The sequence below is a fragment of the Legionella maioricensis genome (assembly GCF_023618015.1).
Lineage (GTDB): Bacteria > Pseudomonadota > Gammaproteobacteria > Legionellales > Legionellaceae > Legionella > Legionella maioricensis.
On the sequence record NZ_JAJKBJ010000018.1, the window covers coordinates 1 to 57,671 of the forward strand.

A 57,671-nucleotide genomic window follows, 5' to 3' on the forward strand; every position below is an offset into this window, starting at 1 on the left:
GTAAAGAAGCTTAAATCAATGATAGAAGAGCAAAGAAATTAGAGAATCTTGCATGCTTCGTCAAAGCTTAACCGAGGTAAACGTGGAAAAAGTGAGTTTTTATTGCCATAGCCAAGATTGCAAATGAAGTTTGACTTCCAGGTCGTTCCAGCAAAAAATTGTTCGTCGAGTTTTTTATTATCAAAGCCTGACATAGGGCCACAATCAAAACCCAAAGTACGTGCAGCCATAATAAAATAGGCGCCTTGTAAGGAACTATTGCGAAATGCTGTCGACTCGGCAAGCTCCTTATTTGAAGCAAACAAGTCCCGAAACCCCATGCCCTGAGGATAGAGTTTATCGATGCATTCATAAAACTCCAGATCTTGAGCGATAATAACGGTTACCGGGGCTGCTTTGACTTTATCAATATTGGTTGGATCAAGGCATTGAATTAGTTTTTCCTTTTCTGGTCCCTTTTTCACAAAGACAAATCGGCCCGGACAAAGGTTGGCACTGGTTGGTCCCCATTTCATGAGCTCATAAATTTCATTTAAGTGTTGATCGCTTACTTCTTTGGGTAACCAATCACGATATGTTCTTGCTTCAGAAAAAAGCTGTTTGATGCCATCATTTGAAATTGAGCTCATAGAAAATCCCTCTCATTGTTATATTGGTTATTTTTATGTACTTAAGTATAAACCTATTGGCGAACTGATTGAATGGATTCAATCAAACTGGAAGGCGATAAAGAAAACGTATGATGAATACTATCTTAAGTAAAATAATCCAAAATATTTTCAAAATATGTTCTATATTATGAATGGTATCTGATGCTCGGTGATGATATTGATAATAAGGAAAACTATATGAGTACTAACCCAAAATTAATTATTATAATTGTGCTTTTAGTTTTAGCCACACTAATCTTCTTGCTGTTACCAGAAGCTGCTGCTAATAAAGAATCTGATTCTGGAACAACCAAACCTTCTACATCAAAAACCTTGCAATCAAATTCTTGAATAGAATGATGGGAAGACTAGCATCGCATCCGATGCTAGTCAAAAAATGCGTTAGCTTTTCTTCGCAAATACAGCCTTTAAATGTTCAATAACGGTTTCTACTGCAGTACGGCATGCTGGAGTATCGGCAATATCGTTTAACATCAAAAAGTCATGGATGGTGCTATGGAACCGGACTCCAGTGACTTTCACTCCAGCTGCATTTAGATTATGAGCATAAGCTTCGCCTTCATCACGTAACACATCACATTCGCCATTAATAACAAGCGCTGGAGGCAATCCTTTAAGTTGTTCCACGCTAGCCTTCAATGGACAGGCAGTGATTTCTTTTCTTTTCTCTTTGTCAGGTAAATAATTATTCCAGAACCATTCCATAGCTTTTTTGGTTAACCAAGGACCTTCAGCAAATTCTTTATAGGAACCGTTCTCAAAATTTGCATCAGTTACGGGATAAATAAGTACTTGATAATTGATTTTAGGACCGCCACGCTCTTTTGCAAGCAACGTCATGGCAATAGTCATGTTCCCTCCTACGCTATCGCCAGCAACAGCAAAACGAGAAGTGTCCAGATTAAATTGCTTGCCATGTTCCGCAATGTATTTGGTTGCGGCATAAGCTTCTTCTAATTGGGTTGGATATTTAGCTTCCGGAGCTAAAGTAAAATTAACAAATACAACAGCAGCATGAGCCCCGACCGCAATTTCCCGAACCAGACGGCCATGTGTCTTATAATTTCCAAAAACCCAGCCAGCACCATGATAGAACATGACTACAGGTAATGTCTCTTTTGCGCCTTTAGGGCGAATAATACGAACACTCACTTGTCCTTGCGGACCAACAGGAAGCTTATGATCTTCAACATCAACAGCCGGTTGCTCAGAAGACAAGGCTTGTAAGTTATCAAAAATAGCCCGTCCTTCCTCCACAGGAAGGTCATATAATGGTTTACCGCCTGCCTTTTGTACTTTCTCTATGAAAGCCCATGTTTCTGGCTCAATTCGTTTATTTAAATCCATGTTAATATCCTTATTACTTTTAATGTTATTGATACCTCTATAGGTTTAGTCGTTCTCCAGTGAAAAAGCAAACACATCCATCACTAAAACCCGGTCAATGCTGAACTATATACTAAAATTAAAATATATAGCATGGTATCTTATTATAGAAAACGCCCCAGATATCTGCAGCAATGAGTCCGTTCGGTATTTCAAAAAACATGCTCCATCAGTAGTTGAAACAACAAACTTCTCTTAAAAAATGCAAATTTAAAATCTGCATTTTTTAAGGCTGTGTTTTTATCTCTGTTTATTAGTTGCTCAACGATTCCCATAAAGCTAAATGAGCACCAGAAGGATCAGTTATAATTGCAAAACGTCCCATGTCCCCCGCTGCAGTAACTCCTTTTATTTCCTGAGCACCATGTTGTTTGGCCTTTTCTAATGCCTTTTTAACGTCTGTAACTAAAATATAGGCCATCCAATGTGGGGGAATTTGATTTTGTTGCTCTGTTGGTATTTGCCAAATACCGCCTATGTCCTTATCATTCAATTTTATAATGGTATAGGTCATGTCATCAGAACGAATCTCTTTAAACTGCCAACCAAAAACCTTACTATAAAAATCTTTGGCTTTACCCAAGTCTGCAGTTGCTAATTCATTCCAACAAAATTGCCCTACTGTTGATTGCGTCATAATAAAGTTCCTTTTTTGTTTTAATTAACGTCATGACAGAATATCGACTCAATTATTATACAGGTACCCTTTGAACCATGTATTGAGGTACTGGCGTTTCTATGCCTGCACTATCAAATTGTTGTTTAATTGTTTCTTGTAAAATATTACGGGCAGTAGAGACCTCAGAGGTATAGACCCAAACCATGAATTTTAATTCCACAGCAGAATTGGCAAAATTGTTAATAGTCACATTAGGAACTGGATCTTTTAAAACGTACTCGCTCTGCTCAGCTATGTCCATTAACATTGATTTTACCTGGGTAATATTACAGTCGTAAGCAACCTCGACAATGATATCAAGGCGACGAGTTGAAAAATAACTTAAATTGGTAATCTCTGACTTTATCATTGCCTCATTAGGGATACGAACCAATTTATTATCAGAGGTTTTCAACTTCGTAGACAATAAGTCAATAGAATCAATGACCCCAGTAATACCTTTCACCTCAACAGTATCCCCCACTTTGAAAGGATGCTCGAATAATAAGAAAATACCACTAATTAAGTTTGAAGCGGCGGTTTGCGAGGCGAAACTGATGGCCACAGTAAAAACCCCTGCAGCACCTAATAAAACACTGAGTTGAAAACCTACATGCTGAAGGCTGGTAACCGCAAAAATAGCAAAAATAGAATAAAAAATGAAACGCCTAATCAACATGGTCTGATGACGCGTAAATCGTTTTGATAATACTCGCTCAGTGAAGATGCTCAAACGTTTAGAAATAAAGTATCCCAGAACAATCAAGCATAAAGCATAAATAGTATTGACCATTTTGTCTGGATGAAGAAAGTAGTTTAAATAATCAAAAGACTTCGTGTGCATTATATTTCCTAATAAAATCTACAGCATCAACGTCAAAAGCTTTTATTATGACATGTTTCTTCTGCAAAACCACAAAACTCACTAGCCATATCATGAGTGCTCCCTAAGATGTAGCCTCTTCTTTAGTTTTTTTAAGATGATCCTCAGCAAGCAACATATAAATGGCCGGCACAACAAATAAAGTAAATAAAGTACCAATAGAAATGCCGGTAGCGATAACAAGACCTATATTAAATCGACTCTCGGCTCCAGCCCCGGTAGCAATAATAAGAGGTACAACCCCAAGAACCATCGCAAAAGTAGTCATCAGAATGGGACGAAATCGAATGGCTGTAGCCATTTTAATCGCTTCCAATTTGTTTTTACCCGCCTGCTGCAATTCATTGGCAAACTGAACAATTAAAATACCGTGTTTACTGATCAATCCGATTAAAGTAACCAGCCCTACTTCACTATAAATGTTAAGGGTTGCGTCACCAATACCAAGACTCACAAAAATCATGGCGCCACAAATCGACATTGGCACACTGATCATCACAATTAGGGGGTCACGGAAACTTTCAAACAAAGCGGCTAATGATAAAAAGATAATAATTAATGCAAAGAAAAAGGTAACAACCAAACTCGCACCTTCTTGAATAAATTGTCTTGATTGAGATGCATAATCAATATAATACCCATCAGGAAGTACTTCCTTAGCCAGATTAGCAAACGTTGTTAAAGCTTCCTCCATTGTAACTCCCGGGAACGCAACTGCAGAGACGGTTGCAGAATTAAGTTGTTGAAAATGATTTAAAGACTCTGGAACAATTTGCCTTTCCAATGTAGCAACGGTTGAAAGCGGTACCATATTTCCTAATGAGTTTTTGATGTAATAATCTAATATTTGGTGCGTATTCAAACGATCAGCACGCTCCATTTGCGGAATAACCTGATAAGAACGACCATCATAGTTAAAATAATTAATATATCCTTCACTCAATGCAGAACCAAAGGTATTACCAATATCTTGCATGGTTAATCCAAACTGAGAAATTTTATCTCTATCGAGCATCACTTTTGTTTGCAGTTGATCAATCTTCAAATCCGGATCGATATAAGCGTAAATACCTTTCTGTCTGGCTTTATCCAGAAACGTTTGTAAAACCGTATTTAAATTCTTAAAGCTTTCAGTGGTCGTAATAACAAACTGGATGGGAAGACCACTGCCTCCCCCGGGTAAAGACGGTAACTGAAAAGCTGCGATTTTTGCACCAGCGATCTTATTGAGCTCCTTTTGTAACAAAGGTTGCAGCTCATTACTGCTTCTGCTTCGTTGCTCCCATGGCTTAAGAACCATACCGACAATAGCCTGATTAAGACTTGGGTTGCCATCGACCTGAAATGTATGGTCTATTTCAGGATATTTTTCAAAAATTTTTCTGACCTGTTCTGAATACAGATGGGTTTGTGCTAAAGATGCATTTGCCGGAGCCGTTATTTGCGCAATAATGATTCCCTGATCTTCTTGGGGAGCCAGTTCTGAACTTGAAGTAACAAATAAAAAATAATTACTGGCTAAAATAATTGCGGCAAAGACGGCAACCACGGGTAGATAATTTAAAGTACTTGCCAAGCCTTTTTTATAAAACTCTTCTAAGGCTGCAAATTTCTTATCAACATACTCCATAAACTTACTTTTCTTACTTTCAACGCCTTCTTTGAGCAATTTAGAACACATCATCGGTGAAAGGGTTAATGCAATAACTGCAGAAACGGTAACAGCTCCCGCCAGAGAAAATGCAAACTCGGTAAAAAGCGCTCCAGTTAGCCCGCCCATAAAACCGATTGGAACATAAACTGCAATGAGAACTACTGTGATTGCAATAATAGGTCCAGCTAATTCTTGTGCACCCAATAAAGCAGCCTGGAGTCGCTTCTGGCCTTCTTCGATATGTCGTTGTACGTTTTCAACGACAATAATCGCATCGTCAACTACTAGCCCTATTGCTAGTACTAATGCCAGTAAAGTTAAGAGATTGATGGAGTAGCCAAGAATTACCATCACCCAAAAAGTACCAATAATCGATAAAGGGATTGCAACAAGTGGAATAATAACGGAACGAATTGAGCCTAAGAAGATAAAAATAACCCCTGTCACAATTAAAAAAGCTTCCATCAAAGAGGTGATCACCTCCCGTATTGATGAGTCAACAAAGAGACTTGCATCATAAACTATCTTCCCTTTCAGCCCCTGAGGTAATTGTTCCTGGATGGTTGGAAATATTTTCTTGATATCATTGATTACGGTTAAAAGATTGGCAGAAGGTGCAACTATTATACCTATATAGACTGCTCGCTTTCCATCAAAGCTTACGGCTGTATTATAATTTTGTGCACCTAAATCAACCTTGGCTACATCTTCCAAACGGATGATGGCCCCATTTTTTGATTTAAGTATCATTTTTTTAAACTGATTCACATTTCTAAGATCGGTACTCGCTGTAAGATTTTGAATAAACATTTGCCCATCAGTACGCCCTACCGCGGAAATAAAATCATTACTCGCTAATGTAGCCCCCACTTCGGCCGGAGTAATACCATAACCCGCTAATTTGACAGGGTCCAACCAGGCGCGCAGTGCAAAGGTTTGATTCCCTAATATTTCCGCCTTTTGTACGCCATTTACCGCTTGCAGCTTTGGTTGAACCACTCGAATAATATAATCAGTAATCTTATTAATGGGTAATTGGTCACTATAAAAACCGATATACATTGAATCAATAGTTTGTCCCACGGATACTGTAATCACTGGTTGTTGTGAGTTTTTAGGTAACTGGTTAAGGACCGCATTAACCTTGGTAGTAATATCAGATAATGCTTTAAGCGGATCGTAATTAAGCAATAAGTTAACAATGATGGTACTGGTACTAGGGGTGCTGGATGAAGTCATGTAATCAATGCCATTTGCTTGGGCAATTGAATTTTCCAAGGGAGTGGTAATGAAACCAGCCACCACGTCAGGGTCAGCCCCCGTATAGGTTGTGGTCACTGTAACAATGGCATTTTCAGTAAACGGATATTGCATCACCGGTAATGAACCAATAGAACGTAAACCCATTGCCAACAAAAATAAACTGATTACAGTTGCCAGTACTGGTCGCTTGATAAAAAGATTCGTAAACGCCATGGGTGCAATCCTTAATTATTTTTCCAGTACTTTAGGTGTGGCCTCATTACTAGGCTGTATTTTATTATTGATGATAACGGTACTGCCATTTTTGAGTTTAAGCTGACCGCTAGTCACAATAATGTCGCCAGCTTGTAGCCCTTTTAAAATTGCAACCTGATCGCCGCGCGAATCACCTACAGTGACAAAAACCTCCTTCGCTAATAGTATTGGCTGGTTCTTGCTGTCTTTTTTACCACTGTCTTTAACAATATAAACAATATCCCCATAAGAATTAAAACTAATGGCTGATTGCGGCACGGTAAGATAATTTTGTGGCTTCTCAGCATCAACTTCAACCTGTACAAACATCCCCGGCTTAAGTTTAAATTCCGGATTAGGTAAAGTTGCTTCCACTTGCACGTTACGCGTCGCGGTATCTACTGCGGGTTGAATAGTAGTGATTTTTCCTTTAAAGATTTGTTTGGGAAAAGTATCAGTAACCACATTAACTATTTGCCCAAGTTGCAGTTTTGCCAAAGCTTGCTGAGGTAGAGAAAAATCAGCATAAATAGGATCCAGGGCTTGCAAAGTGGTGATGGTATCTCCGACATTCAAATATTGCCCCGGATTAATATTATTAATTCCCAAATGTCCTGAAAAAGGAGCACGAATGGTTTTCTTATCTACTGTTGCGGCCTGTTGTTCCACTTGAGCCGTAAGATTTTTGAGATTCCATTCATCGCTGTCAACCGTTTGCTTACTCACAGCATGAACATTAAATTGGGCTTTATCTCGCTCATAGGTAATTTTTGCAAGCTGGACTTGCGATTGTAATGCATGCAATTGCCCCAATTCTGTTCCGGCATTTAATTGCACCAGCAAATCCCCTTTTTTTACTACAGCACCCGGAGTAAAGGAAATAGTTTGCACCATTCCTGGGAGTTCGGTGGTCACATTAACACCAAGTTGGGCTCTTAAACTCCCTACTGATCTCAACTTGGGTTGCCAGCTTAATGGACTTACTTTCATTGTGGAAACAGTAACGGCCGGAGCTTGTACTGATGCCAAATACCTTTTTATCATAATCGCCTTGAATCCTTTCCAACCAAAAACAAGGGTGAACAGAATTCCTACGCCAATTAACATCTTTATCATTGGTTTTTTCAAGAAAAATCTCGCTCTTCAAAGACATAATAAATGTCAGTTATCTCAAGGTCTTAAATAAACCCCCAACGTTACCCACACTGTTCCGTACACCATGGCTTATGCCACCATCCTCCGCCTAGCGATTGAAACAAGGCTACAGTATCGCTATATCGAGCCGCTTGCGCTTGAATACGGTTGATTCGCGTTTGCTGGTACTGGTGTTGCGCGTTTAACAAATTAATATAATTAGTGGCCCCCAGCCGGTATTGGGATAAAGTTAAATTAAGGGCTTGACGCGCGGCCTTTTCCGCCAATGCTTGTGCCTGCAAAGTACGGGCATCGGTTTCTAAAGCGCGTAAGGAATCGGCCACATTCTGAAAAGCTTGCAATACTGTTTTCCGATATTCGGCGTCTGCCTGTTGATACGCTGCAATTTTCGCACGGCGAGCAGCAAATAAAGCGCCCCCCTTAAAAAGAGGCTGAGCGACCTGTCCTATGATATTCCATACCACATTTTGAGGAGTAAACAAATTCGTCAATGAGGTATTAAGCCATCCATAACTTCCAGTCAGGGTAAATTGAGGAAGTAAATTTGCCGTAGCCACTCCTATCTGAGCACAAGCAGCATGAAGCGTTGCTTCTGCAGCACGAACATCTGGCCGCTGACGCACCAAATTGGACGGTAAACTTACGGGAATATTAGAGGGTAACCTTAAACTATTAAGATCAATTTTTGGTAAAGGCCCATCGGGAAATTTACCCACCAGTGCTGACAATGAATGTTTGGCCAATGATAAATTTTTTTGTAACGGAGGTAGTGATGCTTTTGTCTGCTCAAGTGTTGTTTGTTGTGTTAACACATCAGCATTAGAAATCCCACCTAAGCGATATTGTTTATTTAAAATATCAAGTACAACCTCTTCTACTTTAATTAACTCTAAAGTCGCATCAATTTGATCTTGATAAGAGGCAACACTTATCGCGGTAGTCACAATATTTGAGGTTAAAGTGAGATAAGCTCCAATTAACAAAAATTGTTGATAGTCCGCTTGAGCTCGTAGGGATTCAATAGCGCGCCTAGAGCCGCCGAAAGCATCTAAAGTATAAGACACATTAGCCGTAACGTTATATAAGTTAAATGTAACGGCCTCATCACCACTAGCAATTGAAGTAAAAGAATATCGTTGTCTTTCGGCATAATTGGTCGTATTAAAAGCCGGCCAAAGTGTGTTACCTATCTGCACCTTTACATTTTCTTGCGCCTGGCGTAAAGCAGCTATAGCGGAAGCCAAACTTGGATTATTGGCTAATCCTGCCTGAATGAGCTGATTAATGGATTGAGAATGAAAAAGCTCCCACCAGATAATGGGAATATCTTCATTAGTTACAAAAGTCTGCTCATTACCCCCTGCGCTTTGGCTGCGTACCGTTTTTTTAGGCAGAGGCGTCTCAGTATATCTCTCAACTTGAGGGGGGGGAGGAGAACGAAAGTTAGGCCCCACCATGCAAGCGCTTGAAATAGCACACAGTCCAATAATAATAGCGGCATTTATTTTTGAGTAAAAAGCATCCATCTGCCGCAGTCCCTTATGAAACACTGTTAATTCTTACCTTTTATACAGTTGATTATATAAGATAGTATGCATTGTTAAAATTATTTAAGCTCATTTAACGATTAGTGCAAACCTTAAATCAGGAGAATACCCCCCAAAAAAATATAATACCGTAAATCAACGTGAGGTATAAGAGTTTCTTAAATTTGTTTCATCTCACGATTTATTCCAATGCCTCATGTAAATCCCCATGCCAACAATTTCTAGAATCGAGCATTCACTTGAGCTGTTGTGGTTTTTGTTGTCGTCCCCAGGAAACGAGTAGAGGCAACCGGCAATAATTGCCCACTGGCATTATCTCCCAGAGGATAAGCCTTATCATATTGATGCCCCACGGATAAGGATACATATTTCTGAACCCTAATGTTTAACGAAACGCCAATGGTGGATTTAGGCAGATTTAATGCAAGAGCTTCTGCTGATTCTCCATAACCGACAGTGATAGAGGTTTTTTTATCAAAAAGAGTAAAATTGACGCTTACTTCAGAATTCCATGCAGAGGGGCGAGCACCAAAATCATTGTACGACAGGTTTTCAAAAGCGAATGGCCGTGTAGTCTGGACAATCTCACCATAAAAGGCCAGATGAAGCGGATCGATGCGTAGTTTTGCACGGGTATCATATGCTGGTACCGTATGAACCAATAATTCTCTTGCTCCAAATCCACGGAAAGCCAAGAATCCACCTCTTCTGTTGCGGGCTCCTTCGAAATCCAAAAACTCATTATCTACATATTCTCCAGCATCGGTAACAATAGTGGATGCTCCCGTATTTTGCATCCCCCCTGAATCCGCTATATTCTGGACGTAACTAATGCCTGTACTGAATTTAAAATATGAATTTTCTAATACATAGCCCAAATTGGCGCCTGCATTATTGATAACACCATTTTTTTGACTTGTGAATGCATCCCCCTGAAATACGAAAATAGAGGCATTAAACCCATTTTTAGTTCCTGGCTGTTGAAAACCAAGCAGGATTGGACGTTCTCTAAAACGGCCTATGCGTGCTGATAAGGGGGCAAATAATAAAGAAGAACCATATTCACCAAAAGGAAGAAACATCTGTCCCCCAGAGAGATAGAGAGGAAATCGATTTAAATTCCCCCAAGTGAGGAAAGCAGTATTTAAGAAAATGGATGAATTGGCTACTCGTGTGGTAATCACTGTTTCATCAAATTTTTCAGCACTATTGGGATTATAGCTAATCCTCATAGTCCCAAATAATGAATCCATTATTTCTGCAGTAAGATTTAAATTGGCCCCTGACAAATTGAGGTCGCTTTGAGTTTTACCATTTCTTGGCGGCACCTTCGGCGGCTTACGCACCGTGCCCAAACCTATAATTGATCCTCCTAATTCAATTCGAGGATAAGGTAAAGGCTGAATATGACTTTGCTTTAATTTATTATAATATTCCTGCCGCATTTTTAATATGGCCAAGTCCTGATTGTATATTGGTGCAGTATCATATTTATCGCGCACATTAACCTGAGGAAGAGCCAAAACCGGATCGAGAGGTTTTCTTTTTTCCATTTTGCGTTCTTTTTTTTCTAATGCGGCAATACGTTTTTCTAATTTACGAATTCGGTCAGAATCTGAAGACATTGCTGTTTTAGTAAACAACAAGAGAATGAAGAGACAAATGATTTTTTTAATACAACTACTTTGCAACGCAAAATCTCCTTGTTGTAATTCAATAGTAAAGCCACTACAACAAGCAGAGCCTATTGCCTTTTGATTAATAAACCTTACTTACTTTAAAAACCAAGCTGCGCCCTTATTTATTTAATTTATAGAGCATAACTTCATGATTTTATAGGACGAGATTATTCTTTACTCAATCTATTATTGTCAATACAGTTATTCATTAATGCTTTTGATTTTTGCTATCACGGCGTGTTTATTTCACTCATTAATTGTGTGCTTGAAAAAGTGACGGACTTTATTAACCATGCGATCAATAAGCGTTGCATGTTCTTTATTCTTATTCTGAGATTTTAAAGCACTGATGTTTTTATTAAGAAGCTTCCTGGCGAGAACAATTTCACTCATTTTCTCAATTAATTCAGGTTTTTGTGAGAACAATGTTTTAATATTGCTATGAGTTATCTCTATCACGGTACTTTCTGTTTTGACAACCATTGACGCACTGCACAGATCTCCTGTTAAAAGCGACATCTCACCAAAATATTGCCCATCACTCAAAGTGGCTACAAAATTTTCTGGTTGTATTTCATTAGAAATATAAACATCAATATTGCCTCTATAAATAATAAATAAAGAAGAGTTTTTCTGCCCATGCTCCAGCACCATCTCTGGAGGACCGTAATAATGGCAGAGAGCGTTTGCGGCGAGTAGCGAGATCTCATTAGAGTTTAGTGAACTGAATAAATCAGTTTTTAGTAAAAAACCCTCCAGAACCGCTGGAGAGAGAATCTCTACAGGTTGTATTAAATCTATAGAGCTGATCCTGATCTGATTTCGGCGACATTGATACCATACAATAGATAATATCTCGTCATTAACCAAATTCTCATTCATCTCTTTAGTATAATAAACTAACTTATAGAGATACTCCTCATTCTTTATTTCAGAAAGGGTCGCCACAGGTGATGGCTCACGCATTACTTTTGAGGATTGATGAGCCGCTGAGAGAATAATTTTTTTAAATTGCTCTGGAGAAATTTGATCTTGTAATGGAATCAGAAGCAGTACCCCATGTACTGGATCAGGTTTTGAAAGATTCATTATCTGAAGTTTTGTAACCAATGAATTCGGTATGGAAAGATAATTATTATCTTGAGTCAGCAAGTTAACAAAGCGCCAATTCATATCGATGACCATACCTATAGGCCCCGAGGTAAAATTATCACTAATTTTTAGAGATGAACCAATAGTCAAAGCATTATTAATTTTTATCCAATCCCCTTCACTAAATTGTTTTAATGCATTGAGTCCAAGACCTGCAAAAACATCATTCAGCATGGCCTGCGCTGAATAACCTAAAATAATGGCCAATACACCAGAAGCCGTAAATAGTCCAAAAGCCGACTTAAAGAAAACAAAATGAATAATAGCCGCGATAATAAATAGGAACACAACACAAGAAACCAAATCTCTTAAAATCTTGCTTACCACAATGCCCTTACGGAGAAAAAAAGTATTCCATAACCAGTGCTCCAATAATTGATTAATCAATAAATAAAGGGATAACCACCAACAGCATTGAATTATAATTTTTATAGTAGCTGTGTTTAAAGTTCTTTCAGAAGCAAGAAGGGGAAAGGGGGAGTACATTAATAGCAAGCTAAAAAAAATAAAGATGCCGCCCGCAAACCACAGCTTTCGATTTGAGCTTTTAACAACCCTTTTAATCATTTGGTCATAGAGAAAAATGGGAATAAATATCGCAACGATTAAACCGATGATTTTTATTGTCTCGTTAAGCTCCATAGGAATACCTGTCATCCTTAATAAAACTAATTGAACCCTCTTTCTCCAGCATCATCTTTATGTATTTAGACAGTCGGTCAAGATCTTTTCCTGATACGCTTGATCCAATACCAAAAAGATTGCCAAAAGGCAGCAATAAACAGGACTAAGGTAATCAGTAAGATGGCTATGACCATTTGAATAATATTAAATTTAAGCGAATCATGAGCAACAAACCAGCTGGTGATCGAACCGGCTATGACCATGAATATCCTGACGAGCCATCCTATCATGGACCTTCTCCTGCACTTATATAAATGGGGTGAATCTCCTTTAACTACCAAACCATCGTTGATAAACTTTATTATAAGTTCCATCCACCTGCATTTGAGCGATGTCTCTCTTTTAAGCATATACTTAAATTTTTATTAATCCAGAAGAAAGACAAGCAAAAAATTAGTGCTGGAAAATAGGTAGCTCTCTCAATAAGTACGGGAAACATTATCTCGAACCGACGATAGTCAGTTTTTCAAAAAGCACATTTATTAATCTTATTTTACAATTTATATGAAATTGTCGTCCGCAAAGGCGGGACGACAAAAAAAGTAGTAATACCTTAAGTTATTGGTTCGGAAAACACTGCTCGTCCAAAGTACCGATTTTATTTTGGAGCAGCAAAACTGGAATATGCTGTACCGACTGCTGCTGCAAGTCCGATAGCAGAAAGAGCAAACATTGCATAGCGGCAACCGCTGTTATAATTTGAATGTTGCGAGGTTATTTTTTCTGGCAGGACACGCCCCTCTTCCATTTGGTCTAATAACTCAATATGCAGTTGAAGAAAATCCTCCACAGCATCAACAAATTGAGTTTCCTCACTTGCAGTTAATACAGACTGATTAATGAAAGTACTAAGGGGATCTGTTTGATTTAAAACGCTGTTGTAGAATTCACCTTTAAATCTATTATTAAAGATTCGCTGCATATAAGTATTGAAAGTCTGAGCATTAACGGCATCACTAAAACATCGAACTGAAAAATAAGCAAATAAGGAGACCGGATCTGCCACCGCTATTTTAGCCATCATCTGTTTTACCGCAGGACATATCATATCGTCTTTAATGACGCTTAATTTCTCGGGGTCAGACAGAGAGGTTTTCATTTCACGCAGGTCATTTTTAAGGTGTTCAGAGCGGTCAACCCAGGGCTCTTTATTAAAAAGACCAAGATAAAGAGTATCGCCATTAATTAATTGATTTAAACGAAATTCCATTGCCTGATAGAGTGCCACATATTGGATGAAAAGATGAATACAATCCATTTTAATGGGTAAATCGTCTGCCTTCTCAAAACGAAGTCGTAACATAAAATCAGTATTTTCTGCCAACCTGCGTTTTAAATTTTCCTGAATAATAAGTCGACTCATTAGAATATTCCTTTTCAATTAATGCCTATAAAAATCCAATTATTCTAGGGTCTGTTTACAATGGCTCCTTCGACATCTTGAGAACAAGTCGCCGTTGTTGCAAATTGATCTGCTTAATCCCGCGTACGAAACATGGAGGGCGGGGTAAACGGGTTTATTACCTCACTGCGCAGTTTCCCCCCCTAATAATTGATCTTCTAATTGAGTTCCTCCTTTATCTGCAGGTGAAGGCAAAGAAAGAGCTGGTGCTGGATTTTTTAACGCCTCCGTTAAACTGATAAATTTATATCCATTTTTTTGGTACATTTCTAGAACATCACCTAATAAATAGCTATTAATAAGGTTGGCATGAATTAACAAAATCTGTTTTGAGGATTGTCCTTTTGCTCTGTTTTCTGCTCTTAACGTTTGTTTCCAAATATAGTCCAAATAACGAGGCTTTAATTTTTTAAGAATATAGGCTTCTCGCACACGAAATGGCACTTTATAAGCCATTTCATTAAAATTAAAATCTTTACTGTCAATCGTTACTGGCGCAATGGTGTAATGATGTTCAGTAAGATAATCATGAACTTTCGGTTTTGAATTTTTGTTGCCCTCAGCAAGGTAGGGGTAACGAAAATATTTGGGTTCAGTCATGAGCGGAGTCAGGATTTTATCAGCCTTATCCACATCAGCAATATACTTTTCGGCACTCATTTGATTTAAGTTATAATGCGAATAAGTATGATTACCCAACATAAGACCCGCTTTACGAAACTCCTCCAGAAAGGACCACTGACCTTTTTCTATTGCTCCGGCAATCACAAACCCGGTAGCGGGAACTTTATATTTAGTAAATGCTTCTATTATCTTGTTAAAGCGATCTATGGAGCGTTTTTGATTGTTAGGCGTATTCATTTGTGACGCAACAAGAGGTAAATCATCTATAGTAATAGCAATTTCACGCTCTTGTTCAGCAAAACATACTGAAGAAAATAAAGTGGTTAGCAGAAATATTAATTTAAACCTTGATAGTCCCTTATCCAGTTTAGATTTCATTTTAAAATATGCCTTAGTTAGAAAATCCAGGTTCTATTAATCTATCATTATAATTTAGTGGAGAACAATCGGTCTGACTCATAAATATTTACTTTATCTTTAAGCACATAGCTACGAGAGAGATTTATAACATAACTTCACTACGTACCTTTTCCTAATAAACTTGCCTTCTCGTCATCCTCAGTAAACTCGGTGGCCTCTTCTTTAATTGAGAAAAGATTACTTTTTATATCCTTCATTTTCTCAATTATTGGGCTATTAGAAATAGTAAAAATTGGATCTAATTTAAAGGTAGTACAAATTTCATTAATAAACCCCTTGAATCCAAATGTAATCGCTATTTCTTCTGATTCTTCCAGACTGTGTCTTAAATGCTCTTCTACTTTATCCAGATATTTATCATCACCGGCCTCACCAGATGTAATTAGTGCATTAATGGCTCCTTGAACTTCCCTGCTTATATTATCGCAGAGTGATTGTAATATCCTTCTCTCATCGCTTGAGAGCGTGGGATCAACCATACATTCTTTTGTAATTTTTTCTAGTTTTCCTTTTTTTTGGTAATTGTCATGAATCTCTGAATTTTCCATTTGGCTTAATAATGAAGTAACATACTGTTCTTCGCTTTTTAGCAGAGGAATTGATTTTTTTTCAAAAGTTTTTTTTTCATCTAATGAATTTTTGCAGGCTGCTGCTGTTTGTAATAAAACGCTTAATAATAGTTTTTCTTCTGAAGATTCAGTTAAAGATTTTTTAGTCTCCATCAAAGCTATGAGTTTCTTGAACTCCTCTCGAGTAGTAGTCTCTGGAATAATAAAACCTTTAGGTTCATCTTGAGGTGCTTTTAGAGCTTCCATACGCTTAAGTTGCTGCTCGATATCCTTTTTTCCTTCATATCTGAACGCCAGTTCAGCTTTATTTTGCTCTAACATCTCATTATACTGTTTCCTGGTGATGCGCCCTTCTTCTAAAGTTACGTCTAATCCCTCGTCAATTTCATAGAGAGTGTTTACAATTACAACATCATTAACCTCTTTTATTTGATTAAGCCCTTTGATGGCTGCCTGAACTGCCTTACTTACCTCTTCAGCAGATAGTGTTTCTAAAGAAGACATAGTAATTACCTCAAATAAAGCCCATATTGGGTAATTATAGAGCATTACAGATAAATTTAACCACTATTTTCAGAAAAGAGATTAACTCTCTCTGAATAAGTATGATAACTATTTGAAATATAAATAATTAAATTGTTTCAGTCGGCTCACGCTTTATAATATTCTGCAATAAAAAAGGACATAGTTTAGACTTTCACTTTTTTTATATTTTTATTGAAATTAAATTTTAGAGAATATGGAGAAATATAATGCTCCCTCGCAATGTTATGATTTCTGATCTTGAAATAATCAACTCCTTAATTCGAGAATCCAAAGGATTTTGGGGATACTCAGACGCTTTTTTAGATGACTTCATGAAACAGTGGGGAGTCAAAGAAACTTATATTCATTCTAATGACCTAATCCTTTTTGGAAAAGGAGAGGGGTTAATTGGTTTGTACGCTTTTAAAATAAATGATGACGAGGCTCCTGAGCTGGATTTATTTTTTATCAATCGCAAACAAATTGGCCAAGGAATAGGAAAAATCATGTGGCAGCACGCATTAGACCATGCTCTAAAACACCATTGGACTGAATTTAAAATCATAGCCGATCCCAATGCCGAACCATTTTATAAACGTATGGGAGCAACAACCATAGGAACATTTGAATCATTTCCTGGCCGATTTGTTCCGGTAATGAAGATGAAATTGAATATAGAGGCTGAGCTTTAAGCCTGAGTGCAGGCATACCAGGGATCTGTGGCAGGGAAACCCGGGTTACGCCTGCGGCTGCACCCAGGCTACGTCTTTAATATTTTTCAGAAATTATCTTAAGTAAGCGCCATTAGCTGCAAGCAACCGGGCTACAGTTTATTTTTTCACCTTTATATATCGCTTACTCTAATCCAATAGATTTTGGATCACAGCGATATGCATTACCTAAATTGGTTACATTGGTTTGTTCCGATCCCCCACTCATGAAACCACCATGACGATCAAAGGAGCCACTCATAGAACCGGTAACTCCAGCTCGATTGGTGATTAACTGAATATAATTTGCGCCTAATCTGCTTGCTTTATTCTTAAGATCATTCATCGCACCTTCTTCTAAATTACGGTTAGAGGTATAACTTCCCGTAAAGAAATTACCTTGGTTGCCAACAACCTGACCTAAATACTTGCATCCTTTAGGAGCAGGATTTGGGGCAGCAATAATGCGAGCGGCTTGCGGGTCTATTGGAATTGATGAACAACCACCAATCATAATAGCCAAGGCTGAAATGGAAAGTAATTTTTTCATAGCGACTACCTTTATTTTAAGATAATTTATGAACCTAAATTCGACAGTTTTTTTAACTGTTGCGTTTAGATTGAATAATGCAAGAGCATATTAATTGTTCTATTTTAGGAATACAAGCCCATAAAGTGCCCAGCACTCATAAAAAATTCGACTCTTATAAGCCCCCATTTTCCTAGGAACTGTTAATAGTTGGCTTGACGTTCCTCTAAAAATAACTTGCCAACAGACCTTACAAAAAAAATATACTAGAATTAATACAGGAACATCATGACGTCTATTTCAATCATTCATAAGGGAATATGATGCAAACCTATCTCATCACTACAAAACATCTTGGTCTGCGTTTTATCAGAAAAGAAGATGCCCAACATTTAGAGCGCATAGATAAGGATCCTGAAGTAAAGGAATTTTATCCCGAGGGTACATTGACTGATCAGGAAATCAAAGACTTTATCAAGGAATCCATAGCGACTTACAAAAATAAGCACTTGCCTTGTTTCGTCATTTTTCAACTTAAAAATGATAGTTTTGTTGGAGAAGCCTATTTTAATCAAATTGAAACAGGAGAAATTAAAGTAGGCTATCTTTTTCATAAAAAATACTGGAATAAAGGGTATGCCACTGAAGTACTAAAAGCACTCCTTAACTGGGCAAAAATTTATATTGATACGGATTATATTATTGCTTTTGCAGACGTAGAAAATACTGCCTCATTTCACGTCATGAGAAAATGTGGCATGAAATATTATAAAGAAGGGACTTATCTGGGTATGAGATGTTATTTTTATCGCATAAAAAATCGCTAACTGAAGCAACTTAGCCCTTAAAAGTTATCTCTGCCCTCTTCTAAATCCATACAAAAAAAATGAATCACATTATGCAGTACTTTTTCACACAAATTGAGTTGATCAACACTTATAAATTCATTAGGTGTATGAGCTTGCTCTATATTGCCAGGACCACAAATTAAAGTGGGGATGCGCGCATTTTGAAATATTCCCGATTCTGTAGCATAAGAAACTTTGAAACGATTCTTTGTACCTGTAACAGCACGTACTATTCTTGCGATTGAGGAATCTTCTATTGCATTAAATCCAGGCGCATCTGAAATTACCTCGAAAGAAATAGCAGCATCTGAATAGGTTTTTCGCATTTCAGGTAATAGCTGGTCCTCAATATAATTTTTAATTTGGTTGTTAAAATTCTCAATAAGAAACTCACTGATATAGCGCAGTTCAAGAGTAAACTCACAACGGCCAGGAATAATATTTGCAGCCGATCCGCCTTCAATTAGATTAGTAGTTATTGTAGTGAAGGGAAGATCGAAGTCGGTATCAAAGGGACCGTTTTCTTTTACATAACGGGCCAGCTTATTAATATAGCAGATTAAACGACTTGCATACTCAATGGCATTACAGCCCTCTGATGCCAGAGAAGAATGAACCGCCTTTCCTTGGATCTGGCAATAATAAAGTCTTCTTGCTTTTTCACCTACTATCGGCCTCATACTTGATGGCTCACCGACAATGCACCCCTCTGGATGAATCCCTGCTTTTTGCAAATAATCCACTAGATAATCTACGCCCAGGCAACCTATCTCTTCATCACAAGTAAAGGAAAAATGAATGGGTTTTACCAGTTTTAATTTTTTAAATTCTGGAGCAAGAGCAAGCAGGACAGCTAAAAATCCTTTCATATCGCAAGCACCACGCCCGTAAATTTTACCCTCACGCTCTATAGCAACAAAGGGATCACTATTCCATATTTGCCCGATAACTGGCACCACATCAGTATGACCTGAGAGCAAAATCCCTCCATCAATTTGACCATTGCTTGCGGGTATTGTGGCAAATAAATTAGCTTTCTCTTCCGTGGGTCCCGGTATGATATGAGAGTCAATGTCGTGCGCTTTAAACCAGGCATCTACTGCTTCAATTAATGCTCTGTTTGAATTGCTCGAAACAGTATTAAAACCAATAAGTTGCGTAAGCCATTCAACTGTATTCATTTTATTCCTTGCTAAAAGCTAAAACAAATTACCACTAAGTATAGTTCATACGTATTGCTCTATGCCTGGTTGAGTCTGCCTGATTATTTACTCAATTTTGATCAGATTATAATAATCGGGTAAGGTCTCTGAAATTAAAGAGTCAACTTCGGCTACATAGGGAATATCATCAATAGCGGTGCGCGGATGTACTCTATCATTAACCCAATAGCCCGACCAATTACCCGTGGTTTTAATGCAATCTTTAGCAAAATCAGGCAACTTGAATTTTTTTTCCAACTCAAAACAACCAGATAAAAATAGGTCTACATACGACTGGGCAAGAGGGTATTGAGAGGATGGGATCGTTTCATCTGCAATCGTTGTATAAATCCAGTATTCGCCTTCAGGTACTGATACGCCTGCCAAAGACTGTATTTTTTCTCTAGGCACGCGAATTCGGCAATAAGTATTTTCGCGTTTATCGTAATTAAGTATCTCAGTTGGCACAGTCAACTTAAAGTAAACGGCGTTCATTTTAGCCTCAGGCTTACTCTTTGCCCCCAGATACGTAGTGCCAAAGCGCTTATCCGTACTATGTTCAATCCAGCCACGTTCAAAACCGGTTACATATATAGGGAAATTTTCACCAACATTGGCCCCATCTTCGCGCTTTGACTCCTCTTTCATCAGTGAGCCATAGCCAATAATAAATTGAGGCACATTAATATTAGGCGGAGGGCGACATCCCCGCTCCTCAAGACTTTCTTGAGCACAACTAGTAAAACTTAAAAGACTAATTAATGAGAAAATGCTCCAATTTTTTAACATCATTCCATAACTCCATATTATTAATTCAATTGATGAGTCCATCATCATTCCAGCTTATTACTTCAAGGCATCCGAAACAACTAAATTAGTCATAGCTCCAATTTATGAATTAACTTGGGCAATTGAAATATGTATTAGACTGCATACCGCTTATAAAACAAGCAGATAAATCCGTTGAAAAGAAAAAATCATTTGCTCATTGCTTAGCGGTAGTGCGATATGATCGATTTTTTATGCTCATAGGCGGTAGATCAATTTAAAAGCGCGCTGGAATGGTGGCATAGTACTCCAGGTTTGAAAGATGGTGCGGAACGATTGGCTATGTCTCCTTTTTTAGTCCAGATTTATGAGGCTTGGCTCTCCTTAAAGAGTGCCAAGCTCTGTTATTTATAATTAACAGAAAGGAACTTATCGTGCTGCTTTTTGAATTACCTGTCCTGTTTTGCTAACATCTTTACCAAAACCACGAACAGTTCCACACCCGTTCAATATAAAAAGAGTAGTTAGAAAAAAACAAACCATCGCGATTTTTTTATTATTTTTCATGATGTCTCTATCCTTAAGTTATATAATTTACTTATTATTATTTTTAAAGTCTCCCTCAAAAGTCTAGTACAAAATTGTAAAAATATGTAAAAAAATACGGCTCTTTTTAAAAGAAATACCATAGGATTCATGTAGTTGCACTTATACCTGAAATCTGGGAGATAAATACCTGAATAACGCGGGGAAAAAACGCGCCATAAAAGCCCCAAATCGCTCCTTAAAACCCGCAATAACCACGACCTCTTTTTTCTTTTTGAGGGCCTGAACAATTTTTTGTGCGCACTTTGTCGCTGATATGCCGGTTGCATGAACCTCATCAATTCGACCAAAATGAGTGCCATCAGCAACCAACGCATTGTGGGTGATATGCGTATTTATATAACCGGGATAGATCAAGGTAATCCCAATTTCTGTTTTGAATACTTCATTACGAAGGCTTTCAAAATATCCTTTAAGTGCGTGCTTACTGGCACTATAAGCCGAACGAGTCTGCATCCCATAGAGCCCTAACATGCTCGAAATCACTGCTATCTGACCGCTATTGCGGTGGAGCATTTTTTTTAAAAGAGGACGAGTTAATGCAATAGTACCCAAAAAATTGATATCCATTATTTTTTTATCCAACTCAAAGCTGGAGTCAGCAACCCGATAACGCTGAGACAAACCAGCACAATTAATAAGAAAATCAATTGGCCCGTGTTGTGACCAGACTTCATCAGCCTTGCCCTCCAACTCCTGATACAGCTCCAGATCCAGGGCAAAAACCACATGTTTTTCCGGAAACAAGCACGCCGAACGGACCCGATCCAATTCGGTTTCTCTTCTCGAAGAAAGAATAACCTTTGCCCCAGTCTTCGCCATTTCATAAGCCAATGCCTCTCCAATACCTGAGGAAGCACCCGTTATCCAAACAGTCTTGTTTTCCAGATCCATATGCTCATCCTTCATTTCCGCTTGATAATTCGATAAAAATAGAAACAAAACAAATAATGATGAGTAGTTTATACTTATAGAGAGTGAAATGAATAGTGATGCAATCAATGCACCTGGTTATCACAGATAAGCGGAGCAGTTATGCCAAAAAAAGCCCACATTCTTTTAACATGGATACCTCATTTATTCTTATTTTACAAAGAAAAAGTATTTCGTAAATTATTGCCGATTATGCTAGTTATCACTCTTTATGCTCTCCTTATTGGTCTGTCCTTTAAGGGGCGATCCGGCTATAGCCTGGGACAGTTTCATCTGATTTTTAGTTTTATTTTGACTATTATTATTAGCTTTAGAGTAAACAGCAGCTTCTCACGCTGGTGGGAAGGTCGTACTCTTTGGGGCGGAATTGTCAATAATAGTCGCAATTTAGCTTTGAAATTCGAGACTTATGTAGGACTGAACAAACACCCTGCTTTTTATCTCTTACTAAGTAAGTTACCAATCATCATCAAAGCAAATATACGTAAAGATACCAATTTATTGGAAAAAGAAATGCATTCTTTAGGCATTGATGAATACCGTTCCCAACAACCAGTACTGTTGGTAACTCAGCGGATGTACAAAATTATTAATCAATTACGCGATGACACTCGAATCCGCGTGGAACAATGTACTCATTTGGATAACCATTTAGCCAATTTGATTGATATGGCCGGAGGCTGTGAACGAATTGCTAACACCAGTGTGCCACCGGCTTTTGCCTTCTTTGTGAAGCAGGCATTGCTGTTTTATTCTTTAATGTTTCCGTTTGGATGGGTTAACACCTTTGGTATTTTAATTATTCCCATGTTGGTGATGATAGTTTATATCTTATTAGGTTTGGAAATCCTATCCGAAGAATTAGAAGACCCTTTTAAACCAGGTGATAATGGTTTAAATCTTGATGTTATTACTCGAAATATTGAACTTAATGTGGCACAAATAGCAGGAAAAGAAATCAAATAAAAATTAAATTTTATCAATGAACTACAACAACTTATTAACCCGAAAAAATAAATGGTTTCATAAAATATAACCCCAAAGCCGTTAGAAACACGATAATTGTATTGGGAGTAAAAGAAAGCTCTTTTTTCTTTAGAAAAAGACGACAGAAATACGTCATCAGTTCTGTAATGCAGAGTAAAAGAAGATAAGTAAAAAATATGATCAATGCAGCCTCATAGAGACAGGTGGAGTTAATATAAAAAGGCACAAAAATAGTATCCATGCCACTACCCTTGAGTCCCCTCGTCGCAACCTCCTCGGGATGACGGAAAGCAGATTAAGTCAATGCAATGCCCCTCATCTCAAGCCCCCTACGTCATCTCGAGCCCCTTACGTCATCTCGAGCGTAGCGAGAGATCTCCGGGATGCACACTGTGCTATATCGAGGAGATCTCTCGCTACGCTCGAGATGCCGTGATGTGTTAGAGATGACGTGATATGTTAGAGATGACATGATGTGCACCAAATGACAAATTTCAGTTAATATTGTCTTAATTTTTTTCATATACAATAGACTTTAACTTAATACGAGGCTCAGGGAGTTCAATATGGGAAAAGACCGGATTCTAGATATTGACCCTAGTGCAGCTACAATAATTACATACAAACAAAAAATTGCAGCCTTAATAGAAAAACTAAATAGCTTAAGTCCTGATGAGTATCAAATTCAGGTCAATGCAATACTGCATCAAATTAAAGAAACAGACCACCAATTTATTTTAAACTCCGGATTAAATGTTACCGGGCATGTGTTATTTAGCCGTCACGGGGAAAGTGCCACCTGGGGTCAAAAGAAACTGGGACTCAATCCGAATGCGGCTTTGTCAGAGCAGGCAATAGACAATATGTCTCATACTAATAGATCTACTGCTGGTTTATTACACTACCCGGATAATCTGACCCGAATTGCAGTGTCTCCTTTAGTACGAGCCAAGCAAACAGCCAGTCTGCTAATTCCAGCCAATCTCGCCAAAGCACAGATCAGCCTTCAACCTGCTTTGTCCGAAAATAGCTTTACCCCGTCAGGCAACAACATCACATCACTGGAACAATTGAAGAAAGAATATGCTCAAATGTCCTTTTGGCAAACACCGCTCAAAGTGATTATATTCAAACTATCCATTTGGTTTTATGGCCATTCCAGCATATTTGAACAAATCCAAAAAAAATCTGCCCAAGCAGATGAAACAATGCTTCATGTTCCTGGCGTCACGAGTCAGGATTACTTTTCTCAAGGTCAGCTGAATAATGAAGGAAGTTATACTTTTGACACCAATTCACTTTCTGAAGACCAAAAAATAAGAGCAACACGGCAGTTAATCCGAGATAATCTGAAACACGGAGAAAGTGATTTTTGGTTATTTGGGCATGGAAATAATTTCAAAAGTTTTTTTAATAAAACCTTTGGTATTAAATCTACTTTCGAATACGCCGAAACTCGAAGTATTTATAATACGCAAAAAGAACCCGGCGTCACTTCTTTATTCAGCCCACCCTATACTTTTGTTATTGATCAAGGCACTGGCAGAATAAGAGGAAAATATACGGAGAATACTCTCGCCTTTGAAATAAACCCATGGACGCTGACCCTAATATCTGATTCAACCAAGAAAATGCATGAAAGAGGATTAGATCTTACTAAACCCCGTCCAAGTCAAGTAAAACAACCCAAAGTAGAAGGGGAGATATTGGAGCAGCCCAAAACGGTTACCCCCACTCCAAAATCTGCGCCTGGTGAGGAAAATAATTCTGATGCGCCGGGTTCAACTATTTAATTCTGTGCAAGGTAAGAAAAACAGAATTAATTATAAAGGCATTTCTCTTTAGCCACTTTATTTTAATTTAGTGATAAACTCTTTTTCTGAAGGTCCCCCCTTAACTGCACGATTACCCTTAAGGAAGCGGATGATTGAAATCGATCATACATTGCTAAGTAAAGATGCTTTAGACAATTTAATTATTGAGATTATTACTCGTCAAGCAACAGACTATGGCGAGTATGAACTTGATATTCAAACTAAAAAAAATCAACTCATGAAAAAATTACAAAATGGTGATGCCGTAATTGTCTATTCATCAAGAGAAGAAATTTGCGATATTATCAGGGTCGAAGAGTTTAATATGTGGCAAAGCAAACTAGACCGTGTCGATATTTGATAGTTTTTTACATCCCATTTGTCAGGTAACCAGTTCCCCAAAATCGCACCTAATTTGACCTCACACTTTGTCTTGGATCTCAAACGTCATCTCGAGCGTAGCGAGAGATCTCCTGAAGACACACTGGACTAAATCCAGGAGATCTCTCGCTACGCTCGAGATGACGGGGTGGGCTCGAGATGATTGGGTGGGGTTCGAGATGACGTAAAAGTTTAAACTCTATAAGTAAACTGCAATAGTGCCGCTTGAGTATTGGCAGATATTACTCCCAAACTTTGTGCCGTAAAAATTTTGGCTTTAGGAATGAACATTCCATATCCATAAAGTAACTGAGCTGAAAAGTGCTTCAGTAGATTGATATCTATTCCTCCTGAAATAAACATTGTAGACGCAAGCGGGTACCCTATATTATTTGTTGATGTAGCATTTGGATTTGTTTCATAGATAAATGCTCCAAGCATCGCTATCTTTTCGGTAGTTGCATAGCGGGTTGCAACTTGATAAGACCAAACATCCTTCCAATATGTTGGGACTACCAAGCTACCTCTTGTTGTATTTTGGAAATTAATCGTTTTTTGAATGGCCCAGCCAGACCAATATATTTTCTCTCCAATAGACCATTTTTCACTCAGCACATGTTGCAATCCAATATACGCTACTGAAGCCTCTGTTATGCCCAGCCGAAAAGAGCGACTGACGGCAGTATTAAGCGAGCTGGTGCCATAACCCAGGGTATTTACCCATGAGTACACCGCGGCAGTAAAAAAATTTTTCGCATTAATTTTGTAGAATAAGCCTATATCTACGCTAGGATTCAACCCCGAAACTTTGTTAATTTCGTTCCCCATGTTAGGGACTACAAAATCCAGTTCGTTGCTTTTATTAATTTGGCAATTAAGGCCCATACCAATGGCCCAATCCTTTGTCAGTTGATAGCTTGACTGAATTCCAGTTCGATAATAAAGCAGACTCGTTGTCGTCGTTACATTAGACACTATAGAATCCAGAGGCCACTCTAAATGACCATAGCCACTGGGTACAATATTGATGCCCAACACAAAACGCTCACTTACTCTATAATCGCCCAACAGATAAGGAAGATTATCTGTTACTTTACTAACCGCACTTCCAGTACCTCCAGTTGAGGTTCCTGTAAATCTTAATGACGGTACAACAAATAAATTACCTGCCCTCAGCTGCATTTGATCAATTAGACTGAGTTCAGCAGGATTCTGAAAAAAAGTGTCATTTAAACTTTGACTGACAGCGCTACACGCTTTTTCGCCCCCCAAAATAAAACCGAGGGATATTGTTGTTCCTAATACCAACTTTAAAAAAGTTAACTTCATAAAAACTGATTTATTCCAGATGACTCATTGAATAATGAAAGCATGGCTGAAATAAAAAGTCTATCAATGTACGGCAAAGCTGAGGATTAAATTCAAACGTTTCTTATCAGGCCCCCGGTAAATCGATAGGGGTATTTCATCGCTATGGCTATATGGTGACGATTTGCTGACTGGTGAAATAGGTCTCTTTTGTCGCCCAGAAAACATCTGAGTATTCGACAAAAGAGAGCTATTTCAAGCAGACATTACGCAAATAGCATCGAATTATTTAAACGCCCCCAAATAATATCTAGGCTATATTATTCTTCTTTCCCGCCATTATTTCAGAATGCTCTTCTGATGGAGATGATGGCTTTTTGGGAGGCTCAGGAAGAATGAATAGACCTAAACCGCCATAAATATCGCGCGATTGAGATTTTGAAGGTTGTTGTTGAACATAACTCTCACAATCTTCGATTAATGTGATGGGTTTAAAAGCACTCATAAACCTCACCATTGTCTCTTGTGATTCCTCTAAGATTGAATCCAGTCTTGAGAAGAGATCATTTTTCATCGGAGCTTTCTTTACCGGCAATTTCTTGCCAAAGTCTTCCTCCAACTTTTTCAACACAGTAAGTGCTTCAGAAATTCGCTGACGATTGATAGAGTCTGGCAAAAAATTCTTCTTTTGATTGTCAAAGTAATTAATTACTAATTTCAACAAACGTAAATTTTCTGGCGAGTCTTTTAAATTCCTCATTAATATTTTAGACAAGGGATGATTTTCATCTTCAATAAGAGGCAAGAGGTACGGAAGTCCAAAGGAATCACTCCTTAATAAAGACATTTTATGGGTCAATAAAATATTAAAACATTGTGCTACTTTGGCGGAACTTAAATCACATTGAAATAAATAATCCATTATTGAGTCATAACTATTTTTATGTATTTTGGGCTCAAACTGTTCTAAATTATATTTTTTATTGGTCAATAAAAAACTAAGTAAATCTGCGTTTAACTCCATTAATGCTTTATTAAAAAGAGCATCATCAAGCGCAACGGGAAAAAGAGCTCTCAAGTGGACCACTTCATCAAAGTTACGATTAGACAATAATAAATTAATGTGTTTTTTTCCTATTAGAGTAATAGAGCGTTCCATTCTCCTTAATACTTGAATTAAATGATCTTGAGAAGAAGGAACCATCAATTGGAATTCATTAATTTTTTGAAGTAGAACTTGAATCACCGCAGTTTTTTCTGATTCATCGGCTATCGCTTCAACCTGCAGTAACTCATCAGACAATTTATTTATTTGGGGAGCAAATTGCTCCTCTTTAACTTTAACCCTCACGGAGGAGCTTTTCGTTTTTTTTGAAACAGCTGCTTTTCCTACATTTGGTGCATCTGTCTTAGTTAATTTTGATGCTTCTGTTGGAGTTGCATCGGTATTGGTTGATTGAGTTGCGGGGGCTGCATTTTTTTTCGCTTTTCTAGAAACACGTGGAAGAGAAGATATTTCAGAGTCCACCTGCTGGTAAATTGCTTGCATCAGCTCAATTTCTTTTTGCTTGTCTTCTTTCGAATTGATTTCGTTCAGCTGAGTCTTTAGTCCAATTTGTTGAGTCAACGCAGCTAAGTAGTTTCTTTTATTTTTTTCCAGATTTTCTGATAATTGAATCGTTCTTCTTTCTACTGGATTAATTTCATTTTTTAGACTGTTACATTTCGTATTTTGCGCCGCTCTTAACTGAGTGATAACCGATTTAATCGCCTTTTCACTAAGTTCCAACCAATCAACATCAAATTCATCTCTCGTAATTGGATCATACTGGTACCTGCCTGTTTCTAAAGCAAGATGAGGAGGGGGAATCATCTCATCGAGTTGATCAAAATAAACGTGGAGTCGATAGGTTCTTTTTTGTTCATCAGTAAAAAGTGCGGTGTAATGATATTCGCTTTGTTTATCAATTATATTGAGGGGCTGTTCATAAATACTGATATGGTGTTCAGTTAAAGTTAATCCATCAGGAAACTTATTGTTTTTCTTGGGAAGCTGAAGGAGGTAATAGGACGTACCATTTAGATGTGTTTGCTGCAATAAAGTTGCTTTACCAACTTTTTGCCTATTGTTTTTAAATAAAACGGTATGAACAAAATTGTATAGTTTATTAGAGGACATATTATTTCTCAGTAAATTAAGGGGGCATTACAGTCCTTTGAATTTATTAACTGTTAAATTAACCACTTCTGAAATTGAATTCTTGAGTCTCAATGGATTTTTCGTCCAAATAAGAAGTTTTCGACTGAACAATAACAATCAGGGATTGAGTTGGTTAAAAAAATTAATATGGGGATAGTAGCAAACTTAGCTTAAATGAATATTAAGAGAACATATTATTTTATCTTAGTAGCTCTAAGGCGCTCTTTTCTTTAGTTGATGATGAAATATTTGATGTACTCTTTGTAGAAGAACTTATTTTAATTCCCTTTGATTATTAATAGATTAATATCAACAGAACTGTGATTTATTATTAAAAGAAATTAGAGCGAAGTTATTCATCTTGCTCCCCATACTGGTAATAATTTTGTGTCTATTACTCAAAAAAATAAGCTATAATCTACCATAAAGAGGAAGAAAACTTATGTTGCTTTTATCATGTAAAGAGTGTGGCCATCAGCTTAAACTCGATGCGTTCAAATGTCCTAACTGTGGCTCTACAAAAACAACCAATCTCAAATGGCTTTTATTAGGAGTCATTAGTCTAGTGATCATTATTGCAATTTATATGAAAATATCTCATTTATCGCATGAGAGTAAACTTCGAAAGAATACATCACTGGAATATACCCTAAACAATCTGATATTCGGCGTCCCGTTAACACCCAATTTTACAATTAAAAACTTGAATGACGTTGCTATAAAAGATATCGCCATTCAATGCGATGAAATAGCTTATGACGGTTCAGTGATTGACAATATGAAAAATACTATTGGGGATACAATTCCAGCAAAAGGTACAAAAATATTCCAAAAATTTTATATGGGTAATATTAGCAATCCAGCATCCATAACGTGCAAAATTATATCAGTAGAGGAAGCAACGTAGTGAAATAATAAGGTTTCTTTTGGAAGTTTTTTTGACGTGCAATCTCTTATTCTAATGCATGGGATGCTTTGCTTTCCTAGGTGATGTGAGATAGATAATTATAAAATGATTGATTTGTGCAAACACCGATTCCCTAAGGAACAATGGCTTCTTGCGGATATGAGAACATTGAATTTGCAAGAACAATTCCATGTTGTTATGGCCTGGCACAGTTTTTTTCATTTACCCCATGAAGATCAACGCCTCACCTTGAAGATACTAGCAAACCGGGTCAAACCAAAAGGTTTATTAGTCTTTACCTCAGGGCCAGAATATGATGAGGTCTGGGGTGATAATGGAGGGCAAGAATTATATCATGCCTCTCTTTCTGCTGAAGAATATAAACAGATTCTGGCGGATAACCATTTCAAAATACTGACCCACAAGATTAGAGATCCCAATTGTGGGGAAGCAACAGTTTGGGTAGCTCAAAAAAACTCCCTTTAAACTTGTTACCCCGAAAACATTAATAAGGAAGTTATGTATCAATTAAAATTTTTAACTTTTTTTACCTGCGGCAAAAGTAAATCAAGAACAAATCAATATGAAATGTATGACTACAATCCTAAATATACTCAGTCAGCCTCAGACCCTCTTTTGAATAAAATTTACGCAAATGACAATCAATTATTTGGAGAAGCTCGAAGTTATCGCATAAGAACAGATAGTGAAGGCCTTTGCACCCTTATTCCTAATCATCAACGCATTAACAAAGAGCCAGTCAGGGAAGTGTCTCCCAAAGATTTGACCTATGTTTTTGTCATTATACTGGATAAAAAAACCAATCAATTACAATTGAGAATTGGCGAGGGAAGTCATCATCTTGTTGCAAATAAAGCAAAAAAAGTTGTTGCTGCAGGTACCTTACGTTTTATAGATAAAAAATTAGTCGAAATAACCAACCAATCAGGGGCTTATCATGTGGATATGGAAGAATTGAGTCAAAAAAAACAAGATAGATTCTACCAATCCTTAACTCGCGCATTAAATCATGTTAATTTGCCTATCGACAAATTAGTTCTTTTTAAAAAAGAAAAAACTGAAGAACCAGCAGGTTCTTATAATTTTTAAGCAATTGATAATGAGTTATTTTAATGGAAACAAAAAAAGAGAAACATTGGTCAAAGATCGAATTTTTACATCAGAATGTAAAAAATCCTAATATTCATATCAAAGGGCAACACAGCTACTATAGCGATGCCTGGACAGGAAGCTTTGAAGAAACCGTTGTAAGATATCTTTATGGTGATGAATTCAGTTTAAACAATTGGACGCCTCAATGGGATATTGATCAACTCTATATCGGAGACTATGTCTGTATCGCTGCCGAAGCCATTATTATGTTAGGCGGTAATCATAATCACCGGATTGATTGGTTTAGTTTATATCCTTTTGCCGATAAATACGTTGATGCGTATGAAAAAAGGGGGGATACAGTAATTCAAGATGGTGCCTGGCTTGGAATGCGTGCAATGATTATGCCGGGTGTAACGATAGGAGAAGGGGCAATTATTGCCGCTAATACTGTAGTTACCAAAGATGTCGCCCCCTACAGCATTGTTGCAGGAAGTCCCGCCCAGCTCATTAGAAAACGCTTTGATGATGAGGTTATTAAACGAATCATCAAATTAAAAATTTATGAGTGGAATGAAGAAAAATTTAAAGCATTAAAAAATTATATCTGTGGGAATGACATTGATGCTTTGGAAAAGGCAAACCAGGAATACAAGCAACAGATTAGTTAACTCTCTTATGCTATTTACAAGGATCCTGGCGGTAGAAATGAACTAATAATTCATAGACCGCTGGGTAATATTGTTTCATTATTAGCGGTTTCTCGAAAAATAGTTCGCTAAACACGGCAAAAAATTCTCCCGCTGAGGTTGCTGCGTAAGCATCAATAGGGATAGGATCATGATGTTTCAGACGCATTTCAAAATCAACATAGGCATGGCTAAACACGTCCGTCCATTGTTGACTGGACATTCCCTTATGAAGCGGTGGAAAACCATTAGCTTTACCATTTAACATATCCAGCTTATGAGCAAATTCATGAATTACCACATTTCGGCCATCAATGTCACCACGATGTAAGCTATCATCCCAAGATAAAATAACTGGTCCCCGTTGCCAGGACTCTCCACTTAGATTAGCTCTGCCCTGATGCACTATCCCATATTCATCCGTTTCTTTGTGCTGTCGTGAAAATGCGCTGGGATAAATGACAACGGAAATCCAGCCGTCATACCACTCCAGGCCCAGATTTAAAATAGGAAGACAAGCCTGCAAGGCAATATATACTCGCATGGCAGTAGTTATTTCCAGATCGCCAATACCCTCTAGCGATTTGCTGTGAAGAAATAAAATAGCGAGCCGCTTTAGTCTTGCTTTATCCTCCTCAGTCAAACGTTGCAATACAGGGAGATGACGAAAAGCATCCTGCCATTCTCCATCAGTAATAGGCGAGCGCTGAACAATGCGCTCATGCCACCAATTTTTTAACCAATGAAACATCATCACAATCCTTGCGATAAGGTGAATAGTCCTCTTTTCAGTAACATGCTACTTCGGATAAATCATTAACTAAAATTGAGTCATCCGTGTTAGTAGCAGATGATGTTGTGGGGGCAAAAAATCGACTATGTGAGGCAATATAACTTGCCCCAGCCGTGACCATACTGCTTCCAATCGCGAGCAAACTCTGATTAGGCACTAACAAGGCGAATAGGATAAAAACGCAGCCAACTCCAACTGCTAAAACACTCAGAAAACTGAGAAGAAAAGATACATCAGACGTATTTTGTTGCGATATTATAATGGGTTCCTGGCATACTTCATCAGTTAATAAAGGTTCAAAATCATTTAATTCAGCATTGAAAGTAAATACTTCTCCTGTTTCAAACGCATAAATCCATGAATGTATTGTTATTTCATTTTTATCCAGTTTTTCTTTGACACAAGGATATTGTTTCAGATGTTCCACCTGGAGTAACACGTTTTCAGCAATAGCCTTCTCAAGAAGAGTAGCGCCGGTATCCGCATTATAGGTATCAATTAATTCTTCTCGCCGTGGAGCGTGATTTAGCCATGTTTGGACCACAGGCATACTCTTTGTTGTTTCAGGTTGCAGAAGACCTTTCATGGCGCCACATTGAGAATGCCCGCAAACAATAATATGTTTGATATTTAAGGCAGTGAGCGCATATTCAATGGTGGCACTTTCGCCCCCCTGATCCGGATAGCTGGGAATAATATTACCTGCATTGCGAATAACAAAAATTTCTCCCGGTTGAGACTGAGTTAATTGACTCGGTATGATACGAGAGTCGGAACAAGTGATAAAAAGAATCTCCGGATTTTGTCCTAATCCCAAGCGTTTGTATAAGGTCTCGTTCGCTTTAAAATCTTTTTGATGAAATTGGCGTACGCGCTGTTCTAATAGAGCCACAACTATCTCCGATATTGTTATTGATTAAGGCCAAGATATACAGTAATAATAAATAAAATATACAGTGATATTTTTATATTTGATTCCCTTAAAATACCTATTTGGTTTGAATTAGTGGCTGTTCGCCATTCATTTTTAAAACAATATTTTTGATTGTACATTAAATTTCTGGCTTTCATTATCAATTTATTTTTCGTATCAGGATGCCCTAGCTTCATAATCTTATTAGCATCAAATAAACTTTTTTTTCTACTATACTTTATAAGGAGCAAGTCTTAATTAATAAGGAAATTATCATGTTATACATTATCGGTTGGCTGCTTGGTGTTCCTCTGTCTTTGCTTATAATCATTTGGTTACTGACACATATTTAACATTGATAGGGAGTTATCATGACTAAAGAACGTTCGATCGTAACTGAAAGGGAATATCCTATTCATCACCATTATCGTATTTGTTGGTCCTCAATATTTGCTGGGACTTTTGTTGGATTAGGGCTGGGATTCTTGCTGCACCTATATGGCCTTGCTATCAGTTTAAGTGCCTTTAGTTCTTCACCCAATGGGGCTTCAGTCATTGCAATTGGCGGATTCCTCGGGATGTTAGTAGGTGTAATAGCATCTATGGCTACAGCTGGTTTTGTGTCAGGTTATTTAGGGCGCTACCATTACCATCATATTAAAGGTGGAGTAATTTATGGCTTTGTAACATGGAGTCTGATTTTATTAATGAGCGTCATAATTGCAGGACCGGTAATGCATTACGTCTCATTAAATAAAAACTATGTAACCGGATCTACACTATCTGATACCTCAATAGTTAAAGTCACCAATGAGACGACCTCTCCACGTATAAAACATGACAAAAAGACAAATTCATCCGTTGCTGAAATCACGCCTACTGAGTTAGCGTGGAGCGGGTGGATCCTATTTGCATTATTTTTTGTGGGCGCACTATCAAGCTGTATAGGAGCTTGCTGCGGTATGCAATGTAAGAGAGAAGAGACTTTACCTCCTACAAATCCACTCTAAGAAGAGCATCCATGGGCGCCTGCCGAGATCATTAGACCTATAAGCGATGATGGTTTCATAAAGCGAGCAGGCTCGTGCTCATTGGTGAAACCTGAAGCAGGTCTTTAACTCCCTTAATTTACGTAGGGTTTTGCAAGTATACACAGAGTTATCCACAGAAATTGTGGGTAACTAATGAGAGTAAATATTATTAAAAAATAGCGATAAGCCTTATATAACAAGGTATTTAAAAAAAATATAAGGAAAAATAATTAAAATAAGGAAGGAAGACTAATTAAATATCCACAAGGAATTATATTAAAGACAATGGATATCGGGTCGAACATCTTAACAAAATAATAATAAAAAAACAGTATTGACTTCCATTATTTTTAAATTTTTTTAAATAAAGAAGAAAACAACACATTTCAGTGAACAGCCGAAATTCTTATTTACCCTAATTCAAAGGAAGTAATACCAAAAATTTGTTTCTTTGCTAATTGAGGCTCTTCTTTTAAATACATTCTTGCGGTGGCAAAAACTTTAGTCATTTTATAATGCTTAACCAACTCTATTGCCAACGGATTATTTTCAGGAATATCTAAAAAAATAACATTGCCTTGGGCATATTGTGCCAATTGATAAAACAAAATGTTTGCAATTTCTGGAGTATCTGCAAATAAAGGTCCAATTTTATATCCATACTGGCACGTTCTGATGACGCCATAACCTTTAAGTTGCTTCTCTTGTACAAAACCCAAAGACATACTTTGTTTTTGTTGTATCCAACACTTAAGAAATTGAGGGCGAGAAGCAGGAAAGTGTAAACGGTCATAATCACATAATTGGGAAAAATCAATTTGAGCGATCGGGATGATATAAGCGTTAGAGATAATTTGGTGGGGCATTTTTTCCAGACGGTAACGAGCATTATTATGCGCAAATTGATACCCTAAACGGGCATATTTATCCAGCATAGGGATTACGCCATCAATACCAGCATTACGGTGTCCAATATAAGCTAATCGTGCGCGAGTTAGCTCCAAACCATAACCTTGATCCCGATAAGGTTCAGCTACAATATAAAAACCACAAAAAGCAAAATACTCATCATAAATAACAGCAGATCCTACCGCGATCGTTTGGCCATTGAGTTTTCCAGCAAAGAAGCCTTGGGGATCGGTCTGATAAAAACAGTCGGCATCATATAAGCCCGGATTCCAGCCTTCTTTTGCCGCCCAGGACACAGCTAAACGAACTTCTTCTTGATTCATCCGTTCAATATGATACTGTTCACTCATGATGAACCTCTTCACGTCTTTAAATTAAGTATAGTTTGGGGTTATATCAAACACCAACCAAGACGCCATGCTTAACATTTACTCTAAATAGTAAGTTTCTTTAACTGGACTTTAGCCATTTTTAAAAGAGCATCTAAATCTGCCGTCTTTGCGGACGAAGTGAAGTTGATCCAGATCGATACTTCGTTAAAAATCCGTATTGGATTGCTTCACTTCGTTCGCAAAGCCAGTATTTTGTACTAATTTATGAATGGCTAAGTCAAGGGCTAATTTATCACTCATGCGAATGGGTCGTTGTTTCATTATTAAATTGTGAGTACTAAGAAAATGATCTACATTAAATTATTAAATTTTCAAACTGAATAATGATTGCCTGTTGTTGCAGTTAATTCATAGGGAGAAGTTGATGACGGAGTGGTGGTTTGTAGTATTTACAATATTTGTTGCGTTTGCTTTTGATTTTATCGATGGTTTTCATGATGCAGCCAATTCGATCGCCACCATAGTTACCACCAGAGTACTAACCCCTCTCCAAGCTGTCATCTGGGCCGCTTTATTTAATTTTATTTCTTTTATTTTCTTCTTTAAATTGGCAGTAGCAGCAACAGTAGGCCAGGACATTATAAGTCCTGACTTCATCACCACAACGGTAATTTTTGTTGCCTTATTTTCAGGTATTGTCTGGAATTTAATAACTTGGTATTTTGGTATCCCTTCAAGTTCATGGCACGCATTGATCGGAGGGTTCATCGGCGCTGGTTTTGCAGTTGGCGGATTCTCAGCCCTGGTATGGGTCGGCATAATCAAAACGGTAGTGTCCATTTTTGTTTCTCCGGTATTAGGTTTTTTTATTGGCTGGGCATTGCTTTTTATATTTCAAAAATCATTAAAACGACGTAAATGGAATTCGCAACGCTTACAAAAGATTTTTGGCCGCATTCAATTTATATCAGCAGCCGGATTAAGTATTGGTCATGGCGGTAATAATGCGCAAAGAACAATGGGAATAGTAACCGCCTTGCTTTATTCCGCTCATATGATTAACGGTCCTTTCCATGTACCACTCTGGGTTATTTTGTTGAGCAATTTTATTATTGCCTTAGGTACACTATTTGGTGGATGGCGTATTGTAAAAACGTTAGGAGAAAAAATAACCAAATTAAATACCGTAAGTGGTGCCTGCGCTGAGGGCGGAGCCGCGGCAACAATTATAGCAGGAACTCTTTTGGGTATTCCTGTTGCTACCACTCATACAGTGACTGGTGCTATTACAGGAGTTGGTGCAGCCAGTGTTTTTGCGCGTTCAAAAAATTACATCCTCACTCAAATTACCTTTGCCTGGCTGCTTACATTACCTATTACCGCAATCATGTCCTATTTACTGGTTAAGCTTTTATGAGTTATTTATGAAAAAAAACAACCAACGTTCTTCTGATGCCCTTTTAGAGATTGCTAATAATAAAGATTTAGACGGAGAGATAACTTATCAACGCATTATAGATACCCTTGGAGAACGGGCTTTTGGAATTGTCCTGCTGTTTTTTGCTTTACCCAGTGCCTTACCTTTTTCCGCTATCCCCGGCGTTTCTTTTATTTTTAGTGTGCCAATACTATTGTTCGCATTTCAAATGATATTTGCCAGAAAAACTTTATGGTTACCGAAAATCGTCGCAAATCGCACTATTCATCAAGAGGCCATTGCAAAAATTATTCATACTGCTACACCTTATATAATAAAGGTAGAATACTTTTTGAAACCTCGATGGCCCTTTATGAATAGTCGCTTTATGGAAATAATGAATGGAGTCGTTATTTGTTGTTTGGCTGTTCTCTTAATGTTGCCCATCCCATTAAGTAATTTTATTTTTTCATCATTACTAATCATTTTTGGTATGGGATTGATAGAAAAAGATGGGCTCTTCATTCTGTTAGGCTACATTGGCGCCATTTTTTATATCTGTTTCATTTATATGTTTATTATGAAAACAATAAGCTATTTGTTTCATTGATCCCTCAATTTCTACCCTGCTTTAGCTTACTGTTTTGATTTGCTTTTTAGTGAATGGTATTCTTTAAAATGAATTCACTTGAGGGGAAACAATGAAGATCTTGGTCACTGGCGCCTCAGGATTTATTGCGTCACAAATTGTGACTGAGCTTATAGCTTCTGGACACTCAGTCACATGCTGTGTCCGTGATCCATCTTATGCAAAGAATCTATTCCCCACGGCTACTGTTATTCCTTGTGACTTTATCAACGATAAATCCACGCCCCTCTGGGTTGAGCGATTAAAAAATATTGATGTAGTGATTAATTGTGTAGGAATTCTCTATCATCCCAATAACCAAGTAATTTGGGCTGTTCATTATGACACACCTCGTGCATTATTTGACGCTTGTGTGGCTGTCGGCATAAAAAAAATCATTCAAATCTCAGCGCTTGGCATTGAGCAATCTGATGTAGCCTATGCTACAAGTAAAAAAGCAGCTGATGATTACTTGCTTACTCTGCCTGTAAAATCAATTATCTTACGCCCTTCTTTAGTTTATGGGTGCGGCTCTTATGGCGGGACCTCTTTATTTCGCGGTCTTGCAGGACTTCCCTGGATTACTCCAGTCCCCGGAAAAGGAACGCAAGAATTTCAACCCATTCACCTTGAAGATTTATCTAAGGCCATCATTAAACTCATTCAGCTACCCATTGAACAAAGTGTAATATTTAATGCCGTCAGTACCAAACGAATCAGTTTAATTAATGTCTTAATCCAAATGCGGGCCTGGCTCGGTTTTGCAAAATCAAAATTAATTTTTGTGCCACTGAAATTAATTCATTTAGGAGCTCTCTTAGGGAATTTAATTCCTTATTCAGTCTTAAATACTAGTTCCTATAAATTGCTCATTCAGAATAATGTGACCAGTTCTGAAGAGACACAAAAATTTCACGATGCTATTGGTTTCATTCCTCAGGAATTTACTACAGGACTTTATAGTCACCCCAGTTCGGGGCAAGATCGCACTGCGGCAAAACTGTATTTTCTCAAACCAGTTTTAAAATTCAGTCTGGCCTTCATTTGGTTATTCACTGCAATTTCCTGTTTATTCTTTTACCCTAAATCGGCTTCCTATGCCTTATTGGGACAAATTGGAGTCAATACGTTTTGGCAGCCCATTTTATTCTACGGTGCTTGCTTTATTGATGCCGGAATAGGACTTGCTCTGTTATTGAATATTAAACCCAAAAAAACAGGCTTACTACAAATCCTGATCATTTCAGTTTATAGTGCAATACTCACGTGGAAAATTCCCAATTTATGGTTTGAACCCTTTGCACCATTGGCAAAAAACATTCCACTTCTGGCTGCTGTCTTAATTTCTCTTGCTTTGGAGTCTGATCGATAATGCTTTACCTGTGGCTTAAATTTATTCATGTCATCAGTTCAACAATCCTGTTTGGTACCGGTATAGGAACTGCTTGTATCATGTTATATGGCCACCAAACCAAAAACACTCAAGTGATTGCCGCTACCACTCGCTATGTCGTCACGGCCGATTGGATTTTTACTGGCACATCCGGATTTCTTCAACCCCTGACTGGACTTTGGATGGTTTATTTAGTGGGTTATCCCTGGACCTCACTATGGATTATGGGCTCCATTATCGGGTATTTAATTGCCGCTTTTTGTTGGTTTCCAGTAGTATACCTTCAAATTAAAATGCGCGATTTTGCTGTTGAAGCAGACCAAAATAATGCCCCCCTGCCCCCTATCTATTTCCGCTATTTTAAATATTGGTTTTATTTGGGTTGGCCCGCTTTTATTAGCTTAATCGTCGTTTTTTACTTAATGACTAACAAACCCGCAAGTTTTTAAACGAAAATAGACCTCGTATGCCCAAGCAATAAGGCCTTCCCCAAACTCCTGATTTTAAATAAGCGATGAAGCTCGCCAGCCGCCAAATAACTCTTCTAATCGTTTAGCCACGGCAAGGGCAATATCATCTCTCCATGCTTTGGCAACCACTTGTACCCCTATTGGTAATCCTTCTTTAGAAGTACCACAACGCACCACAGCTGCAGGCCAGCCGGTTATGTTATACGGCAAGTTATAAGTAAGATCGTAAGCCAGATCAAAACCTTCTGTTGCTGCTATTTTGTTTTCATATAAATTGGCAGGAGTGGTCGCCGCCGGACAGATAATGACGTCATAATGACGCATAAAATCCATCATGGAATATTTGAACTGCTCCATGGCCACTATGCGTTGACGCAATTCTGTTACTGAAAACTCACAAGCTTTTGCTCTATCTAAAATAGCTTGAAAAGGAGCAGCGACTTTAGTGACCTGCATTCGCTGCATTCGGTCTCTTAACCATTGCCCCCGATCCCCGCCATAAAAAAATAATTCCTCAAATGCAGAATAGCTTTCTTTACTGACATGCGGATAAGCTTCTTGAATACTAAGAACCTCATCGCCAAGTGCCATCTCCACCTTTTTAATAACGGCAACGATGTCATCCCTTGGTGTTACTACCCCATTATTTGTGTAAATCGCTACTCGTAAAGATCTTAAATTAACACGCAAAGGATCCTGTAAGATTGCTGGAAAAACATTAGGATCTTGTTCGTCGGGGCCTGCCAAAATCGGTAAAACATGGATGAGATCTTCTACATAGCGGGCAAGAGGCCCCTGTGCCTCTACGTAATTAAAAATACCTAGTCCATCAGTAGGAAAGTGTCCTGTGTCAGGAATTAAACCGCGCGTCGGTTTTAATCCGGCGATACCGCAATTATGAGCCGGTTGGCGAATACTGCCACCACTATCGGCACCAATTCCCAAATACGATCCGCCAGCAGCAATTATTGCTGCTTCACCACCACTGCTCCCACCAGGAGAGCGTCCTAAATCATAAGGATTGTTAGTACGACCATACAACGCATTCTCAGTATCATAAGACATAGAAAAATCGGGAATGTTGGTAATTCCTGTTACTATAGCTCCTTCAGCACGCAATCTGGCAACCACGGTTGCATCTTCTGTTGCAACCGCATTCATTGGACTTTGGGTTCCATAAGTGCACATAAAACCTTTGACTTTACGTGCATCTTTGATGGTAATAGGTAAACCATGTAATTTTCCGAGCGGTACCTTATTGGCTATCGCATCATCCGCGGCGCGAGCTTGCTTTAAAGCCTGTTCAGGAGAAAGCTGTTGTACTACAGCATTAATAGACGGATTAACTTTGGTGACCTGCTCTAAATGGGCGTGCATTACCTCCTGGCAGGAAATTTGTTTTTTTTGAATAAGTTCAAGTACTTTTTTTGCTGAAAAAATGGCTAAATCCTGCATGATTAGAACTCCTTATCTAAAGCCAAGTCCAAATTTATGTTTTTAATCACTGAAAAACGTATTCTAACTATAAGGGAGTCAAAATTAATACGCAAACCCCAACCACCAGCGCTAAAATGGAATAATTTTCTTTAATTTTTAAAAGGAGCACGGCTATTAATAATCTCTTAATAAAAAAAGTTTACAATCCACTTCATATTTAAAAACAACGATTTGATGATCACGATGAGAGATTGTTACGGTAGAAAATTTAAGAAAGAAAATATTAAGAATAAGAACGCCATTGGTTTTGTAGAACTGAAATCTATTGAAGAATTTTCAACCGAAGAACTGCGTAGAAACGCTGTTCTTATCACTGATCATAAAAATGGGGATAAACTGTATTTATTGTCCGATCTTCAAGAGATCTTGAAGGCAAATAATTACTGCCGTTTAGAGGATCCGCTCACCAGACTAGATATTCTCGATCAAGTACCTGACTTTCAAGTCGCTATTGAATTTGAACAACAAGCAGCCCATTATAATGCCAGTATTTTAGATAAAAACCCGGAGTTTATCCCTTTATTAAAAACTTATGTGACAGAAGTATTACACATAGCAGATGAACGAGCATTCCGCGACACAGCTAAAGATGATATTAGAGCGAACAGGAGTGAAGAGTTAGATAGATTTTATACAGCAATCGCTAATTTTTCCGAGGAAGAAAGAAATGCCTTTTATTCTTTATTTCTTACCAATCGCAGACCCTATAACCAAGGACACCTTTGGAGTTTCCCTGCTAAATGGGATCTCGATACGAACAATCCAATAGAAAGCAATATATACCGTTACGCAATATCACATAAGCAGTACACTCCTTATTCCCATCGCAATGTACTGGTCGGTGATTTCATTAGAGATCCAGAAGATGCCTGCATGCATTCCTGGGGAATGGATGTTTTGCATCTGTTGCTAGAATATCATATTGGAACAAATCGTCCCTTTAGTCTCTTTGATGAAACGAATCCTGGCTCTTTGGCCATGGAGCAGGAGCTGCGTCGTAGAATTGAGCAAGTACTCGTCCCCGGATCTTTGAATGCTCAAAAAGGGCAAGAGGCTTATGAAAAAGTAAAGCATGTAGTTAATTCAACAATATCGAATCCAGAGCCGGAAGAACAGGAAGAGTATATTCCTCATCCCAAAGTATTAAAGCTGGAACAGGCCTGCACGAAATACATGGATTATATTTTATCAAAACTGGATATTGAAACAGACGGTAATTATCCCTTACCCGATGAATTGGATACTAATAATGCTCCTTTGATTGCAAAATATCGGGCAGTGTATGAAATGTATTCTTTGCTGAGCGAAAATGACCCCGATGTAGACAATGATGAGCGCCTCACAAAATTTACTGAGCTTTATAATCAAGAAGCACGACGAACCACTATTGCTGCACATCGAGATGGGGTGGGCATCAGATTCTTAAATATTGTGTTTTCTTTGTTGACTTGCGGGGTGAAAAACCTGATTACTTATTATGCAACGGAGGGTTATTGTGGCTTTTGGAACTCTAGAGGAGCAAATTTAAACAAGGATATTGCCACCATTTTAGAAAATACCCCTACCCAAGCTTCCTTGAGCTAATTCCCCCTTGAATTTTTTATAATCGCAGCCCGTATTAGCATCGTGTAATACGGGTGTAAGCATTCACGATATATGTATTTCGTCATTGCGAGCATTGGCAAAGCAATCCAGAATGGTGCTTCGTTGAAAATCGGAGCTGGATTGCTTCACTTTGTTCGCAATGACGGCTATTTTTTATCTGGCTCTCAAATAAGTCTTATTCTTCTTGTCTCAAATGATCATACGCTTCCTAATTCCGATTCCCATAACTATCATTATTTATCCACTGAAGTAGGATTACCTGGAGGCACCAAATCGATGCTTTCAGGTTTAAGAAAAAACGCTAAATTTACAGAGTCATGAGCATCGCTCAAAGGATCGAATCTATTGTTTGAGCTTGTATTGTCAATCGAACTGGCAATAGACTCAATCCCATCATCCAGTTTTATTTTATAGTTTTTAGTTAGACCATAGATAACTGCCTGGTGAGAATAGCGTTCTAATTCCCTGACAAGTTCCAGGGTTCTCCGATAAAACAATCGTGCTAACATCCCTCTCGTATTTGAATCCAGCTGATGTAAGACTTTTTTAAACTCCTGAATATCAAATTCATTAGATGAAGTTTCGCTAAAACATGCTAAAGAAGCATAAAGCACTTTTAGTTTGTCTTTTCTTTGTTTACGTCCAATAAAATTCCAAAATCGTTTAGGATCTTCCTCCATTTTTTTTATATAACACCTCAACTCCGTTTTTAGCCTTCCTAAACTATTAGGTAACGTTGATTGAAGTATTTTTCTTTGTTCGGCAATAATTCTGTCTCGTGTTCCCTGTAATCTTGCGCCCTCTTCTAGCCACGAAGAATCATTCAGCTCACCTTCACCAGCACCGAGAAAATGCAACATGCTTAGGGCATTTTCATGCAACGGTATTGAGTTTCTTGATAAAAATGCCTTGTGTAATTTATAGTGATTAAATGAAAAAGGCTGCACTTTTTCATAAAAGTACTTGGCGTTAAAAAAATAATCTTTGAATAAAGACTTGGCAATGGCAATAGGTCCTGTCGTACACACAACAATTGATCTTAAATAAAGGGAATGCTCTTTTTTCATGAAGACGGTAATTAACTGCTCATCAGGCAGCTCTAGCATTTTTTTAATTTCATGATACTCATTTTTAAAGAACATCCACTTAATGAAACTCAGTTGCTTTTTAAGATTTTTTCTTAATCTTTGAATGACAGAGGCATTAGATTCCCTGGGAGAGTTTTTATTAAAATCCAAAAATTTATCTTTATTAGTCATTACCTCATTAATATAAGCTCTTAGTTGACGAGAACCCATTGGATTTGTTGAGGAAAAAATAGATTTTGATCGGGCAATATAAATCGCCTCTGACCGATTACGCATAAAATTCAAAAGGTACATATTAATGTAGCGAAGCAGAAAACCTCCTCGTTTAAATGCTTGCTCGGTTTTATCTATAAAATCATTAGTATATAAACCTAAAACGTGAAGGAATCCCTCCTGTATCTCTTCGATTTGTTTTTTTGCTGCAAGGGGATCGACTACTGCAATGCAATCATTATTAGAAAGGATGATTTCCGTATTGCCAATTTTCAAACTCCCTATGTTTAACAATAAAGGAGTATCGACAGCAACCCGTGGAGGAAGTTGTCTGGTATCTACAGCAACGTCAAAATCAGTATACGTTCCCAGGCTATAAACTGCAGACAGCCAACGAATAATGTCGCTGGCAACGGCTAAACTGCCCCCTTGACTTAAATGAGTCATTTCATCTTGGTAGTACTCATATAATTTCTGTTCATTCACTGATTTGAGAGAGCTTTCCAACTTCTGAGCATCAACAGGAGTAATTTCATGCTCACTACAAAAACGGTGTAGCTCTGCAAGAGCATGAGGGGTTAATAGAGATGAGTCATAAACCAAACTGATTAAATCCTTTGGATTTTTATCACGGATGGTGATTAATCGCATCTGATTTTCATCATTCATAAAGACATCGGGTTTATTGCTAAACCAAATTTTTACGTGATGATGTGGATTGTATAGATAGCCCCGATTTTTCGGATTTAACATATATTCCCTCTATAGCTCCGTGGCGGTTACTTCAAAGGTAAATAATTGAACATAATACGATACAAGATATTAACTGTAAAATGGATCCCTGAATGTTTCAATATCCTGTCCCAAAGAACAAGTCAAGCTAAGCCAATTTAGGTCATGTCCTTCCAATATTTACCAAACGTAAACCTACGTTGCCAAATATTTCTTCATATTAGATAATCAAGGAATATTTATTGTTGCTATATTAAAAGGAATATTCGGGTGAGGCGATCAATTTTTGTAGGGTTCTTTGTTAGCTGTTTTTTCAATCAAGTAGCTTGTGCCGACCTGTTACCCATAAAAATTGATGCGCTAATCAAAAAACAATTACCGCATGCGACGATTGGCATTGTGGTTAAGGATGCAAAAACAGGAGAGGTCATCTACCGTCAAAATTCAGATAAATTATTATCCCCTGCAAGTAATGTAAAATTATTTACTGCTGCCGCTGCCCTGTATCACCTAGAGCCCAACCATCATTTTTTGACCACCCTCTCCCAAAAAAATCAAAATTTTTATATTACGTTCAGTGGCTCCCCCTCCCTAACCATTGATAATTTTACGGATTTATTACTTAATCTGAAAAAAAACAATATCAAAAAAATAAACGGAGACATCATTTTAGATACTTCACGGTTTAAAGCCCCTTATTACGCAGGTGGCGAATCTTATGATGATCTTGGATGGTATTATTCTGCACCAGATACTGCGGTAATCTTAAATGAAAATGCTGAAGCCTATGAGATAATCAGTGCAAAAAAATTAGGACAGCCGGTCACCATAAAACCCAAATCTGAAAAAAATTTAACGGTGATCAATCAAGTCATTACAGTAAACAAAGAACAGGAAAAAAATCATTGCAATTTGAGTATCGACATTCAATCAAATAATACATTGCGACTCTATGGCTGTATGGCGCAACAAAACGAACCTAAAATGATTCAATTAGCCATTCCCGATCCTCTTTTTATGGCAAAAAAAATTATCCAAAAAACTCTAAAACAAAATAATGTGATTTTTAAAGGCCGTATCATTAGTGGAACAACGCCACCTGATGCCAAGATTATTGCAAGCTATCAATCCAAGGATTTAACTGCACTGATTGCTCATATGCTTAAAGAGTCTGATAATCTCTATGCGAATAGTTTAACCAGAGAATTGGCTTTTTCTTTAACTAAAGAAGGCAGTTTTAAGCAAGGTGCTTTTGCCATTAAAAAGATATTAGGAGAACACACTAACCTGGATATGACTCAAATTGAGTTAACCGATGGCATGGGAACCCGATATAATTTGATCACTCCCGAACAAATTGTGGTACTGCTTACCAATCTTTATAATGATAAAAACATGCGCCCCATAATTATGGAAGCCTTACCTCAAGCCGGGGTATCAGGGACCTTAGTCGATAGAATGAAAAAAACGACGCTGGAGAAAAAGGTATTTGCTAAAACAGGCTCCATGCATGACATTTCTTCTTTGTCAGGCTATATAATTGATCCCCAAGCCAGATCACTGATTTTTTCCATTGTAATCAATGGGGTTAATAAACCGCTTAGTACAGCAAAATCTCTTGAAGACCAGATACTTCTTACCATTGTGGAACACATCTCGGCAGAACCTAAAATTGAAAATGCATATGGGTAAGAGAGCAAGGAAAAACGTCATCTCGAGCACAACGAGAGATCTCCCGAATATTTAGGAGATCCTTCATCGCCCCATCAGGATGACAAAAAAATTCTTAACTAAATGAGTGCCCATTCTCACTGATTATTCTATTTAAATTTCGGCAGAGGATATTCAGGAGCCAAGTCCATAGCCAATTGCTGCCATAAGGCCACACTGAAATTCTCATTAGTTAAATCGCCGGGCTTCAAGGTGTTAAAAGCAATAAATACTATGCCTTTTTCTGGTAAAACAGCAAATATACCGCTATATCCGCCAAAACTGGGGTTTTGAATCAGCCAGTGATTTGCAATAACAAATCCCATAGCGAAATACAGGTCGCTTCTATTTCTTCCCTTTCCCACAGTGTCTGGAGCCCTTAATATCTGGAGGGATTGTTCTGTCAATAAGCTCCCATGCATCCAGGCATTTGCCCATAGCCCTAAATCGTTGATGTTAGAAACCATTGCCCCAAAAGAAGTCCAGGAAGGATCCCAGAAAGTCGCATCCTCGTAAACTGACCTGTCTTGACTAAATGAATGCAGGACGGGGGACGGAATACTCGCCGTTCTGCGAAACAGAGTATTATTCATTTTCAGTTTAGCCAAAACAGAGGACTGAAATAATTCATGCAGCGGTTTATTACTTACCTTACTTAAAATGCTGCTGAGGATGACGTAATCCGTATGTGAATATGCCTGGTTCATGCCGGGCTGAAATAACGGCGCTTGTATCATTGCGTAATCAAGCAATGATTGGTCAGACCATTGCTTAAAAGGATGATTGGTTACCTCATTAATAAATTTTTTATTATAAACATAGTCAGAATAACCACTAGTACAATTAGCCAACATTTTTAAAGTAACACGATTCGCATTAGGCAGGTTGGGGTACCAACGTGCTACTTTATCATCAAGGCTTATTTTTTTTTGTTCGACCATCTGCATCAGGATTGTTGTTAATATAGTTTCTGTTACCCCGCCAATTCGAAAGTGCATGTCAGTAGTTGCAGGAACCGCAGTCATAGATTCCCCGACCGCATTAATACTGATAGGTACTCCATTTACCCACAGACCATAAATCATGGCCTTAACTGGTTTATTTTTTATAAACAGCTGAATTTTATTATTTATTCCAGATTGAGTAATGCCAGCATAAACATCTGTTTTCAGGGTAATTAAAAACATAATGATTAAGATATTTAGTGCGACAGCGCATAGTGATTTCATTATCGTCCTTTTTTAGTTGCTCACTTTAAGTCGCTTGGCCTCTATCCTATATTAAAAAGGCCGACTTGCTTATGACACTGTTACTACCCACTGAATACAGTTTAGTTCCAGTGGATAGTTAGATTACTTACTCGACAGAGCCTCTTCTATCTTGGCCAGATGCTTTACTAAAGCCCCTTTATTGCTTTCCAAAACTGTAGTGGCATTTTTAACCATGCGATTTTGTAGTTCTTGATCGGTGTGTAGTTTGATAATGGCATCAATTAACTCGTCCGCTTGACTAACCAGCTTAATGGCCTGCGCTTCCTCAAGATCCCTGCAAATAGTTTTGAAATTATGAACCTGATTACCACTTAAAACGGGAACATTCATTGCTATGGGTTCTAAAACATTATGACCGCCAACGGGCACCAGGCTCCCGCCGACAAAGGCAAAATCACTAATCTGAAATAATCCCAGAAGCTCTCCCAAACTGTCTAATACCACTACCTCATTTTCAGGAGAAAGGGTATTCAAAGCACTTCTCAATCCCGTATTAAATCCTGCTTGAGTACATAATTGATAAACTGTTTGAAAACGCTCCGGATGACGTGGCGCAATTAATAGAACCACTTGAGGAATGGCTTTTTGTAATCTTTTCAAATGCGACAAAATCTGCGACTCTTCATTTTCATGAGTACTCGCAGCAATTACGGCTATTCGATCAGCGCCCCAATGTTCTTTTAATTCTTTAAATTTGGCGCTATCAACAGTATGAGTCTGTAAATCAAATTTGATATTACCTAATACGTGAACCAGTTCTTCTCGGGCTCCTAACGCGATAAAACGTTTCGCGTCATCTTCACTTTGCGCTAAAATGGCTGAAAATTGATTTAAAACCGGTTTAAATAAAAACTTAGCCTTTAGATATCCGTTTAATGATCGCTCTGATAAACGCGCATTGGCGAGCAATAAGGGCACATGTGCTGCATGGGCCTGATAAATCAGATTGGGCCATAATTCAGTTTCCATAATGACGCCGATTTTTGGTTTTTGCTGTTTAAAAAACCGTTTAAGTACTCCAGGAAGGTCATAGGGAACATATCTATGGGACACTTTATTGCCAAAACGTGCCTGAACTCGTTCTGACCCTGTCGGCGTCATCGTCGTGATTAAGACAGACCAATGCTTATCCAACATCGCATCAATTAAAGGAGTAGCCGCAATAACTTCACCTAAAGAGACGGCATGAACCCAAACATCAAACGTTTTATTCTCTTCCTTGCCAAGACAAAAACGTTCCATTATTCGCTTTCTATAGGCTGGCAAACGTCTGCCTTTCCACCATAAGCGAAATAACAAATATGGGGTGAGTAAATACATCAGAAAAGAGTAAATAAAACGCATAAATCAATACCAAATAAAAAAGGGACAGTATATACCCAAAGCAGGTACTTAAGCGATATGTTACAATTTAATTAGGATCTATTATCCTGTACTTGGCAATGTAACAGTAACGAGGATGGCTACTCTTCGGTGGATAAACTGTTACAGTAGCGTCAACGGCCAAATTCAGGTTTAATAACTGGTTTTTAAAAAACTTTACTTTTACAAGGCATGGCCTAGAGTATAAAAAACAGCGTCAACTAATATTCGACTTTAAAGGATACCCTTTAACAATGAATTTTCGAGATTTTTTTACAATAACTACCTGGTGGGGGAAAATTCTCGGAGCATGCTTTGGCTATCTGAGTGGCGGAGCTATTGGTGCATTATTTGGTATTTTGATTGGTAATTTTTTTGATAGAGGATTAGCCAGTCATTTTTCTAATCCGCACTTTTTGTATCACGCTGAAAAACGTAAAACGGTTCAAAAAATATTCTTCGAAGCAACATTTTCCATTTTAGGACACATTGCTAAAGCAGATGGTCGTGTCTCTGAACAAGAAATCAGAATGGCAAAAGTGCTCATGAGTGAAATGCGACTCAGTCGCGAACAAAAAGACTTGGCCAAACGTTTGTTTAATGAAGGGAAACAAAGTTATTTTAAATTAGATGCAGTACTTACCCAATTACAAACAGCCTGTAGAGATAATCGTGAATTATTAAAATTATTTGTAGACATTCAATATCGCGCATCGCAAGTTGACGGCTTAACTACTAAAAAAATTCAGGCTTTGGATATTATCTTTGCACGCCTTGGTTTTGCCCCTTTACACCAGCAGTACCGTTTTTATGAAGATTTTAATTATACTTCTTATCACCATTACCAACAGCAACAACAGGAACAAAAACAAAGGCAGCAAAAAAATTCTCAATCCTCTTCATCTTCCTCCTCCTCTTCATCTTCATCTTCCTATCAACAGCGTTATTATAAAGCAAAACCCTCACTTAATACCCTGGATCACGCCTATGCATTAATTGAGGTAAATGAAAAATCAAGCAAACAGGAAGTAAAGCAAGCGTATAGACGTTTGTTAAGTCGCAATCACCCTGATAAGTTAATTGCCCAAGGCTTACCTGAAGAAATGATTAAATTAGCTAACGATAAAACCCAAAAAATAATGAAAGCTTACGAATTAATTTGTAAAAGTAAGGGTTGGTAAGCAGTTCATTGCTCTGGCTCAACTGGATCGTCGATAAATCCAACCCAATTAGACTCATCGACTTTCGCAATAAGACTTGCTGATGAATAAACAGGCTCTATGTAAGAAACTAAAATAGGTCGCGGCTGGATTTCAAATTCAGGTAATCGGGTCATCCAACCGTGTATAAAAGCCAACAACATTCGTTGACTGTATTGATAATCATGATGGGCTCCCGGCATTTCTACAGCCACATAATTATGCTGTTTAAACTCCTTTTCCCGCTGCTCCATTTGATTTAAAACTGTATCATAATCAAACTGACCTGCAATATCGAATAACGGAAAACGTAAGCTGGGTGGTCTATCCAAATTACTCTGTTCATCGTAAGCAGATACCATCACTAACCCATTAATCATTTTAGATTGCGGCTTACTAAAATACTCCAGAGATTGGTTCAGCTGCTCGCCATAATGGACTAGCACAATACGCTTATTCTTAGCTTCTCTCAGAGCACTAATCGTTTCGGGTATTTGTTTTACCCAGGGAATAGTATTGTCATTATTACAATTCAACAAAACAACAGACCACCCATTATGAGATAATTGTTCGGCAAAATGCGTCAACAATCTTGGTGATTGAGCTGCATCTGCCCCGCCTCGGACAATTATTACCCCACCGTAGTGGGCTTTGCTGGCGGGCCAATAGGGTAAACTAAGAGGATGCTGATCTACTTTTATTTCCAGAACATCTGCTATGGTATTGGATATGATCAGAAAAAACACCAGAACTGTCCGTATGATGTAACTCATATTTCCCTATATATTTTTTTTGTGGCATTCACCGGGATTGAGCCATCCCGGTGGTGATTATTTTAATAATTAATCAGACAGGCTCACCCCAGCCTCATCCAGCATCACTCGTGCTTTTTCAGATAAAATTTTATGAGCTAGGCCGGTAGGGTGTAACAAATCAAAAAACAAATAGCCATCGCAAGCATCGTTTGCTTTTTTGGGTGTGACTCTGGCTACCATTTTTAAAACTGACTTTTTAGTCAATTCATTTCCTACAGCGTTAACGCAGGTTCCCGTTATATTATTAAATCCATATTGCTCCGGATTTTCCAAAAGAAGATTTAAAGCGTTATTTAAATCAAAAAACAACCAATTTACCTCTGGATATTTTTGTTTAAAATCACTAATAGTTTGATCTAATAATTTATTATGCTGACTTGCATAATAGCTAAATAAGTCAATAGAACCAAATTCAATAGCAGCCGGTGTCCTACCCAGATCAGGCAAGTTAAGTAATAAAATATTCCTGGCACCCTTTTTTACTAAACGCTCTAAACTGTGGGTAATGCCAGCATTAACATCTGCCAAGGTTTGCTCTACATCACTGGGCATCCCAAAATAATTGTTAGCCCCAATCCACACCACAAAAAGACTGTCGGCGCTTGCTTCATCGTTATGCGCCAATAAGTAACTGTCGACTTGCCTTTTTAAAGTAAATAATACGTCATCCCCTTCTTCTTCCGATACACCCGCTCCGCCAAATGCGTAATCCAAGAGATGTGCGGAAGGATTTTCAGGAAAATAAGATGCAACTAAATGTTCAATCCACACCGGACCATTAGAAAAACGACCTTCAAAATATGGAGGTGACTGAGGCAATTGATGTTTCATGAACTCATAAAGATTGCCATTATCAGATAAACTATCACCGAATGCGACAATATTGTGAAGCGAAGTTGCCGCTACAACTCCCGAGAATAAAAAAGCACTTAAGGTTGCTAATAGCTTCATGAATACCCTTAATTAATTGATTTGTTTTTAAGAAAAAACGCTTATTATTATATTATAAAATAAAGGAATTAATCAATTTTTCCCTTGTTGATAAAAGGCTTAGCGTAAAAATGCTCCACTTGCTCTGAGCCAATAACCTCTTTATAGTTAATATTTTTGTGAGGGAGCATAATGAAAGAATTACAAAGAAAGTTCCTATTAGGATGTCTGGATTCAATTGATACTATTATTTCCGATGAGCAAAAATTAAACGCTTCAACGTTGATTTATAGTCAAGGCAATGAAAATGATCCCCGTTATCAACTCCAGTCAAAAATTACTGAAGCCGAACTCTGGTCCTCTAAAGAAAAAATTGAAATTTCAAGCGCAGTGTTTGAAGCCATAGCTCATAATAGTTATCTATTTTGTGCAGCGGAAAAACATACCAAAGACATCGAAGAAGCCACTGCTTTATTCTTAAATGATTACCTGCTCTTAATTACAAAAAATACTGAACCTAGTAATCGATTACCGTCTGTAAAAAAGAATATCGCCGAGCTAAAATTAAAAATTGAACAGGAAATTGCGGCGATCGAGGAACAAGAAGATTTCTCTATTAAAAATAACCCCTTTGTCTTCTTTTCAGCAGTGACTGCTGTAGCTGTTGGAGTAGCTGCTGTAGCTGCCTTAACATTAACTCCATAGTAAAAATGTGGCGTGGTACAGGCGAAGCCCAAAACTCGGGATGACGTACCAGGATGGTATGCCGTCATTGCGAACGTAGTGAAGCAATGACGGAGATTTGTTCCTTAGCTTACCTGGACTATATCTAAAACCTCTAAGTCCTTATTAACAGTAACGGCAAAGAACTATGAGAACTATGCGCCACTACCAATCAAAGTCAAGTTCAACTGACGCCCACAAACCCAGGCTTTAGTTAAATCTCGTACGACTTCTTTAGACATCCCTTTAGGTAAACGAACAGTAGAATGATCGTCATGAATTTTAAGGCCAGTGATGTATCGGCTTTGTAAACCCGCTTCATTAGCGATGGCACCGACAATATTTCCAGGTTTTACACCGTGTACTTTACCTACATCAATGCGGAACAAATCCTGGGCTGAGGCATCTTCGTTGAATTTTTTCCGATCATCGCCAACGCTTTTTCGGTCACTTCCAAAACTCTTGCGATCACCACCAAAACCCTTGCGATCTCCGGCAAAACTTTTCCTACCGTCACCAGCACCTCGAGAACGTTCAAATTTACCGTCACCACGTCCTTCTTTTGCGGGACGGGCGGCTGCTTTAGGTAATGTAAGTTCTTTTTGCCAAGGCATATCTTTATGCAACAATAAAGCAAGAGTAGCGGCAACGTCTAAAGCAGAAACTTCATGCTCTTTAATGTACTCTTCAACAATACGTTTATAAGAATGAAGATTGGCATGTTCTAATCGTGCAGTAATATTCGCCATAAAACGTTGTTGTCTGGCCACTTGGATCATATGATCATTAGGCACATTCACTTTCTCAATACGCTGACGAGTATGACGTTCAATATTGCTTATTAAACGAGACTCTTTAGGGGTCACAAATAAAATGGTTACTCCGGAACGACCTGCTCTTCCAGTTCTACCGATACGATGTACATACGTTTCATTATCATGCGGCATATCATAATTAATCACATGAGTGACTCGTTCTACATCCAATCCGCGTGCAGCTACGTCAGTAGCGACCAGAACGTCTATAGCACCTTGTTTAAATTGAGCAATAATTCGTTCACGCAAGGCCTGAGTAATATCACCATGAATAGCCATTGCCCTTAATCCATGCTGTTGTAGTACTTCTGCCACTTCTTCGGTACTGCTCTTGGTACGCACAAATACAATAACACCCTGATAGTCTTCAACTTCCAACACTCTAATGAGTGCATCGGGTTTTTGATGTCCAGAAGCAAATAAAAAGCGTTGCTCAATACTTTTCACTGTTGCTGTTTCCATACGAATTTCAACAGAAGCAGGATTATTTAAATAGGTCGTTGCAATTTGACGAATACGATGAGGCATTGTTGCTGAAAACAAAGCAATTTGTTTCTTTTCAGGCAATTTTGCCAAAATAGTTTCAACGTCTTCGATAAAACCCATACGCAACATTTCATCTGCTTCATCGAGAATAAAAGTACGTAGGTTATCTAAGGGCAAAGTGCCCCTGTCTATATGATCCAGGATGCGGCCAGGTGTACCAACCACTACCTGGGCTCCGCCACGTAATTGTTTTAATTGACGACTGTATTCTTGTCCGCCACAAAGTACAGCAATAGTAACACCGCGCTGATGAGCACTTAATAGCTCAAATTGTTCAGCTACCTGAATAGCTAATTCACGAGTGGGAGCTAAAATTAATGCCTGTGTCCCCTGAACAACAGGTGATAAATTCTGCAAAATCGGTAAAGCAAAAGCAGCAGTTTTACCTGTGCCTGTTTGAGCTAAAGCAATAGCATCTCGACCTTCTAATAGCAGAGGAATGGTTTGAGCCTGAATAGGGGAAGGCTTGGTAAACTTCATGTCCTCTAGCGCTTTGTTCAGTGTATCTGAAAAATTAAAGGAGGCGAAGTTTGTTATTTCTTGAGTCATAAGGATCCTGATAAAGTAAAGCGTAAACCTAAAAAGGTTAAGTAATATAAAAATTGCTCAGTATAATAACAAAATAAACAGGATTATGCACGATATTTATTATTTTTCTCTAAAAAAAGGGTTTCTTTGTTATTGAATAAACAGTATTTTTTCAACCAAATTGGACTAAAAACAAGACAATAAAGCTCTTTTTTGAAGAAAAGGCCCTGAATTTAATTACTCCGGTATTAGGCTTCACGTGCTGGAATCGGGTCGTACGAAGTCTGAGTGCTCGTAGGTCATGGCGAACAATGTGAAGCAATTGTAAGTTAAAAATTTGATAAATTACTATCGGTAAGGGAAAAGAAGATGTAATCCAGCTCAGATTTTCAATGAAATATCGTTCTGGATTACTTCGCCAGGCTCGCAATAGGCAACTCTTTAATGCTTACTGAGGTCACGAATATCTTAAATCAAAGCAGCCAAACGACACGCTTGGTCAATCGCATGACGCGCATCCAATTCTAAAGCCTTATAAGCCCCACCTACCAGATGAACTGACTTACCTGCCTGCTTTAAAGGTTCATACAGCTCTTTGCATTCCATTTGCCCCGCGCAAATCACAATAGTGTCTACAGCCAACAATTGCGGTTTATCACCAATGAACAAATGCAATCCTTCATCATCTATAAAATCATAAGTCACGCCCGCAATCATTTTCACCTGTTTGTGTTTCAAACTTAAGCGATGAATCCATCCGGTGGTTTTGCCTAAGCGTTTTCCCATTTTTTCTTTTTTACGCTGCAATAAATAAACCTCTCGAGGACTGGGGGTAATATCAGGAGTTTTAATTCCTCCCCGATGTTGTCCGGTGACATCAATTCCCCACTCATCATAAAACTGCTCTTTACTCGCTTGGTGCTTATGGGTTAAAAATTCAGCGACATCAAAACCAATTCCACCCGCGCCCACAATAGCTACTCGCACGCCCACCTCCTTCTTACCGGTAATTGCGTCGATGTAACTCACCACTTTATTATGTTCTATACCCTTAATATCAGGGACTCGAGGCTTAATTCCAGTCGCAACAACCACTTCCTCAAAATCCAATAATAAGTCTACAGTTGCTTCAGTATTTAAATGAACATCTACCTTGTATTTCTGTAACTGATAATCAAAATAATTAAGGGTATGTTGAAACACTTCTTTACCGGGGATTCGCTTGGCTAAATTAAACTGCCCCCCTAAAGTCTCGCTCTTTTCAAACAAAGTAACCTTATGACCTCGTTCTGCGGCAATTGCAGCAAAAGCAAGGCCAGCAGGCCCCGAACCGACTACTGCGACAGATTTGGGTTGATGTGTCGTTTGGTATACTAATTCTGTTTCATTACAGGCTTGCGGATTAACCAGACAAGATGCTGTTTTGTTTACAAAAACCTGATCAAGACACGCTTGATTACACGCGATACACACATTGATAGCCTGACTTTCACCTAATTTGGCTTTTTCAGCAAATTGAGGATCCGCTAACAGTGGTCTTGCCATAGAAACCATATCAGCAACCCCAGACTCCAGTAATTCATTGGCCAGTTCAGGAGTATTAATACGATTAGAAGTAATAACGGGTATGTTTACTTCTGATTTCAAATGCTTGGTGATTGGAGTAAAGGCAGCAGCAGGCACCAAAGTAGCAATAGTCGGAATACGTGCTTCATGCCAGCCGATACCTGTATTAATTATTGTAGCTCCCGCTTGTTCAATTGCTTTAGCAAGAATAACCACCTCTTCCCAGCTACTTCCCTGAGCAATCAAATCCAGCATCGATAAACGGTAAATAATAATGAACTTGTCGCCTACTGCTTCGCGTACTTGCCGAACGACCTCAACGGGAAAACGGATACGATTAGCATAACTCCCTCCCCATTCATCCTGGCGGTGATTCGTATGAGTAACGATAAATTGATTGATTAAATAACCTTCGCTCCCCATGATCTCCACACCATCATAACCAGCTAATTGAGCAAGGCGCGCGCAACGAGCAAAATGTTTAATGTTTTTTTTAATACGATATTGGCTCATCACCCAAGGTTTAAAGGGACTAATTGGAGACTTAATGCCACTGGGAGCCACAATAAAAGGATGATATCCATAACGCCCTGCATGTAAAATTTGCAGCGCTATTTTTCCACCGGCCTCGTGTACCGTATGAGTAACGACTTCATGTTTGTGTTGTTCTTTGCTGTTGGTTAGTTTGGCAGCAAATGGCGCTAAACGCCCGGAGCGATTCGGGGCAAAGCCACCCGTTACCATTAAACCTACTCCGCCAAGCGCTCTTGCACGATAAAACTCGGCCAAGCGTTTTAAGCCTTCTTTCTCTTCTTCAAGGCCAGTATGCATGGAGCCCATTAGAATGCGATTTTTTAATTGCGTAAATCCCAAATCCAAAGGCTGGAACAGGGCTTTAAAAGGGGTATTATCAATTCTCAATTCCATGAGGACTCTCTAATAATTAAAGACTTAAAGAAAGAAAGTATAAACCCTGCCAGTTATACAGCAACCACTTTTTTATCCAACGATACATTTAATGTATCGGGGGTTTGAAAACGATGAGCCACTAAAGCACCGCTCAAGGCGATTCCCCCACCAACCAAAGAAATCAGCGAAGGTTGCTCATGTAATAATAAAAAACCCAGCAAAGTAGACACTATAGGAAGAGCGTATAATGTGATTGCGGCCTTAGAGGCAGGTAATTTTTTCAATACATAACTCCAGGCCACGTAAGCAACTGCAGCGGGAAAAATACCCATATAAATCACGGCAACAGTCGATTGATACTCTGCCGTTTTAATTTCCTGCAGCAACACAGGGGAAAAAATCAACAACAGAAGCGTACCGCCCCACATGACCCAGGCTATTACAGTCACTGGATGATAGAGTTTTAAAAATTTCTTTTGAATAATGGTTAAAATGGCTCCCATGAGGGCGGATACCAGGATCAATAAGATACCTTGCTTCATCTCATCGTGCGAACCTTCACCAATGGCCAATAGAAATAAACCAAATAAACTGATTAAGATCCCAACCCATACCGCCCCCTTTAATTTTTCCTGTAAAAAAATCAACGATAAGAGGATGGTTATCACGGGCATCAAACCGATGACAAAACTTGCTATTCCAGCAGATACTGTAATTTCCCCATAATTCAGGCAAATATTATAAACCCCAATGCCCAGCATACCCGCTATGAGGA

At 38.2% G+C, this 57,671-nt stretch carries 52 protein-coding genes (1 of these 52 running past the window's edge); 19 read left to right on the forward strand and 33 right to left on the reverse strand.

Annotated elements, in window-relative coordinates; translation table 11 throughout:
- Window positions 1-38: 38 nt before the first annotated feature.
- Window positions 39-629, reverse strand: coding sequence for a malonic semialdehyde reductase (locus tag LOX96_RS13100; RefSeq protein ID WP_250422639.1), 591 nt, complete (start codon window positions 627-629; stop codon window positions 39-41).
- Window positions 630-848: 219 nt separating this feature from the next.
- Between LOX96_RS13100 and LOX96_RS13105 the strand changes: the two genes are divergently transcribed.
- Window positions 849-1,001, forward strand: coding sequence for a hypothetical protein (locus tag LOX96_RS13105; protein WP_250422638.1), 153 nt, complete (start codon window positions 849-851; stop codon window positions 999-1,001).
- Window positions 1,002-1,052: 51 nt separating this feature from the next.
- Here the strand turns inward: LOX96_RS13105 and LOX96_RS13110 are convergent, their stop codons facing one another.
- The 12 genes from LOX96_RS13110 to LOX96_RS13165 form a co-directional block, all read right to left on the reverse strand.
- Window positions 1,053-2,018 (reverse strand): alpha/beta hydrolase, encoded by a 966-nt coding sequence (locus LOX96_RS13110; protein WP_250422636.1) that lies wholly within the window; start codon window positions 2,016-2,018, stop codon window positions 1,053-1,055.
- 292 nt (window positions 2,019-2,310) lie between these two features.
- Window positions 2,311-2,694 carry a VOC family protein gene (locus tag LOX96_RS13115; RefSeq protein WP_250422634.1) on the reverse strand — a complete coding sequence of 128 codons (384 nt, stop codon included), beginning with the start codon at window positions 2,692-2,694 and terminating at the stop codon, window positions 2,311-2,313.
- 55 nt (window positions 2,695-2,749) lie between these two features.
- Complete coding sequence (locus LOX96_RS13120) at window positions 2,750-3,559, reverse strand: mechanosensitive ion channel family protein (protein WP_250422631.1); 810 nt, start codon at window positions 3,557-3,559, stop codon at window positions 2,750-2,752.
- A gap of 103 nt (window positions 3,560-3,662) precedes the next feature.
- Window positions 3,663-6,728 (reverse strand): efflux RND transporter permease subunit, encoded by a 3,066-nt coding sequence (locus LOX96_RS13125; RefSeq protein WP_250422628.1) that lies wholly within the window; start codon window positions 6,726-6,728, stop codon window positions 3,663-3,665.
- Window positions 6,729-6,743: 15 nt separating this feature from the next.
- Entirely contained in the window at window positions 6,744-7,865 is a 1,122-nt protein-coding gene (locus tag LOX96_RS13130; protein WP_250422625.1) for an efflux RND transporter periplasmic adaptor subunit, read from the reverse strand.
- 80 nt (window positions 7,866-7,945) lie between these two features.
- On the reverse strand, window positions 7,946-9,430 hold the full coding sequence (locus LOX96_RS13135; RefSeq protein ID WP_250422623.1) for an efflux transporter outer membrane subunit: 1,485 nt from the start codon (window positions 9,428-9,430) through the stop codon (window positions 7,946-7,948).
- 242 nt (window positions 9,431-9,672) lie between these two features.
- Window positions 9,673-11,142, reverse strand: coding sequence for an LbtU family siderophore porin (locus LOX96_RS13140; protein WP_250422621.1), 1,470 nt, complete (start codon window positions 11,140-11,142; stop codon window positions 9,673-9,675).
- Between the two features lie 234 nt (window positions 11,143-11,376).
- Window positions 11,377-12,924 (reverse strand): mechanosensitive ion channel family protein, encoded by a 1,548-nt coding sequence (locus LOX96_RS13145; protein WP_250422617.1) that lies wholly within the window; start codon window positions 12,922-12,924, stop codon window positions 11,377-11,379.
- Window positions 12,925-13,001: 77 nt separating this feature from the next.
- Complete coding sequence (locus LOX96_RS13150) at window positions 13,002-13,196, reverse strand: hypothetical protein (protein WP_250456374.1); 195 nt, start codon at window positions 13,194-13,196, stop codon at window positions 13,002-13,004.
- Between the two features lie 368 nt (window positions 13,197-13,564).
- Window positions 13,565-14,329, reverse strand: a complete 765-nt coding sequence (locus LOX96_RS13155; RefSeq protein WP_250422615.1) for a heme oxygenase-like domain-containing protein — start codon at window positions 14,327-14,329, stop codon at window positions 13,565-13,567.
- A gap of 162 nt (window positions 14,330-14,491) precedes the next feature.
- Window positions 14,492-15,370, reverse strand: a complete 879-nt coding sequence (locus LOX96_RS13160; protein WP_250422613.1) for a polysaccharide deacetylase family protein — start codon at window positions 15,368-15,370, stop codon at window positions 14,492-14,494.
- A gap of 140 nt (window positions 15,371-15,510) precedes the next feature.
- Window positions 15,511-16,485, reverse strand: coding sequence for a PDDEXK family nuclease (locus tag LOX96_RS13165; protein ID WP_250422610.1), 975 nt, complete (start codon window positions 16,483-16,485; stop codon window positions 15,511-15,513).
- Window positions 16,486-16,733: 248 nt separating this feature from the next.
- Here LOX96_RS13165 and LOX96_RS13170 point away from each other — a divergent pair, with 248 nt between their 5' ends.
- Window positions 16,734-17,198: a GNAT family N-acetyltransferase gene (locus tag LOX96_RS13170; RefSeq protein WP_250422609.1), complete on the forward strand. Its 465-nt coding sequence runs from the start codon at window positions 16,734-16,736 to the stop codon at window positions 17,196-17,198.
- 163 nt (window positions 17,199-17,361) lie between these two features.
- On the opposite strand, the gene LOX96_RS13175 is transcribed toward LOX96_RS13170, so the two are convergent.
- Window positions 17,362-17,766: a DUF4156 domain-containing protein gene (locus LOX96_RS13175; protein WP_250422608.1), complete on the reverse strand. Its 405-nt coding sequence runs from the start codon at window positions 17,764-17,766 to the stop codon at window positions 17,362-17,364.
- Window positions 17,767-18,065: 299 nt separating this feature from the next.
- Between LOX96_RS13175 and LOX96_RS13180 the strand changes: the two genes are divergently transcribed.
- Window positions 18,066-18,572 carry a GNAT family N-acetyltransferase gene (locus LOX96_RS13180; RefSeq protein ID WP_348645850.1) on the forward strand — a complete coding sequence of 169 codons (507 nt, stop codon included), beginning with the start codon at window positions 18,066-18,068 and terminating at the stop codon, window positions 18,570-18,572.
- Between the two features lie 17 nt (window positions 18,573-18,589).
- On the opposite strand, the gene argE is transcribed toward LOX96_RS13180, so the two are convergent.
- From argE to LOX96_RS13200, 4 genes are all read right to left on the reverse strand, one after another.
- Window positions 18,590-19,774 (reverse strand): acetylornithine deacetylase, encoded by a 1,185-nt coding sequence (gene argE / locus LOX96_RS13185; RefSeq protein WP_250422606.1) that lies wholly within the window; start codon window positions 19,772-19,774, stop codon window positions 18,590-18,592.
- Window positions 19,775-19,861: 87 nt separating this feature from the next.
- Complete coding sequence (locus LOX96_RS13190) at window positions 19,862-20,587, reverse strand: gamma-glutamylcyclotransferase (protein ID WP_250422603.1); 726 nt, start codon at window positions 20,585-20,587, stop codon at window positions 19,862-19,864.
- Window positions 20,588-20,992: 405 nt separating this feature from the next.
- Window positions 20,993-21,130, reverse strand: coding sequence for an entericidin A/B family lipoprotein (locus tag LOX96_RS13195; RefSeq protein WP_250422601.1), 138 nt, complete (start codon window positions 21,128-21,130; stop codon window positions 20,993-20,995).
- A gap of 141 nt (window positions 21,131-21,271) precedes the next feature.
- Window positions 21,272-22,063, reverse strand: coding sequence for an SDR family oxidoreductase (locus tag LOX96_RS13200; protein WP_250422598.1), 792 nt, complete (start codon window positions 22,061-22,063; stop codon window positions 21,272-21,274).
- A 141-nt stretch (window positions 22,064-22,204) separates the two neighbouring features.
- On the opposite strand from LOX96_RS13200, the gene LOX96_RS13205 reads away from it, so the two are divergent.
- Window positions 22,205-23,068, forward strand: coding sequence for a bestrophin family protein (locus LOX96_RS13205; protein WP_250422596.1), 864 nt, complete (start codon window positions 22,205-22,207; stop codon window positions 23,066-23,068).
- A gap of 34 nt (window positions 23,069-23,102) precedes the next feature.
- Here LOX96_RS13205 and LOX96_RS13210 read toward each other — a convergent pair whose 3' ends face one another.
- On the reverse strand, window positions 23,103-23,330 hold the full coding sequence (locus tag LOX96_RS13210) for a hypothetical protein (protein WP_250422595.1): 228 nt from the start codon (window positions 23,328-23,330) through the stop codon (window positions 23,103-23,105).
- Window positions 23,331-23,655: 325 nt separating this feature from the next.
- Here LOX96_RS13210 and LOX96_RS13215 point away from each other — a divergent pair, with 325 nt between their 5' ends.
- Window positions 23,656-24,882 (forward strand): histidine phosphatase family protein, encoded by a 1,227-nt coding sequence (locus LOX96_RS13215; protein WP_250422593.1) that lies wholly within the window; start codon window positions 23,656-23,658, stop codon window positions 24,880-24,882.
- Between the two features lie 130 nt (window positions 24,883-25,012).
- Window positions 25,013-25,264, forward strand: a complete 252-nt coding sequence (locus LOX96_RS13220) for a YheU family protein (protein ID WP_250422591.1) — start codon at window positions 25,013-25,015, stop codon at window positions 25,262-25,264.
- A gap of 212 nt (window positions 25,265-25,476) precedes the next feature.
- On the opposite strand, the gene LOX96_RS13225 is transcribed toward LOX96_RS13220, so the two are convergent.
- Both LOX96_RS13225 and LOX96_RS13230 read right to left on the reverse strand, forming a co-directional pair.
- Complete coding sequence (locus LOX96_RS13225) at window positions 25,477-26,613, reverse strand: OmpP1/FadL family transporter (RefSeq protein WP_250422588.1); 1,137 nt, start codon at window positions 26,611-26,613, stop codon at window positions 25,477-25,479.
- Window positions 26,614-26,902: 289 nt separating this feature from the next.
- Entirely contained in the window at window positions 26,903-28,771 is a 1,869-nt protein-coding gene (locus LOX96_RS13230; RefSeq protein ID WP_250422585.1) for a hypothetical protein, read from the reverse strand.
- Between the two features lie 463 nt (window positions 28,772-29,234).
- Here LOX96_RS13230 and LOX96_RS13235 point away from each other — a divergent pair, with 463 nt between their 5' ends.
- The 4 genes from LOX96_RS13235 (at window position 29,235) to LOX96_RS13250 (ending at window position 31,483) form a co-directional block, all read left to right on the forward strand.
- Entirely contained in the window at window positions 29,235-29,699 is a 465-nt protein-coding gene (locus LOX96_RS13235) for a hypothetical protein (protein WP_250422582.1), read from the forward strand.
- A gap of 105 nt (window positions 29,700-29,804) precedes the next feature.
- Window positions 29,805-30,185, forward strand: a complete 381-nt coding sequence (locus tag LOX96_RS13240) for a class I SAM-dependent methyltransferase (protein ID WP_250422580.1) — start codon at window positions 29,805-29,807, stop codon at window positions 30,183-30,185.
- A 33-nt stretch (window positions 30,186-30,218) separates the two neighbouring features.
- A complete protein-coding gene (locus LOX96_RS13245; RefSeq protein ID WP_250422578.1) occupies window positions 30,219-30,809 on the forward strand; it encodes a hypothetical protein in 591 nt (196 codons plus the stop codon).
- A gap of 23 nt (window positions 30,810-30,832) precedes the next feature.
- A complete protein-coding gene (locus LOX96_RS13250) occupies window positions 30,833-31,483 on the forward strand; it encodes a CatB-related O-acetyltransferase (protein WP_250422576.1) in 651 nt (216 codons plus the stop codon).
- A 10-nt stretch (window positions 31,484-31,493) separates the two neighbouring features.
- On the opposite strand, the gene LOX96_RS13255 is transcribed toward LOX96_RS13250, so the two are convergent.
- Both LOX96_RS13255 and LOX96_RS13260 read right to left on the reverse strand, forming a co-directional pair.
- Window positions 31,494-32,255, reverse strand: a complete 762-nt coding sequence (locus LOX96_RS13255; protein WP_250422574.1) for a M90 family metallopeptidase — start codon at window positions 32,253-32,255, stop codon at window positions 31,494-31,496.
- A gap of 34 nt (window positions 32,256-32,289) precedes the next feature.
- Window positions 32,290-33,186, reverse strand: a complete 897-nt coding sequence (locus LOX96_RS13260) for a carbonic anhydrase (RefSeq protein ID WP_250422571.1) — start codon at window positions 33,184-33,186, stop codon at window positions 32,290-32,292.
- Window positions 33,187-33,578: 392 nt separating this feature from the next.
- Here LOX96_RS13260 and LOX96_RS13265 point away from each other — a divergent pair, with 392 nt between their 5' ends.
- Window positions 33,579-34,217: a hypothetical protein gene (locus tag LOX96_RS13265; RefSeq protein WP_250422569.1), complete on the forward strand. Its 639-nt coding sequence runs from the start codon at window positions 33,579-33,581 to the stop codon at window positions 34,215-34,217.
- A 431-nt stretch (window positions 34,218-34,648) separates the two neighbouring features.
- Here LOX96_RS13265 and LOX96_RS13270 read toward each other — a convergent pair whose 3' ends face one another.
- Complete coding sequence (locus LOX96_RS13270; RefSeq protein ID WP_250422567.1) at window positions 34,649-35,497, reverse strand: GNAT family N-acetyltransferase; 849 nt, start codon at window positions 35,495-35,497, stop codon at window positions 34,649-34,651.
- A 406-nt stretch (window positions 35,498-35,903) separates the two neighbouring features.
- Here LOX96_RS13270 and LOX96_RS13275 point away from each other — a divergent pair, with 406 nt between their 5' ends.
- The 4 genes from LOX96_RS13275 to LOX96_RS13290 all read left to right on the forward strand — a co-directional run bounded on the left by LOX96_RS13275 (window position 35,904) and on the right by LOX96_RS13290 (window position 39,366).
- On the forward strand, window positions 35,904-36,896 hold the full coding sequence (locus tag LOX96_RS13275; protein WP_250422565.1) for an inorganic phosphate transporter: 993 nt from the start codon (window positions 35,904-35,906) through the stop codon (window positions 36,894-36,896).
- 7 nt (window positions 36,897-36,903) lie between these two features.
- Window positions 36,904-37,506 carry an exopolysaccharide biosynthesis protein gene (locus tag LOX96_RS13280; protein WP_250422562.1) on the forward strand — a complete coding sequence of 201 codons (603 nt, stop codon included), beginning with the start codon at window positions 36,904-36,906 and terminating at the stop codon, window positions 37,504-37,506.
- A gap of 91 nt (window positions 37,507-37,597) precedes the next feature.
- On the forward strand, window positions 37,598-38,896 hold the full coding sequence (locus tag LOX96_RS13285) for an NAD(P)H-binding protein (protein WP_250422561.1): 1,299 nt from the start codon (window positions 37,598-37,600) through the stop codon (window positions 38,894-38,896).
- Entirely contained in the window at window positions 38,896-39,366 is a 471-nt protein-coding gene (locus LOX96_RS13290) for a DUF2269 family protein (protein WP_250422559.1), read from the forward strand. Before LOX96_RS13285 ends, LOX96_RS13290 begins: the two co-directional genes overlap by 1 nt.
- Window positions 39,367-39,420: 54 nt before the next feature.
- Here the strand turns inward: LOX96_RS13290 and LOX96_RS13295 are convergent, their stop codons facing one another.
- Entirely contained in the window at window positions 39,421-40,842 is a 1,422-nt protein-coding gene (locus tag LOX96_RS13295; RefSeq protein WP_250422557.1) for an amidase, read from the reverse strand.
- Between the two features lie 225 nt (window positions 40,843-41,067).
- Between LOX96_RS13295 and LOX96_RS13300 the strand changes: the two genes are divergently transcribed.
- On the forward strand, window positions 41,068-42,468 hold the full coding sequence (locus LOX96_RS13300) for a hypothetical protein (protein ID WP_250422552.1): 1,401 nt from the start codon (window positions 41,068-41,070) through the stop codon (window positions 42,466-42,468).
- Window positions 42,469-42,722: 254 nt separating this feature from the next.
- Here the strand turns inward: LOX96_RS13300 and LOX96_RS13305 are convergent, their stop codons facing one another.
- Entirely contained in the window at window positions 42,723-44,543 is a 1,821-nt protein-coding gene (locus LOX96_RS13305) for a glycosyltransferase family 88 protein (protein WP_250422548.1), read from the reverse strand.
- A 249-nt stretch (window positions 44,544-44,792) separates the two neighbouring features.
- Here LOX96_RS13305 and dacB point away from each other — a divergent pair, with 249 nt between their 5' ends.
- Window positions 44,793-46,214 carry a D-alanyl-D-alanine carboxypeptidase/D-alanyl-D-alanine endopeptidase gene (gene dacB / locus LOX96_RS13310; RefSeq protein ID WP_250422545.1) on the forward strand — a complete coding sequence of 474 codons (1,422 nt, stop codon included), beginning with the start codon at window positions 44,793-44,795 and terminating at the stop codon, window positions 46,212-46,214.
- A 128-nt stretch (window positions 46,215-46,342) separates the two neighbouring features.
- Here the strand turns inward: dacB and LOX96_RS13315 are convergent, their stop codons facing one another.
- Both LOX96_RS13315 and waaA read right to left on the reverse strand, forming a co-directional pair.
- On the reverse strand, window positions 46,343-47,461 hold the full coding sequence (locus LOX96_RS13315; RefSeq protein ID WP_250422543.1) for a serine hydrolase domain-containing protein: 1,119 nt from the start codon (window positions 47,459-47,461) through the stop codon (window positions 46,343-46,345).
- Between the two features lie 123 nt (window positions 47,462-47,584).
- A complete protein-coding gene (waaA, locus tag LOX96_RS13320) occupies window positions 47,585-48,847 on the reverse strand; it encodes a lipid IV(A) 3-deoxy-D-manno-octulosonic acid transferase (RefSeq protein WP_250422540.1) in 1,263 nt (420 codons plus the stop codon).
- Between the two features lie 272 nt (window positions 48,848-49,119).
- On the opposite strand from waaA, the gene djlA reads away from it, so the two are divergent.
- On the forward strand, window positions 49,120-50,046 hold the full coding sequence (djlA, locus tag LOX96_RS13325) for a co-chaperone DjlA (RefSeq protein ID WP_250422537.1): 927 nt from the start codon (window positions 49,120-49,122) through the stop codon (window positions 50,044-50,046).
- Window positions 50,047-50,051: 5 nt separating this feature from the next.
- On the opposite strand, the gene LOX96_RS13330 is transcribed toward djlA, so the two are convergent.
- Window positions 50,052-50,837: an alpha/beta hydrolase gene (locus tag LOX96_RS13330; protein WP_250422535.1), complete on the reverse strand. Its 786-nt coding sequence runs from the start codon at window positions 50,835-50,837 to the stop codon at window positions 50,052-50,054.
- 69 nt (window positions 50,838-50,906) lie between these two features.
- A complete protein-coding gene (gene plaA, locus LOX96_RS13335; protein WP_250422533.1) occupies window positions 50,907-51,830 on the reverse strand; it encodes a GDSL family lysophospholipase PlaA in 924 nt (307 codons plus the stop codon).
- A 171-nt stretch (window positions 51,831-52,001) separates the two neighbouring features.
- Between plaA and LOX96_RS13340 the strand changes: the two genes are divergently transcribed.
- Window positions 52,002-52,514: a hypothetical protein gene (locus tag LOX96_RS13340; RefSeq protein ID WP_250422530.1), complete on the forward strand. Its 513-nt coding sequence runs from the start codon at window positions 52,002-52,004 to the stop codon at window positions 52,512-52,514.
- Between the two features lie 173 nt (window positions 52,515-52,687).
- Here the strand turns inward: LOX96_RS13340 and LOX96_RS13345 are convergent, their stop codons facing one another.
- The 3 genes from LOX96_RS13345 to LOX96_RS13355 form a co-directional block, all read right to left on the reverse strand.
- Complete coding sequence (locus tag LOX96_RS13345; RefSeq protein WP_250422528.1) at window positions 52,688-54,442, reverse strand: DEAD/DEAH box helicase; 1,755 nt, start codon at window positions 54,440-54,442, stop codon at window positions 52,688-52,690.
- Between the two features lie 447 nt (window positions 54,443-54,889).
- Complete coding sequence (locus tag LOX96_RS13350; RefSeq protein ID WP_250422526.1) at window positions 54,890-56,914, reverse strand: NADPH-dependent 2,4-dienoyl-CoA reductase; 2,025 nt, start codon at window positions 56,912-56,914, stop codon at window positions 54,890-54,892.
- 53 nt (window positions 56,915-56,967) lie between these two features.
- A protein-coding gene (locus LOX96_RS13355; protein ID WP_250422524.1) for a DMT family transporter crosses the window boundary here: on the reverse strand, window positions 56,968-57,671 show its 3' portion. It continues 205 nt past the right edge of the window; the window shows 704 of its 909 coding nt (coding positions 206-909); its start codon lies off the right edge, out of view — the gene reads right to left on this strand; its stop codon occupies window positions 56,968-56,970.

Coding starts and splice junctions, on each gene's coding strand:
- LOX96_RS13100 (WP_250422639.1), bottom strand. CDS start 629: ATGAGCTCAATTTCAAATGATGGCATCAAACAGCTTTTTTCTGAAGCA.
- LOX96_RS13105 (WP_250422638.1), top strand. CDS start 849: ATGAGTACTAACCCAAAATTAATTATTATAATTGTGCTTTTAGTTTTA.
- LOX96_RS13110 (WP_250422636.1), bottom strand. CDS start 2,018: ATGGATTTAAATAAACGAATTGAGCCAGAAACATGGGCTTTCATAGAG.
- LOX96_RS13115 (WP_250422634.1), bottom strand. CDS start 2,694: ATGACGCAATCAACAGTAGGGCAATTTTGTTGGAATGAATTAGCAACT.
- LOX96_RS13120 (WP_250422631.1), bottom strand. CDS start 3,559: ATGCACACGAAGTCTTTTGATTATTTAAACTACTTTCTTCATCCAGAC.
- LOX96_RS13125 (WP_250422628.1), bottom strand. CDS start 6,728: ATGGCGTTTACGAATCTTTTTATCAAGCGACCAGTACTGGCAACTGTA.
- LOX96_RS13130 (WP_250422625.1), bottom strand. CDS start 7,865: ATGATAAAGATGTTAATTGGCGTAGGAATTCTGTTCACCCTTGTTTTT.
- LOX96_RS13135 (WP_250422623.1), bottom strand. CDS start 9,430: ATGGATGCTTTTTACTCAAAAATAAATGCCGCTATTATTATTGGACTG.
- LOX96_RS13145 (WP_250422617.1), bottom strand. CDS start 12,924: ATGGAGCTTAACGAGACAATAAAAATCATCGGTTTAATCGTTGCGATA.
- LOX96_RS13150 (WP_250456374.1), bottom strand. CDS start 13,196: ATGATAGGATGGCTCGTCAGGATATTCATGGTCATAGCCGGTTCGATC.
- LOX96_RS13155 (WP_250422615.1), bottom strand. CDS start 14,329: ATGAGTCGACTTATTATTCAGGAAAATTTAAAACGCAGGTTGGCAGAA.
- LOX96_RS13160 (WP_250422613.1), bottom strand. CDS start 15,370: ATGAAATCTAAACTGGATAAGGGACTATCAAGGTTTAAATTAATATTT.
- LOX96_RS13165 (WP_250422610.1), bottom strand. CDS start 16,485: ATGTCTTCTTTAGAAACACTATCTGCTGAAGAGGTAAGTAAGGCAGTT.
- LOX96_RS13170 (WP_250422609.1), top strand. CDS start 16,734: ATGCTCCCTCGCAATGTTATGATTTCTGATCTTGAAATAATCAACTCC.
- LOX96_RS13175 (WP_250422608.1), bottom strand. CDS start 17,766: ATGAAAAAATTACTTTCCATTTCAGCCTTGGCTATTATGATTGGTGGT.
- LOX96_RS13180 (WP_348645850.1), top strand. CDS start 18,066: ATGATGCAAACCTATCTCATCACTACAAAACATCTTGGTCTGCGTTTT.
- argE (WP_250422606.1), bottom strand. CDS start 19,774: ATGAATACAGTTGAATGGCTTACGCAACTTATTGGTTTTAATACTGTT.
- LOX96_RS13190 (WP_250422603.1), bottom strand. CDS start 20,587: ATGATGTTAAAAAATTGGAGCATTTTCTCATTAATTAGTCTTTTAAGT.
- LOX96_RS13195 (WP_250422601.1), bottom strand. CDS start 21,130: ATGAAAAATAATAAAAAAATCGCGATGGTTTGTTTTTTTCTAACTACT.
- LOX96_RS13200 (WP_250422598.1), bottom strand. CDS start 22,063: ATGGATCTGGAAAACAAGACTGTTTGGATAACGGGTGCTTCCTCAGGT.
- LOX96_RS13205 (WP_250422596.1), top strand. CDS start 22,205: ATGCCAAAAAAAGCCCACATTCTTTTAACATGGATACCTCATTTATTC.
- LOX96_RS13210 (WP_250422595.1), bottom strand. CDS start 23,330: ATGGATACTATTTTTGTGCCTTTTTATATTAACTCCACCTGTCTCTAT.
- LOX96_RS13215 (WP_250422593.1), top strand. CDS start 23,656: ATGGGAAAAGACCGGATTCTAGATATTGACCCTAGTGCAGCTACAATA.
- LOX96_RS13220 (WP_250422591.1), top strand. CDS start 25,013: ATGATTGAAATCGATCATACATTGCTAAGTAAAGATGCTTTAGACAAT.
- LOX96_RS13225 (WP_250422588.1), bottom strand. CDS start 26,613: ATGAAGTTAACTTTTTTAAAGTTGGTATTAGGAACAACAATATCCCTC.
- LOX96_RS13230 (WP_250422585.1), bottom strand. CDS start 28,771: ATGTCCTCTAATAAACTATACAATTTTGTTCATACCGTTTTATTTAAA.
- LOX96_RS13235 (WP_250422582.1), top strand. CDS start 29,235: ATGTTGCTTTTATCATGTAAAGAGTGTGGCCATCAGCTTAAACTCGAT.
- LOX96_RS13240 (WP_250422580.1), top strand. CDS start 29,805: ATGATTGATTTGTGCAAACACCGATTCCCTAAGGAACAATGGCTTCTT.
- LOX96_RS13245 (WP_250422578.1), top strand. CDS start 30,219: ATGTATCAATTAAAATTTTTAACTTTTTTTACCTGCGGCAAAAGTAAA.
- LOX96_RS13250 (WP_250422576.1), top strand. CDS start 30,833: ATGGAAACAAAAAAAGAGAAACATTGGTCAAAGATCGAATTTTTACAT.
- LOX96_RS13255 (WP_250422574.1), bottom strand. CDS start 32,255: ATGATGTTTCATTGGTTAAAAAATTGGTGGCATGAGCGCATTGTTCAG.
- LOX96_RS13265 (WP_250422569.1), top strand. CDS start 33,579: ATGACTAAAGAACGTTCGATCGTAACTGAAAGGGAATATCCTATTCAT.
- LOX96_RS13270 (WP_250422567.1), bottom strand. CDS start 35,497: ATGAGTGAACAGTATCATATTGAACGGATGAATCAAGAAGAAGTTCGT.
- LOX96_RS13275 (WP_250422565.1), top strand. CDS start 35,904: ATGACGGAGTGGTGGTTTGTAGTATTTACAATATTTGTTGCGTTTGCT.
- LOX96_RS13280 (WP_250422562.1), top strand. CDS start 36,904: ATGAAAAAAAACAACCAACGTTCTTCTGATGCCCTTTTAGAGATTGCT.
- LOX96_RS13285 (WP_250422561.1), top strand. CDS start 37,598: ATGAAGATCTTGGTCACTGGCGCCTCAGGATTTATTGCGTCACAAATT.
- LOX96_RS13290 (WP_250422559.1), top strand. CDS start 38,896: ATGCTTTACCTGTGGCTTAAATTTATTCATGTCATCAGTTCAACAATC.
- LOX96_RS13295 (WP_250422557.1), bottom strand. CDS start 40,842: ATGCAGGATTTAGCCATTTTTTCAGCAAAAAAAGTACTTGAACTTATT.
- LOX96_RS13300 (WP_250422552.1), top strand. CDS start 41,068: ATGAGAGATTGTTACGGTAGAAAATTTAAGAAAGAAAATATTAAGAAT.
- LOX96_RS13305 (WP_250422548.1), bottom strand. CDS start 44,543: ATGTTAAATCCGAAAAATCGGGGCTATCTATACAATCCACATCATCAC.
- LOX96_RS13315 (WP_250422543.1), bottom strand. CDS start 47,461: ATGAAATCACTATGCGCTGTCGCACTAAATATCTTAATCATTATGTTT.
- waaA (WP_250422540.1), bottom strand. CDS start 48,847: ATGCGTTTTATTTACTCTTTTCTGATGTATTTACTCACCCCATATTTG.
- djlA (WP_250422537.1), top strand. CDS start 49,120: ATGAATTTTCGAGATTTTTTTACAATAACTACCTGGTGGGGGAAAATT.
- LOX96_RS13330 (WP_250422535.1), bottom strand. CDS start 50,837: ATGAGTTACATCATACGGACAGTTCTGGTGTTTTTTCTGATCATATCC.
- plaA (WP_250422533.1), bottom strand. CDS start 51,830: ATGAAGCTATTAGCAACCTTAAGTGCTTTTTTATTCTCGGGAGTTGTA.
- LOX96_RS13340 (WP_250422530.1), top strand. CDS start 52,002: ATGAAAGAATTACAAAGAAAGTTCCTATTAGGATGTCTGGATTCAATT.
- LOX96_RS13345 (WP_250422528.1), bottom strand. CDS start 54,442: ATGACTCAAGAAATAACAAACTTCGCCTCCTTTAATTTTTCAGATACA.
- LOX96_RS13350 (WP_250422526.1), bottom strand. CDS start 56,914: ATGGAATTGAGAATTGATAATACCCCTTTTAAAGCCCTGTTCCAGCCT.